Below are 54,181 nucleotides of genomic sequence, written 5' to 3'. Positions count from 1 at the left end.
CTTTGAACGATTTACAGGTATTTCCACGTGTATATAGTAATGAAAAGGAGTTGATCATCTACATATAGTAGGTAATCAACTTCTTTTTTTCTTTCAATGAACTTTTTCAGTGGCTTCGAACCGTCCCAGTTTTCCTCACATAAACTTGTCCAATACATTTGAATATGTATAGATCAAAATAATAGGTGTTTTAAATGGTTGTACAAGAAAGGTTTAAAAGCGTTAAAGGCATTAGGATAGTAGTGAATGAATAATTATGAAACAAAGTGAGTTAGAACTTGTAGAGGAGATGAGAAGATGACAATTAGTGCAGAGAGACAGGCCTCAAGATTGAGGAGGTTGCGTAGAATCTGCGGTTATGGTGCCGCAATAGCAGTAACACCTTACCTGTTGATCAAAATCGTATGGACTTTCGGTCTCTTCCTTCCAACCGAGCAAATGGGTGACGCCAGCTGGCGCATTATAAACGCAGTAACCGCCGTTCTCGCTGCGATTGGTATCCTTCTTGCAATGGCGTTCTGCAGGCCGTGGGGGGAGCGGCTACCTGCGTGGTTGGTTGCTCTACCCATTTGGGTTGGTACCGGTTTGCTCGTTCCCATGCTGTTGATTGCACCGGTTCTGGGCCCGGCAGCTATGATCCGGGATCAAGAGGCAGGTGCCGCCGACTTCTGGGTATACGAGCAGATCTTCGTCATGATCTCACTTTTCGGGATTGGCATCTTCCTGCCGCTTGCATTGGCGGGGTATGCAAAGGCACGTTGGCCAGAGGCGCTGAGTGGCACAACCGACTACAAGGAGTTGCCGGGCAATACTCGACAACTGCAGATCACCTTGGCTAGGATCGTCGCTGCCGGCTGCATTCTACTCGGTGTCATCAAAGTGTTTTGGGCGGTTGGCGGCTCTTTCGGTATCGACCCGGCAATCATGGGTGAACGCGATGTGTGGTGGCACCTGCTGTCATTGAGTACAGGCGTGTGGTCCTTTGCTGGTGCGTGGGGCATACTGGTGGTAGCATCCCGCCGTGGGTCGAGGTGGTTTCTACCCCCTATGGCAGCGGCATGGATTTCATCGGGAGCGTTGTTCTCCAACAACCTCTATTCCGCCTTATCTTCAGTTCGACTCGATGCGCCACCCTCCCCAGAGTACCCATTGGCATGGTTGTTGACCACACAAGCCGGCATCATCTTAGGTGTAATAATGGGGATGATTATCCTGCTGGTGCTGCACGAACGCCGTCGAGCCCTTCGAGATGAGTCTAACTGAAGTTGATTACACAGAACCACGGAGATGAATTCCCCATAAAAATAGTTAGACCATGATTACAATAATGCAAAAGCTTTAAGAATGGTTTTAAAGGAGAGATAATTATGAATAAAAGAGTTCAATTTGACTTTGATGTTGCTTTAGAATAATGTTCGATCAAATTGATGCTAATAACCTTAATAAATGATTAAAAGAAAGAGCGTATTTTGAAAAAAGATTGATCAAAATACGCTTTAATGAGGGAGTTTGATTATTTTTGTGACCATTATTCCAATAAAGCTCAATTGTGGAACAACCCATCAATTTAAACGACTTTATTGTCATTACACAACAAATACAAATAAAAAAGCTACACTATAAAAAACGGGTAGCTTTTATCAACATTATATTTTTAGTCATGTCCGTAATATCGGGACTGGTTAGGATAATGGAAACCGCGTGTGATAAAGTTTTATCGGACATCCTGCCTTTGTAAAATTTTTAGTTGAATAGACTTCGGGGGTTCGGGACATTTCCCCCAGGGGTCTTGTTCGATTATATGATAGAGAAAAGGATTTCAAATTTAGTCAAATGCATATAAATCTCCATTATAGTATGATATGTATCCCCCTTTGCACCTGAAAAGCAAAGGAATTTATTTCACTCTCTCATAAATAGATTACCGTCAATGAAGGATATTTACCAGAAAAAAGAAGCGTCAAAAACTTTGAGTTGTACTTTGACGCTTCCAAACATACTAACTATGTGTTTACTTATATAACAATTATCCTTACCTTCTCCACTCTCAGATAATAACTTGTGTCCTAAGAGCTGAGGTACAATTCTATTACGAATCCTTCCTCACAATCCCCACTATTTTACTAGACGGAATAGTCGGGTCGTGTTGAACAACCAATGCTTTTGAGAAGCGCTTTAGGTAGTGATCTTCGTGTGATTTTGGTGTAAGGATGATTAGTTTTCTTTGTAATTGCTGGACGTATAGGTCAAATACCTTTAATTTACGGTTTTCGTCTAAGGCACTGTCGAATTCATCTAGTACAATGAATCCTGGTTTGAAGGATAGGTTTTGTAGCAGGGCTAACGCAAATAATAGTGAACTAAGTGACTCTTCTCCTCCTGATACACCTTTTCCGACCTTACCGCCACGAGCCTTTGTACTGACGTCCTCCATTGTTCCTCTGTGGCCTTCTTTTCTAGCTTTGATGAAGAGCTTAAAGTGGATGCGTCCTCTTTTATCCACGGAGGATTCCCAATCCACTTCACCTTCAAATTGAAAGTGACTCATATACAACTGAAATCTTCTGCGAATTTCCATGACTCTCATATTAATCGTTGTTTCTAGCTTGTGCTTTAGCTGCTCGGCTCGCTCTCGATCCTGCTCAAGTAAAATATTTGTACGCTTGTATTCATTGTCCAATCGCTCAAACTCTTGCTTAACAGCTTCATAGTTTTCCGGTGCTGCTGGATCAATGCCTGACTCCATTCTGGCATTGTCAAACATTACTTTTCCGTTTTCACGTTGATGTTTTAAGCTTACCGTCGATGGTAGCTGGTCAGAGAGTCCTTCATCGACAATTTCTGAATAAACCTGCGGAACTAGAGCTTTCATGTCCGTTATTTCTTGTATATAGGCCACAAGCTGCTGTGCCGTCGACTCCTTCTCATCGCTTTTATTTTGTCGTTGATTGGTGACTCTCTTCAGCTCGCTTTTGGACGATTCAATGTCCTCATCAAGCTGTTCTTCATTCCGCTTGAGCTTTTTCATTTTACGTTCCAGCTTATCTAGATCATCCTCTAGTCCTTCTAGAATGATACTTTGCTGTGCATGCTGACTGTTTAACGTGGTCAAATGCTGCCCGAGCTTTAGTAAGTGATCATACTTCCCTTTCATTTTCCCGAGCTCTTCGTAAAAATTCGCTTCTTCCTTTAAGACACTCTCTTTATTTTCGAGTTGAATCAAGTGAACCTTGAGGCTCGTCTTGTTTTCATCAAGCTCTCCTAACACTGTCTCCATTTCTACTAAGCTGTTTTTCTCTCCCTCTAATCGTTTGCTGCGACTTTCCCGCTCATATTCCATGGCCATAAATGCTTCCGCTTCTCTTACAAGCTGAATAATCCGGCTGAGCTCTTGAGATTTTTTCGTATGAGTGCTAATCAGCTCGTCTAGTTCTGCTAGTCTGGATTCATTAATCGAGATAAGCTTGTCCACCTCTTGCTTTCTCATCATCAATGCTTTCTGACTTAAAATATAGCGCTCTTTTTCCTGTGGTCCACGAATCCCCATCGCATCATATAGGCTTCCATTTTGGATCTTAACTGGACCATTTTTGAAAAATTGCTCGACCCACCATAGTGCTTTGATCGCATGTGGTATATCCTCATTCTTAATGCCTTCCTTTATTTTTAGATGCAGCTCAGGCAACGCATTTATCGAACGATCGGGTACGATGTCCATTAATGGGACATGGTAAAGATCATTAGGTGGCTGAAGCTGTTTTCCTTGGAAAAAGATCGTATATTTAATCGTATGAAAGAGCTGTTCATCATTTAGCTGTGCCTGCTCATCCAATTCGACCAATTCACGAAGCGGAAAGGCTTTAATATTTCGCGTGCGCAAATAGGTGATTGATTCACTTTGACGTTGAGAGAGATCACGGTTTTCTAGTAAAGAAAGCTTTTCCGTTTTTAGCTCTCCAACCTTATTCGCTAATGTGAAATGTTCATTTTTAAAAGAAAGAATTTCCTCTTCTAGCTTCTTAATCGTTGCTGAAACCTTATGACTACTTTTGTATTCTGCTAATCTTTTACTATGCTCTTCGTATAACCTTTCGCCTTCTTGTACTTGATGGTCTAATTTTGTGATTTCACTCAGTAAATCAAAATGTGACTGTTTCAGCTGTTTATCCTGCTCTTCTACATCGGCTAATTGGTTGCTCGTGTCATCGATTTCCTTGCCCACTTGACTTAGCTGCCCCTGCACTTCTTTTTCCGTACGAGTAATTTGGTTCTTCCGCTTCGTTAAATCCTCAAGCTCGTTTTCTAGCTGATCGATGGACCGCTTTGTATCGTGAATTTCACCATGACATGCTTCCCGTAAGCCTTCAGTCTCTTCCAACTTGCTTTCTAGCTGTCCTTTTTCATGTAGCAGCGTGTTCAGCTGTTCCTTCAAGGTTATTTTCTCTTCTTGCTTGGAAGAAATTGCTTCCTCAACTTCTTCAAGATGTGAGGAAAGTTCCACGATGATTCCTTCTAAACTATTCCTCTCTTTTTTCAAAGCTGCTTCTAATAAAATAAGAGCTTCCGTATATTGCCTTGCTCCACGGGTAAGACGTTCTTGATTACTTTTAAAGCGCTCTAAATCAGCCTTTTTTATTTGTAGCTCTAATCGTTTATTATCAACACTATACTTCGCTGTCTTAAGCGTTTCTGTTGTTTCCTTTAGTTTTTCAATACTTTCTTCCCATTCACGCTGCGTTTGATCAATTCCGTGCATCTCGCTAAAAATCCGAAATCGTTCTTCTGGATCCATGACGGCAAATTGATTCACCTCCTGCTGGTACCAAATCAAATAATAGGCATCAGGGTCAATTTTATATTTGTGGAGTAGGCTTTGCTTATAAGCGGAAAAATTAAATTGACGATCTCCTGATGTATATTTATCAATATGCTCCCACTGATCAATCTCCTCACCTGTTGAGATCGAGTATTCTTTTTTTATCGGTTGTCCTGGCTCTTGAACCATTCTTAAGGTAAATTGAATGAATGTGGCAGCATCAATTTTCATCTGGCCTTCATTTTTAAATACGAAAGAAATTTGGGCTTTCCAGGTTTGATCAGGTAATAGATTTCGAGATTTTAACCCTCCCACATCTACTTTTGAAGAATAGAGCACAGCTCCTAAGCAATATGTAATTGTCGACTTTCCTGAGCCGTTTGGACCGGTAATCATGATATGCTCGTCACTTCCAGATAAATCAATCTGCTCCGGCCGATAATCACGAATACCTGAAAATGACATTCTCCACGGTATCATTGGCTTTCTCCCTTCTGATACAAATTGTATCGCTTGAAAAATTTCAATACTTCCTCTTTGTTCAACTGATTCGACTGACTGAATTCTGCCGTTCTCCGCAAGAATGAATCAGAAAAAAGATGCACGCCGATGGCTGTAAGCTGAAAAGCCCGCTCTGATGAATTCGTTTCATAATCTTCAATCGCACCAATTTTCTTTAAAGGGTCTATATTAAGGAGTACTCTTTGGTTTGCTTTTTTCGTTTCGTGGCCGAGGGCATCTAGTAATTGGTCAAATAGTGTGAACTCATGCTGCAAAACCTCTTGTTGGTAAAACATATAGAGTAAAATCGCTAAGCTTTCTTTTGATAAGGTGTTCCGCGCAGATTGAGCAGATACCCTCATTAACGCTACGACTTGGTCACGCTTTTCATCATAAATTAATTGAAAGTATCGACTGATTGCTTGATTGACCCTTGTGATGAAAGAGATAAGCCGATCGTCATCTCCTGAAATACCAAGTTGTTTTTCCACCTCTTTGCGGGATAAGCCAAAATTTCCGGATCGAATCGAAGCCGATGAGGAGAAAAGAATATTCATAAATGTTAACTCCTCTTCCTGAGTCAAGATCCCTCTAATCGACTGCATGACATTTAACGGATTCACATTGATAGCTTCTGCAGCATCATTCGGATTTTTCATCTCTTTTGCCATCGCTTCTCCGTTTAATAATGTCTGATCCATCTCCATCCTTCATCCACTCCCATTTTTTATCGAAAACCTTATGTTCTCTGTTTTGTTCATCCGTTGTGATCGTTACTTTTTTATTACTCACTAACGCTGAAATGGCTGTTAAAGCATTAATCGCATCACTCCATTGATCCGTCGTTGCTTCGATGATCACTTGCTCTAACGGTGCTTCTTCCTGTTTTTCAAAAAACGCTTCAATCGCTGTCGTATCAATCATGTTCTTCGTTAACAGCCAGTTTGATTCTACCATCAAGCTCTCCAGCTCCTCCTCTGACATTTCCTCGGTTGCGTATTCTGGCTCTGATTCTTCTTCCACAATTGGCTCAACTGCTGGTTCATATGTTTCTAAATACTCAATCGCCTCATCGATGGCAAGCGGAGATAAAGGCGCAGCGAATTTCACAGGTATCCATAGCCCGTCGATTGCCTCGTCCTCATATTGATTTTGCTCCATAAAGCTTAATAGTTGATGGGCATTAGGAATATCAGAATCAAGAGGGGGATCAAACATATTCGAGATGAAAGCGCGGACCTTTTCAGGCTGAATCGTCGAGGTTAACGGTGTTTTTTGCATATTGGTGAACTTTACATATTTGTTGATCATCCCTAAACTGAGGTTCGTTCCTTCTGCAAGAACAGCTGTCCCTCTTTGCATTAAATCCGTTAGCACTAAACTATCCTCTACCGTTTGAAATTGTCTATATCGTTCCTCAAGCTTGACCTCTAAATCTTTCATTAATTTGTGGATGATCTCAAGCTGTGGTAAAGCATTGCGGTCTGCAAGCAGCTCTAACTCGCGCTCTCGTAAAAGAGCAATTGCATCTTGCACATTTCGAATCATGCTCGCAATTTTATTTCCACCTGAGATACCGTTGTCATCATAGGCTTCACTAATATCTGCATCACGTCTAGCCTGAAACAATGCTCGTCCGATATCATCGTTCATATAATAAGCAAGAGAATCATTGGCAAGGCGAATCAGTGCATCCATCATCCGCTTTCCAACATCTCGCATTTTAATCCTTCTCGTTTGTTTCGAAATCCAATTGTTTTTCACTAAGACATTAATGATTTGCTCGACTCTTTTTTTCGAAGGCGGCTCTAGATCATCATACCGATTTCGATAACGATAATAGACGGTTTCTGCATTTTCAATCGGATCATCCAAGCCAAGAGCTTCTTCATTTAAGAGTTGAATAAGTCTTAAAAATCTAAGAATTTCACCTGGCGTTTGAAAAAAGTTTTGCGCTCCTAAATCACTTAAAACGCCTGCTAATGACGAAATATCCTTCATCGACTGCATGATTTCTGGAGCTGATTCCGTTGATTTAAAAATAGAGATTAAGCCAGAATCCAGCTTTTCCACTGCTCCTCACCTCCCAGTATTCGTTCCTGCTCCATTTTGTTATGTTGTAAAAAGCTCGTTACATATTGTTCATACTGATTGCTGTCACCAGTCACCTGCTGATCTGGCAATACCCACTTTAGAGTGAGTTCGTTATATTGGTTTACAACTCGGTGTATTTCTTTTGAAATATGCAATCCGTCTAAATCGTAATCACACCAAATGATCACTTGTTCAACTTTGCTGTTAGATAAAATTTGTGAAATCGCCTTTTTGTGGGCGGAACGTAAATGCCCATCAATACATATCATGAGAGAATTCGTTTCTTTCAAAAAATGCTCCGCTGCCGACATCCGAGTCAGGATCGCACGGTTCTCAACTAACCAAAGTGTCGTCGCCTTTGTTTCATATGCTTCCGTCGCAATCGCTAAATGTGTTAAGGCATGAACGGCTCCCCAATGATAAGCAGCATACTTCCCACTTAGCTGCCCAGCAAAAAAGACCGGTGTAATTTGACCGAGACTCGTTAAGCCTAGCTCATCCACCGGAACATTAGCCCACTCTTCTAAATGGTCAAGAAACTCTTGCTTATAGGAATCAAACTCCTTTGACCCTCCGATTTTTTGAAAATACGCTGCCCCAATTTCCTTCCAGTCGAATTCCTCCTTCTGAAAAGATAATTGACAAAATGCGCGAACGAAGTGTAAATATTTTAGTCTTTTCCGCAAAGGCCACGTTTTTGAAAAATAAAGAGATGTGCTTAGTTCATTCGGATTGAGTTGATTGATTATCTTGATTATGTTTTGGATTCCAAGGTCTCTTTGCTGTTTATCGCTTTTGGACTCGCACATTGCTAGGAGGTCATTCTTAATGTTGAAAAATTCATTATGCGTTTGCTCCAGCTTTTGTTGAAGTTTTACCTGTTCATACTGATACAAACGAAACCCCATCCGATAATGGGATGTGCGCACCGTTTTTTCATCCTTCTCAAACCGTACTTCTTTTATAATCCAGCCCTCCTCTAACCATCTAAAGGTCTGACGATCACGATCATCTAGGTTGACTTTTTTTCTAGTCGTAAATACTAAAGCTTCCAATTTCTGATCGATTAACATTTCGTCTGCTTTAGGCATTTGGATGGATAACGATAATAGACCGAGAACTCGATAGGTTCTCTCCGAACGCTTGATGATTTTTCCTTCTATTAAAATATCTTCATTAGTAGGTTGATTCCACTCCAGCTCCTCGCCACTTTTAAGAATAAATTGTTGAATATATGTATACAGCGACTCTTCTATCATGCCGATCCCTCGTTTATTTAGTAGATAGTCCTATTCTAACAAATTAATTGGAAAAAAGTTTGAGGGATCATTCGGAATTTTTTAGAAATAAAAGTTATGGGCAGGAAAACAGGAAAAATAATTGTGGTTACTATATCACTGTTCACTTTGAAATATTTGATGTGTTAAGTGACAAGAAAGTTGTTTAAAACTTATTATTGGTCTAATGTCTAACGAGGCAGGCTTTGTGAATAACAAATTCATATGTTTACAAATAAAAATCCCATCTAATTCCAATATGTAGTAAGATTAAATGTATGCGATTGTGAAGTAAAAGCAGCCGATTTTACAATTAAATCATTTACTTTATTCAAGGCAAATAAATACATACAGCAGAAAGGATTCATATGAAACATATAAAAAAGCCACTAAAATTGATCGGAGTCGTTATCCTATTCTTAATCATAGCACTTTTTCGTCCCACATGGACTCAGCATATAAAAGGCGATAATAGTATGAATGTATTAGAACAAGTAGAGATAAATGGGACTAGTCAAGAAATTATGATACGCGGCAATGATAAGGATAATCCTGTTATTCTTTTTGTACATGGAGGACCAGGAACTTCAGAAATTCCGTATGCTGAAAAATATCAGGACTTATTGGAAACGAAATTTACTGTTGTTCATTATGATCAAAGAGCGAGTGGAAAATCATTTCATTTTTTTGAGGACTATTCCAACCTTTCACCAGACTTATTAGTTGAGGACTTATTGGCGATAACGGATTATATAAAAGAACGACTTGATAAAGAGAAGGTAATACTAATTGGTCATTCATATGGTACATATATTGGAATGCAAGCCGCCTATAAAACCCCTGAAAAATATGAAGCATATGTTGGTATCGGACAGATGAGTAATATAGTAGAAAGCGAGATTGACAATTTGAATTATACGATTGATCAGGCACAAAATGCTGGCAATACGGATGATGTTTTATATTTACAAGGGATTACTGCAAAAATCAAAAATGGCGAAATGTTTACTCCACGAAATTATGTTATAAAATATGGTGGAGCTACCAGACTTATTGATAACCCAGATGGTAATAACATAGGTATGTTAGTAAGCAGCGAATATAATTTATTAGATATAATCCGTTACAACTATGGGTTACCCTATTCCCAAAATATTTTGTTAAAAAATTTAACGGAGAACTCATTACCTTCCATCGTAACAGAACTTGAATTACCATTCTATTTTATCATGGGAAAATATGATTATATGACTTCATCTAATGCAGCAAAAAAATATTTTGATATGATTGAAGCTGATAACAAGGAATTTATTTCTTTTAATCAATCAGCTCATTATCCACAGTTTGAAGAGAAGGAAAAATTTTATGAATGGATGTGTGATACATTTATAAAATAAATATGGTAGCTTTTTACTTACCTGAAAGTGCGCTTGTGAAGAATTGTACTTAAGTTAACATGGGCTTTAGTGCAATAATATTAAACTACTTTATTATCTTTTTTAAAATAAACTTGTATAGATCAAAGCGTTTTCAAACATCTTTTAAAAGCCTTATTACATTTCATATGTAGTAAGGCCTTTGTTTTCTATACGGGAATTAAACAACTTTATTGTTTCTACACATCATGCTAGTAAGTCTGATGGCAAAAAATTAGCTTTGATTGGATAAACCATTCCTAAATCGCCAAATTCTTAAACAATTCACTGCAATTTTTTACTCATGTTGTACCAAATAACTCCACCATGCTTAGAGTCAGAAACACCTTGATTGACGTATCCATCCTTTTCATAAAAGGAAATTAAGTTCTCCCTACAAGTTAGTGTGATTGTTTCCCGCTTGTTTGCCCTTGCTTCGTTTTCAAGGTGTGCAAGTAACGCTGATGCCACGCCTCGTTTTTGAAATTGTGGGGAAACTGCTATTCCTAGAATACTTTGATGACCGCCAGATGTTGGATTCCTCTTTATATCGCTAAATAAGTCATCTGTAATATATTGTGTTTCAATGACAGGTCCATTGACTAATCCAATGATCACTCCATCCTCTTCAGCTACAAAAAAGCTATCCGGAATAAGTTGAATCCGCTTTTCGAATCCTTCTTTCGTCGCAGCCTCTTCTTTTGTAAAGCAGAGATGTTCAATGACAACAAGTTCAGGTAAATCTTCCATTTTAACATTTCGAAATTTTAACATATCCATCATTTCCTCCAAAATTAAACCATTAATCACACGATTTATTGAATAAAATCAACGTAAACTTCAAACCTAATTCTATTACATACCCCATTTTCCAAAATAGACTTGTTTCTCTTTTGTGTAATCAATCCCTACATAATAATAGATCGGAGACCATGGATAATGAATAGAACTTTGCTTCTCGATTTCAGTAAATTGATGTTTCCCTTGATACCTAAAATAGCGGAACTTAACTCCAACACTATTTTCTTCATTGCTATAGTTCGAAATGAAATGATCCACTCCAAACACTTGATAGTCCTTCTTTTCTGTCTGAACGACTTGTGCAACACATAATCCTTTAATTTCTACGTTCCACAGGATATTTCCGCCGTAAATTGATGCTAATACATATTCCTTATTACTCATTAGTTTTTCGATTAATTGTTTTACTGGTATATCGTCTTTGATCGTGATTGATTTTTTATGAGATGCACCATCATCTCCTGCATGTACGGAGTCTCTATCTAATAAAAGGATAAGTTTCATAATTGCTTGTTTCTCCTCTCTATTATTTTATAAAAAATTACACTTTCTCTCACTAGTATTGCATAATAATCCAAGTTTTTGCGACAAAAAGAGTCTATATCACGAGGGTATAGACTCTTTTGAATGCACTATTTAATTGGCTTTTTCGAAGGAACAAAGGGACAGGTTCTTACAAGAATAAAATCATAACTATAAAAGGCCATTTTTGTATTCTAAATAGTATTTGATCGTTCGTTGATATTCACCACTAGCATTCACATATTTCTGATGAATCTTTTCAATAATCTCCGGAGTAACACTAGTTTCTCCATCATATATTCCATATTTCAACATGTTTTCCAAACGAGTATTATACTGCTTTGCAGATTTTTCTCCCATACCTGGTCCACCATAGATCTTGTGCCTACATTGTAGATGCCTAATAAAATCCATTTTACATCCCCATTTTTGTATTTTATTCATTCCTCGAACGCTGATTATAATCCCTCTCAATGCCTTTTTTCCAGCCTCGATCAATCTTTTTGCCACTTCGAAGGTTCATCACGGCTTCATTTACCGCTTCATAATTTAATTGCGTTCCTATATGGTCGGCATGATATTCAACCGCAAAATCCTCATCGATTCCAAATCGTGCAGCGGTTGAGATGGCATCAATATTGGCTCCAAGGAACATGAATTCCCAGCCATATTTCTCTTTTTGATGCTGAACCATTTTTTTGATTTTGTCCGTTGTGTATTCACGGCTAGCATTTTCCACCCCATCCGTTGTAATCACGAATAGTACCTTTTCTGCACGTTCCTCCTCACTTGTTCTCTTTTGTACATTTATCATTTTTTGAATAGTAAAACCAATTGCATCTAATAACGCAGTTGTTCCCCCTACTTCATAATCTTCTTCAGTAATAGAAGATATGCCTCTTACATTGATTCGGTCATGCAATAATTCGTAAAAGTGATTGAATAATACCGTAGTCACAAAGGCTTCCCCTTCAGCTTTTTGTTGTTTCATCAGCATCGCATTATAACCACCAATTGTATCTGCTTCAAGTCCTGCCATTGAGCCACTTTTATCTAAAATGAAAACTAATTCTGTTAACTTCCTTTTCATCATTATCATCCTCCGTTCTTTTATAAACTTAGGATAACAATGATCCAATAAGAAATGGTCGCTTTGAAAGCGACATTTCATGCACCGAGTAATGGTTGATCAAAAGCAAATAAGGCTTCATTGATTTCATGAATATTGTAGTTGGCTTGCCCGATAAAGAACTCAATTATGACATCAAATTTACTACTATGCGACAAGGTATAACCGGCAGTCGTTAGCAACTCCACCGTTTCATCTACATTTAATTTTAAAGCAATGGCAAAGGCAATAGCAGTTTTCTTCGTTGGCGTATAATCGACTCCATTCCGAATTTTAGAGAATAATCGGCGGTCAATATTCGCTCTTTTATACGTCTCAACATCCGTCATTTCTTTTTCATCAATTAAATGAAGCAGCCGCTCGGAAAAAGATTCATCGAGTTGGTTCAACAGGTATTCTAAAGAATCGTTTGCTTCTTCACCTATATCTTGCTGAAAAATTTCGATTTCTTGGAATTTCTCCATAGCATATCGTTCTTCTCTTCCACGTCGATGAAACGTGCTTTCTACTTCCCTTACATAATGCTCATCAATATATTGACGGATGGATGTAAATAGCTTTTTGCTTAAACCGAACGATTTCTTGTCAAAAACAACTAGATAAACGAGCATGTCATGATTGAATAAAAATGAACTGATGGTGGAAACCGCAATTTGTAATGCTTCCTCTTGTGGATACCCATATATGCCAGTCGAAATCAATGGAAAAGCGATGGACTCACATTGGTGATTTTTTGCTAGTTCCAAAGAGTTATAGTAAGATGCCTTTAACAGAGCTGCTTCTTGATTTGTACCACCTTGCCAAATAGGTCCTGGTGTATGAATGATAAATTTGGCATCCAACTTAAACCCATCGGTCATAACGGCTTCTCCAACCTTGCATCCCCCGATTTGATTGCATGCTTCCTGCAACTCACTAGCACCCGCCGCACGAAAGATAGCACCACATACACCACCACCCATTTTCAGTCCTGTATTCGCAGCATTCACAATCGCATCTACATTCATCTTTGTAATATCATTACGAACGATTTCTAATGGCATACTATCGTACCTTTCCCTATACAATGTCTTTTTTTACTATACTTCCAATCATAGCTAATTAAGGGATTTTAAAAAAGTGGGAGGGCGTATTAGTTTTTTAAACTATCAAGAAAATGGGATCCCAGTACTGCATCTCTTTACTCATCTGTGGCTGTTGAAACTAGCAGCGAAAACGCTCTCTTCAATTCATTGCTAAATCTACATTCTATATGTGCTCAAAATTAAAAACCCGCTCATTTTCAAAAAGAAATAAGCGGGTTTTTAGCGTTCTACAAACTCACTCCGATGTCGTCAGTGATGCCTGAACATCCGGATTAATTTGCGCTTGAGGGTAGTTAATTTGTTCCTCGAATTCTACCCAGTCGAGATTCGACATCAATAGTAGGTAGCGTTTGCCGCTGGACGGGTCGCTGATGATGATGTGGTCACGACCAGCCGTTTCTACGCGCCCGTGGTAAACCATTGCATTCCATTTGTTGTTACCTTGGTAAGTAAAGTAGAATGTACCAATCTTACCTTTGTTGAAGCGTAAAATATTTTCGATAAATGATTCTTCCATCGCGCCTCCCAGAAGTTGCTGCGCAGTCCCCATCGGGACCGTCGGGACGGCAAATGCGGGTCCAGAAGGCATAGCCATCGGGAAGCCAGCAGGTTGTGTGCCAGGTTGTGCGTTACTGGCCCGCATCATGGAAGTTGGATAATAACCATGATAATAATTCGTTGGATAATAAGTAGAGTCTTCGCAAGTCATGAGAAGATCAGCTCCTTTTTAATTCATCTATAAAACTCTGTGCAATAGCTCGGTACATCGACATAGAAGCAATGGTTCTTGTGCGCAAAATCGAACTTCGTCATGGGGGATCTTGGCATCGTGTCGGTACAAGGAGCTCGGTACTTTTTCCCCGGACTGGGGTTAAAAAAACACAAACTTATTCTTGAACGAGGTTCCCTATCACCCTGTAACAAATCCCTAGCCCTCTGGAAGTCAGCTTCTTTGGGATGTTGTGTATACAATGTTCCATTTAAGACGGGCTCAAAGTGAGGAATTCCAGTTCCAGGTATAGTTTGATAAATCTCATGTCTAATATCGCGCAACCCCTTGAAGTCAGGAGCACAGTCAGCCTCGACCTGATTGAACACAACCGTTCCCACCATGTTCATCCCTTCGGCTTATACAGATAACTTATTAACTGAAGTTGGTTGTGGTAACTTGCCTACCAGCCTAAACTTAGGAAAATGTATCCTCAACGAAAAGAGTGTTGTCCTGTTCCCTAGATTTTCGCTACACCATATTAAGATTTATCATTTTCCGACAGAAGACCCCTTCCTCAATAAATGCGTGGGGCCTAGCCCAATGAGTGGGGAAAAGATGAATGTCGGTTGGCGCTAGTCAAAATGATTGAATAACACGAACGCATGTGCTGCCACCTTTCTATACAAGTCGTTCTTTGAAAAGTAGATAGCATATAAGGTTCCAACAACTACCCTATCGTTTGTTGGGTAAAATTCTATGCGTGCTTTTTGCTCTTTTTCTACCGAAAAGTTATTCACGATTACCAGAGCAGATAATCATTCTAGCTTCTCGGGTGCAGTAGGAGAAGAACATTCCTGAACGAATGTGTCAGAGCTTTGGGCTTTCAGAGAAGTTCTACACTTGTAGACTCTTTGTTGGAGGATGAATTCGATCATTTTCTACCTGTGTTGTTCAACAATGGCGCCCCATTGCGGAATATGGAAATGGTGAAAAAGCTACAAAAGTGGCACCTACGTTATTTTACTAAAGTCCCAGATTGCGGAATTTAACTTGATATTCAATATGTTGGGTTATATTTTCAATTGATCCAACAAGAAATTGTATAATAAGTTTAATACTGGTAATCTGACTTTAGATACATAATGAATAAAAGGAGATTTACGATGATTATTATTGAACTACCCCTATCTCAAAAATTCTACCTAATTTTTGAGATAGGGGATTCCTAAAAGGACATACCAAGTGATTTAGTAGACCATTGCCCGTTCAACTAGGCAATGGGTTTTCTACTTTCTTTCTTAGACAAACCCTTTGCCACCAAGTTTGGGAGAGCCCCTGGAGGAAAAAGATTACTCATCAAGTAATGCTTGCTAGGAATCGAAAGTTCTATCTGATACAAATAATGAGTATGTACGTCAGATAGGCAGCTTGAAATCCACTTCCATTGCGTCCAGTGATGTAGACCTACGATCTTCTCTGGTAGTAGGGAATGCAACACTGGTGGAAGCTTTTCTTGGAATCCCATTGCTCTTCTCGCAATGACATAAGAAGCTGCTTGGTGAATACTTATCCCCAATCGCTTCATGTATTTGATTTTACCGATTTGACTTGTGTACGCCGGATTTACTTCGAATACAGTCACACTCATCTTGTGCGCACGGTTTTTAATAGCTGAAATCAGCTTACGATAAGCGAACATCGACATTTTCTTATTCGCCCTTTTATTCCCGTATGGATTTGAACTTTTCGATTTCGTTGTATTCAACTTTTCAATCACGAGCGGTTTCGTCAGTTTACTAGCTAAATCGACTAATCGTATCGCTTCTGCTTCGATTATTTTTGTTGCTTGACCTGAAGATTTCCCCTCTAAATCAAACTCAAATACACCCGATTTTATCAGTTGACCCTTCACATTAATATTGGACCATGCGATGTGGTCTACATTCAAATCCACACCAACTACACCATCGGATTTACTATCGTTTACACTTTCCTCTTCTGGAAGATCTATGATGCTTTTGAAAATGTAATAATCACCGTGATCCTCAACAGACCAAGCCGCTGCATTTCCATGTTTCTTTTTCAAATAAGCTGGCATGTCTACTTGTGTTTGAATCGCTTTTTCAACGTTTTCTTGTCCATAAGGAAAGGCAAGATTCGGTATGTCAACTGTCACACCGTTTAGAGTGGTGAAATGGAGATTTTTTGTCTCTGACACATACGAAAAGACAAAATTTCCATATTTTGCGTCCTTCCGACCACTAATCGTCATTTTATTGTAACGAGAGTGTTTCCAATCCTCTTTCCACAGCCTATGGTTATTCCGATAATGATATAAAGTGTGCTGGCCTTTGAACAGTTTTTCACCACCAAAAACCACACTTTTTGTCTGATTTCGTAACGTTTTAAGTTGTTTTTGAAGTCGGTCTAAGCGAAACTCTAATCGACCTAATCGGTTCTTAAGAGCTTTTAGTTGGATATCTAAGTAGTGGTGTTCAAATTGATAAGAATGATAGTAAATATCCGTTTTCTTTTTAAACTGCACAACAAAAAAGCTTCCTTTTTGTTGTTCGCGGGAGGTTTTATTGAAAGATGGTTTTCCTTTGATGAATGAGCGTTTAATTTTGGTTAGCGTGGTTACTCTACCTTTTGTCGTTTTGATTTTCTTTTTAACGGATTTGATTTGTTCTTCCTTCGTAGAAATATACATTTTTTTCAGTTCACTTTGAGATGTCATCAAAGCATTTGCTTCTTGAACAACTGAATTGGTGTAATAATCGTTCAGAGCAAAACGTTTTTTCACCGTTAAGTGAAGGGACTTATCTCACTTACTTTTCCCTGAACGCTTTTCTACCGCTTGTGTTTGAAAGGCAAAATGTTTCGCACGATTAAACAAAAGAAGGGAGTGAGAAATAGCATCTATATAGACTTTAGGCAACATATTTTTATAGATTCTTTTTGAAAAATAGGCCTTTTTCATTCCTCTCCACTCCCGAACGTATATTCGATATGATTATTATACCAAAAAGTTTATCCTATTTACCATATTCGGACAAAAATTTTCCAACAAAAAAGCCATTCATCCCCCACTTATCCGCTAGCTCGTCTTGAAGATGGGGGTCTTCTGGCTAGAAAAGATAAAGCGACTGAAGCTCTTAAAAAGGCAGGACGATGATAACTTTTGTTAAATCGCCCTGCTTTTTAGTGTCAAAATGTACTGATATCATCGTTTTATATGAGAAATTGGTCTGTTTACTTGTAGTCATTTCCAAACATTACTGTGTTTTCAGATGTATTTTTGTGAAGTGTTTTAATATGAAAGTGATTAATTATTATATATAAGTAAATTCTTCCTTATGTTGCCGAGAATTAAAAGGGTTTCTCGACAATCTGAGAAAAACCGCTAATCCATTTAGCGGTTTTTTTCAGCTCCAACATTAAGTAGTTTTCACTAGTTTCGTAACTTCATATAGGGCATTTCGTACCTTTCCATATTCACTTGCATGCGGCCGATCTCCATCATCTTCATATCCATAATCAAACATACGGTTTCGGTTCAACGTTAATTTTGTCACTGTAGGACGCAATAAATCAAATAACTTAAATCGATCGTGTAATTGTGGATATTGTGATTGGTAACGGATAATTTCATTACGGACACTGCTCCAAAATTGTTGTTCCGTTACCCCTTCATGTTCTTCTACTATTGTCGCTAAATAGCGAAAATGACAAATGAATAGACCGGTTAAAATAAATTGCGTTAATCCTTCTGGTTCTTCACTTCTTAATACATGTTTCAACTCTGCAGATAACGTTCGTAACTCATCAAACGGCTGGTCACTAACATTCACATCATCAACAAAGTCCTTCATAATAATCCGAACTGGTTTAAAATTCTTTAACACAAGTACTGTATTTTGACCATGTGGTGAAAACACAACACCGTATTGATATAAATAATGCAATAATGGCGGCAAAATAGCTTGCATCAAGGCATCTATCCACTCTTTAGCCGATAAACCTGATTTTTCAATGTACTTTGATACAAGTGCTGTGCCCGTCTGATCGATATGCAATAAAGCTGCTAGTGTAATCGCCTTCTCTCCTTTTACTAGCTCTTCATAAACACTTTCTCTCCATACAACACCTAGCATTTCTAAATATTGATATGGGGCATTTTGAATATTTGAAAACGTTGGTTGATTTACATTTGCCGTTGCTACCTCACCTAGCAATCCTATCTTACACGTATCTTTTAAAAAGGCGTCTTGATTTCGAATTCCCTTTATATATTCTGTTACTTGAGGAGCAATAACAGTTCGTTCACTTGGTAGCCCGCGATAAACTAGTGTATTTAATATACTCATCGGCAACTTCACATGAAATTTTTCTCGGTGAGTTGTATTCACAAATGTTCGGATGGACTGTTGCGGTAAATAGCTGTCCTCGCCTTCTCCAAGGGGAAAAATTAATCCATTTGCAAGATATTCTGCATAAAGTGGCACGATGACATTCACCCATTGCCATTCATGAACAGGTATATAGTAATAATCACTTTCTGCTAGTTGCTGTTCCTTCAATCGATTAGCGAATGTGTTCAGCGTATGTTCACTTAGTTCTTGTTTTATCATTTTTTCAAATGACAGCGTAGCAATCGATTGAAATGAACATACTTGTTTGGCAACAGCAATCCATGATAATTGGATCGGATTTTTCTGCTCCGGAGCAAAGCGGATATAGTCATCATAGCCAAATCCAATTCTCCCCTTATTGTACGTAATCCATGGATGCCCCGTCATTTCACCTTCCAACTCAGCATAATCCATTTCAGACAACTCATCTGCTGATGGACGATTCTGTAAATGCAAATCGGCAACTAATGTGTGAAAAAACTCTTTAGCTAAATGTCCTGCTGTAGAACTTGTCATCCCTTCTTCTTCTGACAACCCAATTAATAACTGCAGCGCTTCAGAAAGTCCAACCTCTTGATTCTCAGCCGTTACTTGGATTGTATCAGCAAGAACATAAACACTATCAAATAACTTTTCTTTTGCTTGGTAGGTGTATGTCACTCCTTTTCGATCTTTCCATTGATACACCGTCACATCTGCTTTTCTTTGTATTTCATTAGGCTCGATAATGTTTTCATACATAAATTCTTGAAGCATTTTCGCAAGTAGCTGTTGATTCGCTTTTTCCCATGAGTGTTTTGTAAACATGGAAAGTTTGGTTTCGGTAATCTTCATCCTTCATTCTCCTTCACTTGTTTAAAAAATATGAATGGTTTGTTATGTACCATCATTACGCTTATCGCTATCACTAATAACACGGCACCACATAGTAATGGCGCATAAAAGCTTACTTCACTCACGGTTAATGCCACCAGCGGAGCAAGCAACAGAGCCACATTTTGCACAGCAATTAACCAGCTGTAATAATAAGTAGCCCCTGTTTGACACTGACGAAATAGATAGATATCTAATATAACCATGCTTAGATAAAAACCTACTCCATATAAAATTCGACTAATGATAAAAACACCTAAACTATCGATAGATGCTTGGACAACTAACGCAACCGCACTAAGAATCGTCACGATATAAAACAACAGCATATCTTTACCATCGAACACGCGGAGTGGTACGCAAAATTTCAATAGAATGGCCATCATACTTGGCATCACAAATAATAAAGCATTAATTAGATTATTTACCCCGTATCTTTCATCTACAATTAAGGTAAAATACGGGCGAATGACATTATGACCAAGATGAAAGAAAAAGATAGCAACCATATAAAAGAAAAGATACCCTGTCATCATTTTTAAGCGTATTGACTGATGATTCTTGGATGCACTTGTTAGTAATCCTTTTGTCAGAAATAATCCCAACAATAAACAAAGATCCATAAACGCAAAAATCTGATACACTTTAAGTGGTACGTCCCACGAAATAACGACACTTCCAAATAAACTTGCAACAATAATTGCCGTATGTAAGACCACAAGATAAATGGTTGTTTTTCTCGCTTTCCCTTCTTGCTTGTCTATACTTCCTACTAAATAGGGATACAATAGGTATAAACTACTCTGAAAGACTAGTAATAAAAGAGAGACGATTAAAAAGCTTGAAAACGTGGTACTTCCACTAAGAATGAACTTTAAGATAGCCGTCATAAAAAGTGTACATAACACAACTTTTCTCATCGACCATTTCTTTAATACACTTCCCCATATCGGTGTCATCACAATCACAACAAGGCGGCAGCAAATGATAAAGACAGACGTCATCTCAACTCCATTTACGCCAAATGCCTCTGTGAAATACTGCGGATAAAAGGGAGATAATAACACTTCAGACGTCATCGTGATAAACAAACACGTAAAGACAAATGCCGTTCGATTCATTACTCTTTTAAACCAAATTGCTGAAAGACTGTTCGATTATATAATTTATACACTTCTTTTCCGACAATTTGATTGATAATCACAGCGTTCCGATAAGCTCCAAGTCCTAAATCAGGAGCCCCTACTCCGTGCGTATGCAGCTCACCATTTTGAACAAATAAGGAAGCACCTTCAATCGATGTTTTCACCCTATACTGTTCATCAATTTTTAACTGACACTGTTCATCAAACTGCAACTCATCTTTCATCCCATTCAAAAAGGAAGGAAATGAGCTTTGATATCCTGTTGCCATTATGACAACATCACTGACTGTTTTTTGAAAAACTTCTTGTTCATATTGATACAAGGTTAATTCATGACTGTCTTCTATTCTTTCAATCTCTGTTAATTCAGTTAATGCTCGCATCGTAATCGGACACTTCTCTCCACCAATCGTGCGTTCATAGATTAGTTCATAAATATCACTAATTGTTTTGAAACTAATCCCTTTGTAAAGCAGTGCTTGATTTTTTAACACCCTTTGTTTTTTTTCATGTTCTAATTGATAGAAGTAGCGCGTATAGTCCGGTGAAAAATGCTCTAAACCAAGTTTTGAGTATTCCATCGGATAAAACCCTTTGGAACGTGTATACCAGCTTAGCTCATAGTTCTTCTCATTTTGCTGTTGCAATAAATCAAATACAATTTCAGCCGCACTTTGCCCTGAACCGATAACCGTAATACTTTTGGCTTGCAATGTTTTCTCTCGCTTCATTTTATATTGAGATGAATGATACAGTTGTTCATTTTGTAGCGATTGAAAGTCTTTTGGAATCACAGGTTTCGTCCCAACACCAAGGACAACATGGTGGCAATAGTATGACTTAATGATATCCCCTTGTTGAACGGATACTTCAAAGTACGTCTTACCTTCTGTATGAGCCTTAATTTGTTTCACTTCACTGTTAAACTGCAAACTGTTTAACCTATCAGCTACCCATTGACAATAGTGATTATATTCATTCCGAGGAATCTGAAATTTCTCGAAAAAGTAAAATTGATACAAACGCTCATGTTCATGCAAATAATTTAAAAAGCTATATGGACTCGTTGGATCTACCATAGTGACAAGATCAGCCATAAACGGCACTTGTAAGGTTGTTCCTTCAAGGAGCATTCCCGGATGCCAATCAAACTTGGACTTTTGTTCAAAACACATAAAAGTACAATCTGTCTTTTCAAGCAGGGCCGCTAATCCTAAATTAAATGGTCCAATCCCTACTCCAATAACGTCTAAAATCTTCCGCTGTTCCATTCACTCCACCTTCTTTCAAATACATTCCGTTCACAACTAAGAAGTAATCCTGTTTTATCCGGTAAATTTACTTCTTTCATAGGCTGAAAACCACACTTCATAAAGACCTTAATCATTTTTCCATTTCTGATATCAGGTTCTGCCACGATTCTTTTCGTTTCGTTGATTTCAAATTTATGCTTTAAAATAGTCAAAAGTAATGGGTAGATATATCCCTTACCTAAATAATCTGTTTCACCAATTAATAAGTGAATCCCTTGATCACCTTGATCGTAATCATAGTACTTACTAATCACATCACCCTCAACCGTATAAGATTCCCAGTAGCTCATCGGCACTCCGTTTATTTCACCAATCAATAACTGTTGATGTGAATCATTGATAAAAAGTTGTAGATGTTGCTTATATGCTTCTCTTTCAATATTCAACTTCCAAAAAGGAATAACGTGCGGTTCATGCATCCATGAATACAATCGTTCAAAATCTTCTTGTAAAGAAACATGACGGAACGTAATACTCTGCTTTATCCGGAAATCTTCTATTATATATGGATAACGAGTTTGCATCAAAATAGTCATAAACGTACACCAACTGCTTTATACAATGGATTCTCTACATTGACATAAACGGATTGCCCCTCTAAAGTCCCCACTAATTCATCCATGTCCTGGACACGTGTTAAAAAGTTTGCTTTGCATGGAAGCTCTTGTTGATTAAGGAGCGTTGTAACGAGATTCGTATGATCTTGAGAAAGATATTGTTCCAGTTCTTCTCTAATTATTGTTAATAGCTTCAGTTCATCTATTAGCCCACTCACACCAAAAGCATTCACAAGACCCAATAAATGATTAAAAAATACATAATAACGGAATCGCTCTTCAGCAATCTCATCTGCACACACGGTATCACTTTCTGCATTTAAAGATGGCAGCAACTCAAGCAGCTCCGTCTCTTTGGATTTCATAAAATAATAGCCTTGATTATCTCGGTAATAGAATATTGCTGGATACCCACCCTGATCCAATTTAATGACTGAATTTTGTTGATGAGCCTCTAACGCAATTCCTTTTTGTGTATATAGCCACATCATTGGTTTTAAGGTAATCTCGATGTAACGCTTAAACCAATTTTGACTCACTTGTTCTGTTGTAAGGTTTTCGCTACTAGCAATCTTATGGATAATGTTTGCTAGCTGTGATGCTTCACCGAATACATGATCTTGACATAAACTTGCTAAAAGCGTTGTGTTTTTTCCATCTGCTTCTTTAAACGGATTTTCACGAATCATCACTTCAAACCCAAGTTCCTGATCACCTAACGTCACATATGCTGGATCTTTTATAATGTGAAAAGCGGGATGTTTCTCAAATAACTCATCTTCTAAACCTGCCTGTAGCAATCTCGTTACTTCCACACCGCGATTCAATTCTTTCAATTTATTCACTCGCAGGGAGTTTGTAATTTTGACCGGAATCGAGAACTTATACATGACATCTGCACGAGGACTATAAACCGTACGAACAGACGATGTTGGATAAAATGGTTCTCCTTGTGGGCCTAAATAAGTAAGCTGTCCCGTTTGAATCCAATTGCCCACCTCTTCTTTTCCTAGTAAAAAACGCGCTTGCAGTGGATGCATCGGAATAAGCGTATAATCATCATTTTGACAATATTGCAAGATAAATTCTTTTGATACCTTGTTATCTTGCTTTAACTGCAACTTAATGGTATCGGAAGCAGAAAGTTTGTAAGCGGATTGTTCCTTAACCAGCGAGCGATGCGCTCTAAAATAATGAAGCTGAAATTCCCCTTTTAATTCAGGTGCAAAGACAGATTCTTCCTCAGGCAAAATTCCTTGACGACTTTTTGGCGTTGGATGAAGCTGATGACCAATTAATAAAGATTGCTCTGCTTGTAAAAATGTTTTATCCCATTTGTAACACTCTTCTAACTCTTGCTGCCTTGTTTCAATAAATACGTTCATATTTTCATAACTTAAAAGAACACGTATCATTAATTCATTTACTTGTAATAAATCATCTGTAACCTCTTTTAGTAATAGTGATAGCAGTGTAACTAGATCCAGATTTTGCTTTTCATGATAATCAATTTGATAACTTAAATCTTGCTTAAATAAGTGGCGCCCAGTAACAGAGCGATATTTTACAGGGAAAAACAATGTGACTGGTTGACTTTTTAATTTAAGCACCAACATTTCATCCGCCGGACTTCCTTTTAATGATTGCCATTCACCTAGCCCTGTTTCTCGAATATAACAATTGATGATATTTTGCATTGTAATAAAATTAGCTGAAACTTGAGCATTCATGTAATTGCTCCTCCTCTTGTTCGAGTTTCTGTCCAACGATTATGACTTCATTTAACCGTTTTACCATTTCATCAAATGTAATAAGTGGATTTAACATCGTTAATTTCAAATAGACTTTTTCTTGATACTTTGTTTTCGCCATAATCAAATTTCCTTGTTCATAAAGCAACTGTTGAATAGACTGATTAATCGTATTTTCATATAGTAGTTGTTGTTTTTGATTATCCTTATAAATAACCTTTGGTTGATAGCGAAAGACAATCGCGTTCATAACAGGGTTATTCAGTACCTCAATGTTTATTTGATTCTGCAAAAATGCTGCCGTCTGTTTCGCAGTTTTTATTGTATAATCAATCATGTTCCCAAACTCTTGTTTCCCAACTACTTGAAATGTCAACCAAACTTTTAATGCATCAAATCTCTTTGTTGTTTGAATGCTACGGTCAACAAGATGAAGTTGTTGATCTTCTTCTGGATTTAAGTAATCAGCATACAGTTGAATGTGTTCAAACATAGAAGAATTTTTCACAAAAAATGCTCCGCAGCTAACTGGCTGATAAAACCATTTATGAAAATCCATCGTAATCGAATCCGCTTTTTTCAGATCAGATAATAGGTGACGATACGTATTTGAAAAAAGTAAGGCTCCACCATACGCAGCATCTGCATGTAGCCACATCCCTTCCCTTTCGGCTAGTTTAGAGATTTCATCCAGAGGATCTATACTTCCAAAATCAGTCGTTCCAATCGTTGCCACTACTGCAAAAGGGAGATATCCTTGCTGCTTTGCTTTTTCAATTTCTTCATATAAATCATCTGTGCACATTTCATAGTTTTCGTTTGTTTTGATGCTGACTACTGAGTCCATACCTAATCCTAATTGTGCGGCTGATTGCTGTACCGTAAAATGGGCTTTTTCCGAACAAAAGATTCGTAGCTTTTTTGCTTCGATTGGCAATCCCTGTTTGCTTACATTTATCAGAAAATTCTTGGCACAATATTCATTACGCGCTAGCAATAGTGCCATATAATTTGATTGGGTTCCACCACTTGTGAAAACACCTGAAGCGGTATTAGGATAATCGATTTCTTTGATTACCTCCTGGGTGACACCGTCTTCTATATATGTCGCTATTGGACTTTGATCCCACGAATCCATGGATTGGTTTAACGCAGTAATAATCACTTCAGCAGCAAGTGCTGGTATCAACGGTGGGCAGTGCAAGTGAGCCATGGCACCCGGATGGGAAATATGTAGCGAATGCTTCATCACCAGATCCTGCAATGATGCTAAAACAGCATCTGGTGATTTCCCCTTCTCTTCAAATGTGACATAAGCTTCAATTTTGTTTTGGATTTCCTCTATCTCAATATGTTGATATGGTTTTTCAAGATCTCGATAGTGTGTAGAAACGACTTTTACTGCTTCTGTCATAAACTTGTGATAATTTTCTACACCATTGGAAGCTGTTGATAAAAACCACTTATTAAACGAGTTCATGCTTTATTTCACCCATTTCTTTTCCGCCGCAATGATTGCATCTTCAAAACGAGCAAGTACTTCGTCTATTTGTTGCTTTGTCATAATTAATGGTGGCAATAAACGAATAACAGCCCCATGCCTTCCACCGACTTCTAAGATGACCCCTTGATTCAAGCATTCTCTTTGAATAGCTCTGGCAAGTTCTCCGGCAGCTGGGTAGCTTCCAATTAAATTAGGAGTCTTTGTCTTATCAACAATTTCAACACCAAGCATGAGTCCAAGGCCGCGCACCTGACCAATAGAATTGACTCGTTTTTGAATGTTTTTTAACTCCGTTTGGAAATATTGTCCATGCCTAGAAGCTTGTTCAGGCAAATCATGTTCTTTAATAAATTGTAATGTAGCCCTTCCTGCTGCCATTGCAAGTTGATTCCCTCGGAATGTTCCAATATGAGCTCCAACCTCCCATACATCCAAACGTTTATCGTAAAGAACAACGGATAGAGGTAAACTTCCACCAATTGCTTTTGATACTACTAGGACATCTGGTTCAATATCCGCATGTTCAAAGGCAAACATCTTTCCAGTACGACCGATACCTGTTTGTACTTCATCGATAATAAGAGGAATATTTCTTTCTTTTGTTATACGTCGCAATTGTTTTAACCATTCAACCGGTGCTGGTATCGATCCCCCTTCACCTTGAACAATTTCAACGACGATTCCCGCTGGGGTAACGATTCCACTTTCAGGATCATCTAAAGTGTTTTCAATATACGTACTAATAAACTCATGTCCTTTTTCACCAATCCCAAACGGGCAGCGATATTCATATGGATACGGTAAAAAATGAGTATCTGGGACAAGCGCATGAATATGCTTTTTCGGACTAGTTGTTCCGGTAATGCTTAACGCGCCATGCGTAGAGCCGTGATAACCACCTTGAAAAGATAAGATTGTCCGATTACCTGTTGCTGTTTTGACAAGCTTAAGTGCAGCTTCAATGGCATCTCCACCTGTTGGTCCGCAAAATTGAATCTTAGCTTTTCGTGCAAATGACTCTGGTAAACTTGCAAATACTTCATCAACAAAAGCTTCTTTTACAGGCGTCGTAAAATCTAATGTGTGTAGGGGAACGGAATTCGCTATTACCTCTTGGATCGCTTCATGAACAACAGCATGGTTATGGCCAAGAGCTAAAGTACCGGCTCCTGCTAAACAATCAATATATTCTTTTCCATCCATATCCGTTACGATAACACCTTCTGCTTTCTGAATAGCGATTGGTAGACGCCTTGGATAAGACCTTGCATTTGACTCACGAACATCTTGCATAGAAAGCAATGTTTCATTTGAAACCTGTTGTTGAATTGAAATAGACATATCATATCCTCCTATTAATCACTTTAATCTACAACGATAATGATTATCATTATTAGTTAAGATGATAAATGATAATGTTTCTCAACGTCAATGATTATCTGAAAAACACGAACATTTCCCTATGCCATCATACATTTCCTAGTTACAAACTGCTTATCTCTTTCCGAAAAGTCAGACAAATATATCACTAAACAACTCTACTTATGCATAGGTATATTAGATCAAATAAAACCAGCTCATCTACACCAAATGAATTTTCTTCAATAAAAAAAGCGACCTTCTTATTGAAGAATCGCACATTCAGAGAACAGTTATTACTATATGTGAAATGTAATGGGATAGGGTCAATAAATTAAGTCAACAACAAGGGATTAGTTACAAGAAGGGGAGCGGTTAGTTATTGTAAATGTGCTGATACAACGAGAGTTAAAGAAATATAGATGTGGTATAAAGAGTATTGAGCAGCCTTCGTATTAAGTATCCATAGGAAAGACCCAAACGATTTTTGGGTGAGCGAACATCTCCAGTTAACCCACCCTGCCTATTTCCAATTCTTCTTCATTTCATTCGTAAGGAATTTTTAAATCTAGTACTTGTTCAACATCCTATAAGTTTTTTTATTTTATCAATCTCTATCTTTACTTTTTTATATTTACCTTCACTTGTGATACGGTTCACCGTAACACATCTAAATAAGATTTAATTATGATCTTTATTTCCAACATACTTCTTATCTTTCTTCTTTACGATGCATGACTCACAATAGTTCACGAAGCCTTCCTCTCTTTTATCGATTTCTTGACACCTTCTTTTGGAATCGCAGTTACTACAGCTAGTAAAGCTAGTAAAGCAAAAATAGCATTTACCAGCAACCCTATACTTGCAGCCGCTTCCATATTTCCAGCCTTTTCAACTACACCATAAACAGTAACAGATATCGCTAAACCGAATGAGCCGCCAAGTGTACTAGACATTTTATAAATACCTGCTGCCTCTCCTGCCTTTGCTGACGGAACATTGTCTACTGCTGTATCTGTAGATGGTGTCGCATAAAGGCCCAGTCCAATTCCATACACTGTAAAACCAATAAAAACAACAACGGAATAAATCGAATTTGGTAACATTGTTAAGGTCATTAACATAATTCCAGCTATCACTAAAAGACAAGCCAAGACCATCGGTTTTCTTGGACCACTTCGTTGTAATATTTTTTCACCAACACGAATCATCGCTAATACAGCAACTAAATAGCCAATAGATAATAACCCAGATTGAAAAGAACTGTATCCTCTTGCCATTTGGACATATGTATTCGCAACAATAAGTGCTCCCGCTACAGCATTCAGTAAAAAGTTTGACACAGTAGCTCCAGTAAAATATTTATTTTCAAATAAAGAAAGATCGATAAATCCGTTAGATTTTCCTTTTACAACTTTAAAAAATACCCAGCCTCCTATGACAGTGACAGCCATTAACGTTAACGAAATCGGGCTTGTCCAACCGAAGTCACCTCCACGTGTAATGACAACATTTAAAGCAACCATCACTAGGATAAAGATAACAAAGCCAGAAAAATCAAATTTTGATGAATTGCTTTGTTCTGCTTTACTCTCTGGTACATCTTTAATCAAAAACATAGATAGCACAGTGAGTATGATGGAAAAAATAAAGATCCAACGCCATCCCAAATATGTAGCAATTAAACCTCCAGCAAACGAACAAATGCCCCCGCCGCCCCAAGATCCAAAAGACCAGTAGCTTAAGGCTCTTTGTCGATCAGCACCGTCAAAATAGGTTTTCACCAAAGCAATCGTCGCAGGCATAATACACGCTGCCGAGAAGCCTTGAATCACACGCCCAATAATTAAGAGAACCGTCTCCTGTGCAAAGACGAGACAAAGTGAACCAATTATATTTAATAGTAAGCCAATAGTCGTCATTTTCTTGCGTCCAATTCGATCAGATATTCCTCCAGCTGCTACAATAAACATACCTGAAAATAAACCGGTTAAACTAATTGCTGTATTCAAAACTCCTAATGAAATTCCCAGATCTAACTGAACTTCCGGCATCACATTTATTAGTGACTGTGAGAAAAGCCAATAAGTAAGAACCCCAAATACAATCCCTGTCATCATTCTGTTATTACCTTTATAGCTTGTTTCCATGGCGAACCTCTCCTTTTTGGTTAAATATCCATTAAACTAACTATGTCTCTTCAGTGATGATGATCGCGTAAATTATAGGCACAACAAAAAGGGCAGAGAAAAACAGTATGTTTTTCTCTGCCCTTCTCTGTCCTTTTACCTGAGAGTTTAGCTCAATAGAGCCCTTCCCCTTTGGTGACGTATCTATTCATACGCTCTCTCCAGAGGTGTGTCCAGTTGCAGTTCCTTCTACCTGAGAGATTCGCTTCAAAGGTCTTATTGAAGTTTGCTCCTTCGGCGGTTTATAATAAACGCTCTCCTGCAACTATCATCCATCTATATATTTTATATTCTATATATTTAGAATAATTTTAAAAATCGATCATGTCAACTAAAATCGAAAACGCTTTCATAATTAAATAATTATTCATACTCACTAGTGTTACAATTAGAACATCATGTAAATACATTGTCTTTCCTTTTTAAGATAAAAGAACGGAGATTATCGGTAATCCATCGTACATTTCAATATTCATTAAAGTCGTCTCCTTATTCTAGAATATTATTAATTTAAGAGAGACTTTAATATTAACGCTTGTTAAGTTAACGGGTAGCAATTGTTTTGTAACCAATAATCCCAAAAAGCCAAAAATATACAAGTTTTTACACATAACGTGGAATTTTTGGCTTGTTATTTTTTTCAGAATTTAAAAGACCTCATTTACTTATCATACGGTTCCCCGTGACTTATCTAAATGAGGTATCGAGTTATCCTAGTGGTCTAATCTTTTAAAATAATTATAAATCTTTTCAAGTTTTTTCATTTGTTTTCCCTTTGGACCTTCCATATTCCCAAATTCAAAAAACTTCACTTTCTTGATTCCCACAAAATTAAATAATGCTCTTTTCATTAGAATTTTATGTGCATTGTTCAACCAAAGAAATGGATAGTGCGTTGGACCCTTCATGGTAGATATACATATAACGGACTTTCCTTTCAGCAGCCCTTCCGGGAAAAGTCCCTTCTTATCTTTATAAGCAAAATTTGAAGCAAATAATTGGTCTATATATCCCAAAAGCATCGCGGGAGGTCTTCCCCACCAAATAGGATAGATAAAAACAATCTTGTCAGCCCATGTAATTTGTTGTCTATATTTTTCAATATTAGGGTCAGTATGCATATCACGTCTTCGTTTTTGCTCGTTAAACACTAAAAGTGGATTAAATCCCTCATCATATAAATCTAAGACCTGTAACTCTTTAATATTAGGATTCTTTTTACTGCCTTTGATGACGTTTTGTAAAAATGCATAATTTAAACTACTATGATTGGGATATGTATAAATGATTAGCATTTTCATATGGCACCTCTTAATTATCATTTGATAACTAAATTGTAGCATCCTTAATTTTAATTATCAATTGATAATTGTATTTTGATAACCATTTTGTTATCTTGTCTTAAGAGGTGAGAGAATGGATAAAAAAGAGCTTTTTTACAAACTGGTATCATTTACAACTTCTGTTCATCGTGTAACAAATGAATTAACGAAAAATGCAAAACCAAATTCAATTTCGCAAGTTCAATATAACATTCTTGAATTTATTGCAGTTAGTCAACCTGTGACTCCTAGTGAAATTAATGATTGTCTGAATATGTCTATTTCAAATACTAGTCGTGAGCTTAGCAAGTTAAATGAGAAAAAATTAATTGAAAAGATAAATGATAATAAAGACAAACGAAAACAATATATTCATCTATCGCAAGACGGGGAAGTTTTAATGAAAGAAGTATTTGGTACAATTGAAGCACGTTTTCTAAATCGTATACAAAATACTTCTGAAGAAGATTTAAAAGAGATTGAACGTGCAATCGATACTCTTCAGAAAAAATTATTTCATCCTTAATCATACGATAACTATCAACAGCTTCATCAATTGAAATTAAATAAACCTCATTTACTTATGGTACGGTTCACCGTAATGGATGTAAGTGAGGTTTAGTTATTATCATTGTGACGCCCCGTAAAATCTCGTTTCACAAGACGTTCCACGGAAGGTATTAATATGAATGAAAAGGAGAGCTTTACAGTGATCTGCTTCTCCTCTTGTATATAAAAAAGCTCTCAATAAAGAGGACATGGGAACATTGCTGTGAAAAAAGATTTTTCAGATGGTGACAAACTACCTAAACTATGAATTATTCACATGATTTAGCTGAAGAAAGCTGGCGAACCGTTCCCATGCTTCTCCACTTTTCACTAAGCTTAGTTTTTAGCAACTTTCGGTTTACTTTCTAATAACCCCTTAAAACTTTCGTGATAGAACCATACTAATATTCCTTCCAATACCGTGACTACTAGGGCTAATGCAAGCAAATCAGAATCTACAAATAGATGAAAGGCTAATATATTGACAATGATACTTGCTAAAACAATTAATGTAAGTGGAACAAACCGACGAATTAATAATAAGATTCCGGCTATGATTTCTACTCCCTTTTCTAATGCCAAGAAATAACCTTCTCCTAAAAACTCCATTGCTGCTGGACTGGTCGGAGCAAATGCTTCAAAGCCAAATAACACAACGTAACCATTTAAGCCTGCTCCTAAAAAAATGATTCCTAACAACAATTCAGCGATTCGAATCCATACATTCATTTATATTCCCCCAATATATAAGGTAATACTTGCAAGCAATCATAAGGTTAATCCCACGATTCTAACTTATTGGACTCTTCAAGCAAACTAATAGACTGGTTATCACAGCCAATTACTGGATATTCATCTGTTTCTTTGTAAGACCGCCATCCCTAACTAATGGAACTTTACCACCTTTGAACAGCAGCCAAATACCAAATCCCAGTTCACCTAGAACCATGGGGATTGTCAGGACCGCTTCCAGTACAGAAGTGAAAGCATTCAATTGTGGAAGAAAAGTATAACAAACATGAATGATCATATACGCAAAGGAGGCAATCAACAATAAGATGCTAATAAGTTTAGGGATGTTTTCTGATCGAAAAGTCAAATATCCGACCATCATTAAATGTCCACCGAAAATAATCAAACGAATCGACCAGATCATCCATCAACCAAAATTCATCCCCTCCCTACCCTTTGGTTTCGCCCTTCACAGGCTTGAGGAAGAGGAATTCTTTTGGAATTCGTTAAACCGTCAGTAAATTTATATGATTCGAGCAACATACAAATTCACAACCATTGCAGTCTCACATCCTAATTTTACTATAAAATTTATATAAAACATCGTCACATATATCCACCCTTCGTCGTCTTGAGTATGAAATAACAATAGGAGGTTATCTTATGACTCAAAAGTGGGATATTGTCATTGTTGGTGGTGGGTTAGCAGGTTATGTTGCAGCAAATTTTTTAGCAAAAAACGATTTATCTATATTAATATTAGAAAAAGGAAAAAATGTTGGCGGGAGGGCTAGAACAAATAAGATTAATCATCAGTATTTGAATCTAGGCCCCCATGCCTTTTATAAAAAAGGAAAAGCCAAATCCATTCTCGAAGAACTTGGTATTAAACTTAATGGTAAATCACCTAAATTAGGTGGCGTTTTAGTTGAAAACAATATGGAATATGCTGCACCTTTCACTCCTTTAGGACTTTTTTCAACAAGTCTTTTAAATTGGAAAGAACGCATAGAATGGATCACTTTTATTTTGAAAGTTAATAGTATTGATACCGAAAAATTAGCAGGACAAACATTCGAACAATGGGTTAAGCAAGCAGCACTATCTAAAAAAGTTCAGTCATTACTATATGTACTAGGTAGACTTACGTCGTATTGTCATGCTCCTGAAAAGGTGAGCGCAAAATTAATTGTATCGCATTTGAAGACTGTAATGGGCGGTGTACTTTATCTAGATGGCGGCTGGCAGACGATTATCGACCAACTCCACAATAAAGCAGTCATGGGAGGTGTTCAGGTTCAAACACATACAGCAGTAAAACAAATTGCCCCAGTTGAACATGATCATATTAAATTAGTTCTATCTAATGGCGAGGAAATTCACGGTAAGTATGTGATTTGTACAACTGGTCCTCACGAACTTAATAAAATGTTAGGTGAAAAGGTTAATCTCCCCCAAAGCAGCTTTTTTGCCCAAACAACAACTGTAAAAGGAGCTACGCTTGATGTTGCTTTATCTCAGCTTCCTAATCCAAAGCGATTATTTGCCATGAGCATATCTGACCCCCTCTATTTTTCCGTACATTCAAATTATGCCCGACTCTCTGAAGATGGAAAAAGTGCAGTTCTGCATGTGTTTAAATATCACCACCCAGATGATCACATAGATAGTAAAAAGGTTCAAAATGAGCTTGAACAATTCTTAGAAAAGATGCAGCCAGGATGGCAAAAATACATGATTACAAGTCGCTATATCCCGCAAATCATCGTTAATCAGCGCTTACCTCAAATTGGAGATGAGCACAAACTGCTCCGTTCTAAAACAGATATCCCGGGATTATATATAGCAGGAGACTGGGCTTCTCCTCATTCCATTCTGGCAGAAGGAGCCGTTAGCAGCGGGAGACTGGCAGCTGAAGAAATTACTCAAAAAGAAAAGAGGTGAATATTGTGCAAATTAGTAATGAGGATTATAAACAATTTAAACCCTTGTTGTTTTCAATAGGTTATCGGATGTTAGGTTCAGTTGCGGAAGCAGAAGATATTGTACAAGAAACTTTTTTAAAATCGTACCAAATTGATGACCAAAAGATAGATAATAAGAAAGCGTATCTCTGCAAAATCATGACTAACCGCTGTCTTGATGTATTAAAGTCAGCACGGTACAGACGAGAACATTACGTGGGACCATGGAATCCTGAGCCCTTATTACTAGAGAGTTCACCTGAATTTGATGATCCATCTGAAGTTGTTCTTCAAAAAGAAGGATTGAGTATTGCCTATTTACGGATGATGGAACATTTGGCACCAGATGAACGAGCAGTCCTCCTTTTAAGAGAAATATTTAATTTCTCCTATTTGGAGATTAGTAACATCATTGAAAAGACAGAAGAAAACTGCAGGAAAATTTTTAGCCGGGCTAAGCAAAAAATCTCAAGCATAGAGGGTGAAAGTTTAAACTATGAGAAGAATAAATCCATTATTGATCGCTTTATCCAAGCGTTTCAAATGCAAAATATGGATGCCTTATTAGAACTTATATCTGAAAAAGTCACTCTTTATTCTGATGGCGGAGGAAAAGTCAAGGCCGCTGTTCGTCCAATCGAATCCCGATCCAACGTTTTGGCCTTTTTATACGGGATTATCAAAAAGGCTGCTGAAGACTTTTATTTTGAAGTAAAAAAGGTCAATGGTCAGCCAGCAATTGTGATTTATATGAATGGCAAGATTCAAAGTATCATTAGTTTTTATATAAGTAATGATACAATTAACGAAATGTATATAACCATGAATCCTGATAAGTTGCCCACTCATTAAGATAAATTGGATATATAAGTTAAGCATTTCTCAAATATTATAAAGCCCGATCTCTCAATATTCAAAACAAGACTGTCCCTAAACGTTAGTTAATTATAGCCTTTAGGGACAGCCTATTTATCTCTATCAAATACAAAAAACCTCATTTACTTATGATACGGTTCAGCTTGATTAATTCTAAATACCTTCCTATTTCCCTCTTTAACCTCCATGTTGCTCTTTCAACATGGTCAACATTAATATTGGGGACACAAATAAACAAACTGTCCCCAATCACCTCCTGTGCAATCCGATATACCCCAAAAACAAGCCTGTTATATCAATATTTTCAAACTTTATCTGTTATAATCCGAAACAATGTGTGCTGGTGTAAGAGTTCGTAAAAGATGGTGGCGGTAAGAGAAACAGCATCCATAGTTGGTTTTATATGTCATATGGGTCAACAGGCTCTAACATATGTGGGTGATCATTCTTTTACAACGCTTGGAAATTACTAACCATGTTCTTCCAGAAGTTATCGCCATTGTTTAGTTCAAAGGTGATACGGATAAGAAGAAATTCTACACCATCATGCAACATAAAGGGCTCAAACCCCGGACTTCTCTGCTGCCAGAGATGGACATTGATTAGGATTAACCAATAAGGTGTTGAATTAATAGAAATTATCAATATGCAATAACAGCGGCTAATCGTGTGATTGCCGCTAGAACCGTCCCAGTGTTCCTTTTAAGTTCTAATTTAAAGATCAAGGAATAGGATAAAAAGGGTCCAGCCATTACAAAAAAGGAGTGAATTATTTATGTCTAAATACTTTGAGGGTGAAGTGTATCAGTTAGACCCAGAATAATTTTAACGAAAGGGTATTACACAAAAAGAACATCCTGAGAGAAATGGATGATCTCCAAGTATCAATGAAACCAACTCAAAAAAAGTAGTGCTTACTGAATGCAGAAAACGTGATGATAACCAAATAATAACAAGAGATTTGGACACTTTTTGTTGGATATATATGTAAAGGGAACCAGTTAAAATGGTTCCCTTTCAGAATGGAGTGATTAAAAGATGGCCAACCAACTTCAGCCAGGACAGGAACTCCTGGCAAACCAGCAGATTACCGCGAACAATGGGCGAGCATTTCTGATCATGCAGGGCGATGGAAACTTCGTACTTTACGAAGTACATAAGGGCAAAAACATCCCTGTTTGGGCGTCTAACACCGACGGTAGCGGTGCCGTGAAAGCAGTCATGCAGGATGATGGCAACCTTGTCGTCTACAAGGCTAATAGCCAAGCAGTCTGGGACTCTGGCACCGCTGGGAACGCCGGAGCATACCTCACCCTTCAGGACGATGGGAACGCGGTGATCTACACCAACCAAGGAAACGCTCTTTGGGACTCGGGAACATGGCGCCATAGTCGAAAGCTTGGTTTTGACCCAGCGGTTCACGGGTTTTTATTTAGAAACAAGTTCGTCAATTCTCTTGCTAACATTCCGGGATATGGGGAGGTGAAAACACTGGGACGGTGCGGTGGAATGGCTTTTGCCGCGCTCGACTACTTCCTCAAGGGCATTCCGGTTCCTAAATACACTGGGAACCTGTTCAACGCAGAGGTTCCCCCGGATGGACACTGGCTTGCGGATTACATATACAGTCGACTTATGGATAGCTTCCTTGTGTCTTCCTCCATCAAGTATGTTCATTGGACATTAGCGTCCGATCATGGAACGATCTTTGGAGGAAAGGGAGTCAGCCGCTGGACGAAGGAGGAAGAATTTCCGAAGCTGCGGGGCCTCATCGACTCCGGTAAGCCGGTTGTCCTCGGGATGATAGATGCAACCAACCTCGGGGAGATCGGATCGGAGAATCATCAGGTTCTAGCCTATGGGTATGAGTGGCACCCGAAGGCTGACATTATGAAAGTGTTCGTATACGATAACAACACGGTAGGAACGGAAATAATTTTGTCCTCCGAACCAGACAACCGCCACTTTGACGCAACGAACAAGTACAACGATCCTTGGCGGGGATTTTTCGTTGTCGACTATCAGCAGAAGACCCCACCCGTGTTCACGACCAAGCCGCCGGCAGCCAATGCTACGGTCCGATACGGTCAGACCATTAAGGTAAGTCATCTCATGACGGGGCTGACTCTCCATTCGCACGCACTGAACTACGGCCACAGCGGCAGTTCAGGTCAGCAGCAAGTAACCAGCTTCAAAGGATCTGATGACAATGACCTCTGGAGGATCAAGGGGCCCCATGGTACGCAAGCGAACCACAGGAACGGTGAAGTTGTCCAACATGGCGATGTGATCCGGCTCGAGCACGTGCTCACGCAACGCAACCTGCACAGCCACTCGGGACACCCTTCCCCTGTCACTCGTCAGCAGGAGGTGACCTGCTTTGGATCCGAAGGTCAGGGAGACGGCAACGATAACTGGCGGGTCGAGGTCGATAGTGGCGGTCAGTGGACCGCTCAACGACGAGTTCGACTTGTCCACCAGAGTACCAATCATACGCTCCACTCCCACCGCGGGCACAGCCATTCCCAATGGACGGCCGGCCAACAGGAGGTAACCGGCTTCGGTGGCCGTGATGACAATGATTGGTGGTGGCTCCTCGAAATCCGCTGAGAGTGGCCTGGATGGGAAAACTTGTGATGATTAAATAGATAGCCGCCTATAAATAAAATAGGCGGTTTTTCTAATATAACAATCAACAATTCATCAATTATTCAAACTAATACTATTCATATGATGCAACACTTTATGGCTTGGGCGGCGGAATCTGTACAACGGATGTCCGTAAAGCCCATAAAGTAGCCCATACCATGAGAGCTGGTAATGTATGGATTAACACATACAGTCTTTTAGATCCAGCATCTCCTTTTGGCGGATACAAACAAAGCGGGATTGGCAGAGAAAATGGTTCCGTATCGATCGATATGTACACTGAAATCAAAAGTGTATGGATAAATTTAGATTAAGAGAAATGAAGATAACAAGGACTGCTCCATCATTTATGCATGGAGCAATCCTTGTTATGGTATGGATTACTACTAGTTATTGATTATTAGGTTTTCCACGTTTGCCCCCCACTCTACTCCATTAAACACTGAAGGATAGGCATCTATCTTCAAAAAACCACCCCCTTATAACCAAAGGAATTAAGACTTTTTGATATCGCTGATTTGTCAGGGAATTGAACCCATTATTTTCATTATTAGTCTACTTTTAAGAAACCATTTTAGAAATCAAACGTATTTAAATAAGGTATTATATAAAGGGGGTGAAAAAATGGGAGCGTTATTTGAACTATTAAGCTCAATTGGAACACTTCTGCTTCCGTTTATAAAAGAAGTAACGGAGGAAGAAATAGATAAGAATGTAAAATTTTCAAAACAGTATCAATGGTTTCTAAAACATTGGGATGATGATAAATTTAAGAGATTAATAAACGAAGACGTAGATGTTCGTTATGTAATTGGAAAATTTAATAGAAAGGAAATGGAAAGGATTTCCTATCATCAAAAATACCAAATGAAAATTAATAAAATTTTACTAACAAAAACAAATTATCCTACTTAATTGTATATGTAGTGAAAGGCTATGCTTTAGTTGAATACAGTAGCAGTTCTTATCATCTCAACAAAAGCAAAAACTCGCCGTAGTACTGGCGAGTTTTCTTCATTATCGTTTTGTAGTTCGTTCTTCAACACTTGCCGCTGGTTACTTGATGTGAAAATCAAATAAAATCATACTTCAGTTGTCTTAAAATACATTTTCGTAAGTATATCACTTCTCGTTGTTCAATTTTCAAATGATAACTCTTCTTCCTTCAAAACAGCCTTAAGCTTGGGTAAAGAAGATGATCCTATCCCATGAAATTGCAAAATCTCTTTTTCACTAAATTTGGATAGCTGTTGTAAAGTAGTTATCTCATTGCTTTCTAATGCTCGTCTTGCTGGTGCTGAGAGTTGTGAAAGAAATCCTTTTTCGAATGATAACCCCTTTTCCTTCAAGACAGCCCTAAGTGTTGGTAAAGAGGCTGGTCCTATTCCATGGATTTTTAGAATTTCTTTTTCGCTAAATTTGGATAGCTGTTGCAACGTCGTTATTCCATTGTGTTCCAACGCTCCTCTTGCTGGTCCCGAGAGTTGTGAAAGAAATTCATTATCAGGTTTACGTTCTTGCCCACAAGTCGGACAGGTCGGACAGGTCGGACAGTAGCTACTTTTATAATATTTGTGTCCTTTGCTGCAAATCCTTAAATTCTTTTCTGAAGTTGCCATTTCTACAAAGCTCCTTTTCTTGAGGTTTCCCCCATATTTCGCCATTTTCAACTTTTGAATTTTAAAAAGCCACCTAGGTAGATGTACTCATGTTAATACCACCTATGACTGTTTGTTATTGTCTGATTGTCGATCATTTTTAATATACAATTTACTTTCATGTAAAGACATGTTTTTATTTTATTATAGAATAGTTGATAGATAATAACCCTACAAAAGTAACAGCCTTGCTTTTTATTTGTAATTTTGTTTAGTATTCAATTCCATTTACTCTCCCCCTGCACATTAAAAAATCTCCCATTTATTAAACATAGAAAATGGCGCAATCCATTTGCAGAATTGTGCCCTTTCCCTTTTTATCGATTCTTTTATTCTCTAAACAAACTATAATTACTGATATCAGCTTAGGTAGATTCATTTCTTAACAATCTACTACCTATTTTCTCAATTCATCCTTATACATTCTAAAATTATCTTTCCACACATTTAACTCTGTGATGAAATCTTCTAATCGCTCTTCTGATAACATCCGCTGTTTTTCTGTTTCTTTTGGATTAGGTCCTCCAACTACGGAACGAACAAAAATAAAATGATACGGGTCAATTGCCTTTTTGTAATGTTCCTCCGTTAAAGGTAATTCAATATTAAATCTTTTTTTCGAAATTTCCTTTATTAACTCCGCATTTCCATCATTCAAGTTTCTCCCGGCATCATCTAACATTTTCACAAAGGTTTGAACAATCTGGTGTGATTGACGAAATGAAAGCTTATATTCTCTGACAAGAATGTCTGCTAATTCAGTGACAGTAGAGAAGCCCTCTTGACAACGTTTTAATAATTTATCTTTATTGATCGTCGTTTTACTGAGAATTTCCATTAATAACTCGACAATTCGAACAGAATGGGAAAAACCTTGTTCGATTATTGGTTGAATATCATCACCAATATCCACAATGTCACCAAAAGGCACATGATGAGTCATCATAAATGCAGATTGCAACTCGCCTAGTGTTCTACTAATCATTGAGCGGGTATGTTCTAGTGATGAAGGATTTCGTTTTTGTGGCATAATACTTGAGGTTTGAACCAAGCTTTCATCCAATCTTATCGCGTCAACCTCATTTGTTGCGAAAAACATTAGGTCATAGACGATACGAGACAACGTACTTAAGCTGATGGATAATGTGCTGACAAGTTCAAGCATATAATCTGCAGCACTAATCGAATCGTAGGAATTAGCTAGAGGCTTATCAAAGGCTAGTTTTTCAGAGATATAATGGCGGTCAATCGCAAAGCCTGTCGTCCCTAAAGCAGCAGCTCCCATTGGAGATTGGTTGATTCGATTAAGTAAACTAAATCCCCGGTCGAGATCTCTTTCTAAATGCTGGTCAAATGCTAGAATGTAATGAGCAAAAGTTGTCGGTTGGGCTTGCTGGTTATGTGTATATGCCGGCATCACTGTCAGCTCATGCTCCTTCGCAAGCTGCAGCAGTTGTTTTTTCAAGTCTGTCATCAGACTCATCCAATGTACAAGCTTTTCGCGCCATAACATTCGGTACATCGTTGCATCCATATCGTTCCGACTAAATGCTATATGCATATTACCAACTAATTCATCACCAATTTCCTTTTTCAATTCCTCTTCTATCATAAAAAATAAATCTTCATATGCCGGGTTATACTTTTTTAAGAACCCTTTCACTAATAGCTGTTGATTGGCTTGGATGATTTTTTTCGCATCTTGATCCTGTAAAATGTTTGTATGTGCCAGCATAGCGGCATGAGCAATATTTATTTCTAACATAAATGTTTGGAAATGCTTTTTAGTAAAATTGTAGCCAGGCTCAAGAACATGATCAATATAAATACGAGATCGATTGGATGACATATTTCTTGTTCACTCCAGTCTCAATGTTTCTGATGTATTTATATTCTTTTACTCCTTTACTTGAGCCTGTAAACCGGTTGCTCCTGAAAAAGAAGTATTCCAAGTTGAAGGTTCAGCACGAATTTCTCTTGACCTTTATTATGAAGTTTTAGAAAAGATCATTGTTAAAAGAGTACACTGATTCCAGTGTGCTCTAGTGTCATATGTAATTCTTAGATTGTCGGGGCTTCCATTCCCATTTGGCTCCATTCTTCCCTTGATGGTCCATACACACCTGGCACCTGCAATCCAGCTTGGCGCATGAGAACCGTCAATTGACCGCGATGATGAATGATATGCTTGATGAGCAGTGAAAGTGTTGCAGCTTTTGGCATTTCCATTCCAAACACATTTTTCATTTCACTTAAGGATTGATCTGTCCACTGCTGTTTTACAGCGTCACTCGTGTCAGCACTTACGCTTCGAAAGCTCTCAGCGATTTCCCTAGCTGAAGACGGAATAGTGGTTGCGTCTTTCGTCTCTTTAACCGTAATGCCAAACTCCATAAGCATTCCAGGTGTACTCGAAACAATATGCCATGCAATTGCTCCTAAAGTGCGATCCTCAGATGAAACCTTTTGCCCAAGAGAAGCATCTGTCAAAGCATCTAAAATCTTTTGCGTTGACGAAGCCTCTTGATTCCATTCTTCAATGAATTCAGTTATAGAAGTGTACATTTTTTCCCCTCCGATTTTGAATGGTTTTTGAATATCTATTCTCGCTGCATAGTATAGCATTTTCAACCCAAATGACAAAGTTCCTTCTAAGAATCAGTTAATTTATAGCGACAGTCATATTGAAAACTAAGCGTATCCTAACATAAAATGAGGAATTTCACCTTCTAACAAATCCTAACACTGAAAAAAGACACTAATTCGTGTCTTTTTCAGGTGGTATGTGGTTAACATTTATTACCGTAGATCGTTGCGCCTACAATAATTAATAAGATAAACAGCACGACGATGAGCACGAAAGTATTACACTCATTAGATGGAGCGCAATATCCATAAGCAGGCTCAGCATAAGCAGGAGCAGCATAACTGTAAGGCATGACAGGCTGGTGAGGAACATTTACGCCAGCTACATGTGGAACATTTGGAACATTTGCTCCAGCTACATGCGGAGCGTTTTCGAAACCATACATCTAAACATCTTCCTTTCGATTATAAAAATCTAACACGCTACAGTATATACGTTTATTGAAATTTGGAGCCCGTCTAGTGTTAAATAATACTCGGACAAAAAAATTCGTGTATTTCAGGATGTGTTATTTTCTTTGAATGAATCAGGAATAAGATGTAGAGAAAGTTAGTCTAATAATTTTTACTAGAACAGTTTAATGTTTTAAATATTTAGTAGTTGCACCAGTGGTTGATTAAATATACTATTATTTTACAATGGGAGGGAAAACAAATAGCTAGAAATAAAAAAAGGAAGAAACGTAGACGACCATCTTTATCAGAAAAACAAAAGAGAAAAATTCAAAAAAATAAGAAAGTTGAAAAAAGGAAAGAATTTATTTATTCATCAATAGTTGCTAGTTTAATGATTCTAATGTTTGCATTAGATACGTTCGCCTACGATTTATTTACTTATTATGGTTGGAATATTAGGATCTTAGATGTAATTTACATCATTATCGATCTATTATTAATTTTGTTATTTTTCTTAATTGGAAGTTTTATGATATGGGTATTGTATTTTATAATTAAATCATTTAAAGAAAGTAAGCATTATCAAAACACACCAGTCAAGAGTTTTTTCTCTATAACTTTCTTGTTTTTAATTATATTAGGAGTTGGATGCCTCTTTTTCTTTTGGAGTTTTGTTTCATTCATATCTTATATTGACTATTTTTTCTAAAGACTTACTAGTTTTAGTAAGTTTATTTTATTACTCCAATGTATATGCGACAATTTTCCCTTCTAGATAATCACCATCCCACCCGCAAGGAAAAGCACCGAATTGATATATCTCAAACAATTTTTCAAAAAAAGAATTACTCTTTCCTTTCTTTCGATTTTGTACTGTTCCAATCCAATTTCTTTAATCCTCTTAAGTTCATTTTCGTGTGTTCATATAAATCGAGAAGTAAGAGTCGACATTTGGTATTTTAGTCATTGTAATAATCTTGTATTCCTGCTTACCATCATAAACTTTTGATTCAACTATGAGGTTTATTAACCATAAATCGGAAATCATTAAAAACCTTGAAAGGTAAATATAAATAATCAGAGTTATGGATAAGGCATGATGTTTTATTCCTGTTAAATGAATGGTATGGTGTATAATCGTTTATTTTTATGCATGGTTGAACAAGTTATAAATTGAATAGTTTAAAGTTATAGAGCATTCCCCTGTAATGAGGAATGCTTTTTATCTTATCTAAAACTAAAAGAATAATTCTATAACAATAATATTTTAATAAAAATCAATATTTATTTATTGTAAAACGATAAATTTTGTGTTAAATTCAAATTAACAATAAATAAGTGAGGTGCTTTTTATGAAACAAGGTTCAACACTCTTTTTAAAGATAGCTGTTTTTCTTATTGGAACTCCGGTTCTTGCTTTGTGTATATTTGGCTTGCCTTGGTTAGCTAATAATCCAGTAAATCCAGATTATGCCCATATACTATATCCTATTTTAATAGGTATGTATGTATCAGTGATACCGTTTTTCATTGCATTGTATCAGGCTTTTAAACTTTTAAGCTATATTGACAAGAACCAAGCTTTCTCTGAATTGTCTGTTAAAGCTCTAAAGAATATCAAATTCTGTGCAATGACAATCAGTGGTTTGTATGTGGTAATTATACCCTTTGTTTATCTCGTAGCAGAGCTAGACGATGCACCAGGTCTCATAATAATCGGAATGGTCCCTATCTTTGCTTCAATGGTAATCGCAGTATTCGCTGCTGTTCTTCAAAGACTTTTACAAGAAGCTATTGATATAAAATCGGAAAATGACTTAATAGTCTGAGGTGATAACAATGGCAATTATAATCAATATTGATGTGATGTTGGCTAAAAGGAAAATGAGCGTAACGGAACTTTCGGAGAAGGTTGGAATCACGATGGCGAATCTTTCTATATTGAAAAATGGAAAGGCAAAAGCGATTCGATTATCCACTTTAGAGGCAATTTGTAAGGCTTTAGAATGTCAGCCTGGAGATATTTTAGAATACAAACGTGACGAAGACATTCAAGTATAAAAAAGTAGAGATAGATTCCCCCACTGGTAAGGGGAAAAATACAGGAGAAGCAATGATAGATAAGAAAAGAAAAACGGTTTATGTTTTATTGACCGATACAGGTACATTATTCACGAAAATAATCAAATGGTTTACAAATGCTCCTTACAATCATGTTTCCATCGTTTTTGATGAAAAACTTGATGAAATCTATAGCTTTGGGCGAAAATATCCGAGAAATCCGCTGATTGCTGGTTTTATAAGAGAAGATGTCTATTTCGGGACCTACCGATATTTTTATAACACAAGATGTCTATTATCAAAGATTGATGTTTCATCAAAGGAGTATATTCGCATCAGAAATGTTATCCAAAGCTTTAATAATAATAAAGATATATATTCATATAATTTGCTAGGACTCGTTGGTGTGGCTGTCCGCCGTCCGATTAATCAAAGGAATAAATACTTTTGCTCCCAATTTGTTGCGGAGGTTTTTGAAAAAAGTGGCCTGAATTTAGGGGATCTTCCTTCTGCTCTTGTCACACCAAATGACTTTTTAATGCATCCCCGTTTCGAATTAGTTTATGAAGGAAGATTATATGATTATCCATTATTGGATCATGTTATGCTGTCCATGCCAATGGCTGGTTTTGAATATGCTTTTATGCCCCCCTTTGAGCTTATAAAAAAGAAACTACAACTATAATTAAATTTTATACAAAACTTTGCTGCTTTGAGTTTTTAAAGCTGATCTCTAATTTAGGGGTCTGCTTTTTTGATTATTCAAAGCAAATAATCATAACTTAAGAGTTGCGAAACAGATTCTTCTTCAACTAACGGGTTGCGTTGATTCAAGAAGGGATAACGCTCTTTTCTGTAGAAATTATTGTACTATCGTAAGCAGGTGTTAGTGGAACAAGCAGGTATTCTTGGATGGACATCGAAGTAAGTTAATATAATTATGAGATATTCATGTATCAGACAGGTAATGAGAAGATTTATTGATGATTTGGCTAGAAGGGCTTGTTTGATATTAATTGCTATTTCTTCAACCCCATACCTTATCACAGTATGGGGTTGTTGTTCTTAAATTTTTACTGCAGAAGCATAAAAGACTTCTAGCAAATTATTAATATAGTATATAATCAAATTAGATTACATAGGAGGGATAATATGGGAATGTTAGATGGTTTACTAGGAAATGCTTCTGAGGCGGATCTTGGCACAGTTTCAAAAGATCTAGAATTAATATTAGCGGATAACGAGAGAGTAGAGAAGGCATTTAAGCTTATCCGTGACCTTATCGTGTTTACTGATAAGAGATTACTTCTTATTGATAAACAAGGCATGACAGGTAAAAAAGTTGAATATCATTCTATCCCTTATCGTAGTGTGACTCACTTTAGTGTAGAGACAGCTGGTACGTTCGATTTAGATGCAGAGCTTAAGATTTGGATTTCTAGCACAGCTGCCCCAGTAGCGAAAACATTTAAGAAGGATAAGAATATTTACGACGTTCAAAAAGCGTTAGCTTCATACGTATTAAAATAAGACAAATCGCTCTCCTTCTAGGGAGGGCGATTTTCTTAGTGATACGACACTATTTTCTTGTGTTACAGGTCTAGTTTATACAATGCTAGCCCCTTTGTTTTACTTTTAGTTTTCGTTGGTAGTAATCACTGAACACTGGGTTCCTTTGCAGTTTACTTTCTTTCGCTACTTGCACTTGTTTCACAGCTAGATTGTAAAATAAAGCATGTAGAGCATGATTTCCTTTTTTGCTTTATTGTTCCTTGCCTTTCCTACCAAAATTATTCTCTATAATATGATGTACATCATAAGGTTGCCCGATGTCTCTTACGACTCTACCATTCTTATCATAAACTTCCTCAGTATATCGTGACCAATTTTGTCCTGTTTTTACTTTCCATTCACTTATCAGTTTGTCTTTTACATTGTTAAACTTATTAACACTTAAAAAGAATCGGTTTTAGCACCGATCCTTTTACATTATTATTTATTTCTCAAATCAAAACGAGCTATTTCTTTATCTTCTAACAATACAATCAAGGTGGCATCTAAAGCATCATCATTAAGTTTCTCTAATTGTTCTTTTGAAGGTACAAGAAACGGGACTTGGGGATTTTCTTCGCTCACACCTAAATTGAAGTGTAAAGTATACTTCCCCTCCTGGTCAGGTTCAAGAATTGATGCAAAAGTATATCCGTAACCTAATCCACTTTCACCATATTCGGATAGATTAAAAATATTAAAACCGATTATTTCTTTGGATGACACAACTAAATTATCATTAGGTTCAATTTTTATTTCCAAACCCTTATCACCTGTGTCTCCGATTTTTTTATTCCCAGTATTCTTAATTGTAAACTCATAATATAGTGCGGTTGGTACAAGCTCCTGCCCCTTTTTATCTCCTTCGGTTATACCTATTGCACCAAGTTTATCTTTATCGTTAATGATATCAACACTTGTATTCACCAGTTCCACAGATGGTTTAGACGAACAAGCAGTTAAAAGCGTTAGTATTGAAATGAAACCAATAAGAACAACCAATCGTTTCAATTGCATCTCCCCCTTTTAATAGACTTTGTTTTTTATTTTGTCATAAAGTCCTCTTTCATCTTGAAAACCTTATCTATATAAACAAGCACTAAAAAAGACACTCTAAAAGTGAGTGTCCCACTGATTATCTCTTATTTTAACACTCTCTTTGATTGTTCGTTTAATACTTCAATTGAAGAAATATGAGAAGGATTAATAATAATTTTTTCATCCCTATCTAAGTAGATAAAGATATTTTTTAATACTCTCCCACCTGTAGGAAGTTCATTATAAAGTGACTCTAGAAAATCATTTACTGTATAGTCATCTTCTTTTATCACGTATTCTTTTCCACTATTCATGACTACTTTCATTTTCATTCTTGTCACTCCTCATTGAATATTTTTATATTATCAATATTCAACAAGTTATCGGAAAAGTCCTTTATTCCCCATAATAAAACAGCCTAAAGCTATCAAGACTTAAATGGTAACATATGAGCATTGTTTATCTTATTCTAATTTTATCTTTAACATAGATGAATCTTTTTAGATAATTGAACGTAGAAAATACTATCTAATCATTTTGTAGAAGTGAGGTGCCTCAAATGTCACAATCATTAACTGGTTTATTTCATCGTGGGATCGCGACATGCGTTTCTTACACAGGTAGATCAATTAGCTTATTTATTTGATTAAAGAAGAAGTACATATTCTTCAATTTTGGTAATCCAATCCTTTGACTATTAATCGCTGCAAACATTCTCCCTTTTATTTACGAATCATTCCAACTATTATTACTCAAATTAAGTTTCATTACATGAGAACATCCGCATAAATATAGAAATGTCATCATCCATTGGAAAATAACTTTGGGCTTAAAGCTGATATGAAAGTGAGGAAGAAAATGACCGTTTTAGAAGTTAAGAATTTACAAAAGTCTTTTGGGACCATTCGTGCCGTACAGGACATTAGCTTTTCAGTAAAAGCTGGTGAGGTCTTTACCATCATCGGACCAAACGGAGCAGGAAAGACGACAACACTTGAAATGATCGAAGGTTTGGTCACACCAGATCAAGGTGATATCCATTTTGGAGAGTTGAACTGGAATCAAGATGCAATCGCCATTAAAAAGATGATTGGCGTACAGCCACAATCAAGTGCAATGTTTGATCTCTTAACCCCTGAAGAAAATTTGAATCTTTTTGCGTCGTTTTACGAACAATCACGACCTACCGATGAAATTCTCAATTTAATCAACCTTACGGATCATCGAAGCAATCGAGTAAAGAAACTATCTGGTGGTCAACGTCAACGGCTTGCCATTGGCCTTGCCATGATTAGTGATCCCGACATCATTTTCCTCGATGAACCAACAACAGGACTTGATCCTCAAGCACGACGTAATATATGGGATATTATATTAGAGCTTAAGAATTTAGGGAAAACAACCATCTTGACTACTCATTATATGGAAGAAGCGGAAAAATTAAGTGATCGTGTTTGTATCGTAGATCAAGGACTAATTGTAACAGTTGATACACCGGCTGCACTGATTGAAAAGTTAACGAAAGAAAGAGAAATAAGATTAACCTTCCTTGATGGAATAGAAGCGGCCTTGGAGACAGAATTATTTTCAAAAAATCTCGCTTCCGTTGCCCGGGCGGAACGTGAAGGAACCTCACTAAAACTATGGACTCTTCATCCAGAGAATACACTCTATGACTTGTTCAAATTTACAAAAGAGAAGGAATTTCAAGTAGAACAAGTTTCGATCCGCGAAATGAGTCTAGAAGATGTCTTTATCTCCTTTACAGGAAAGGAGTGGAGAGATTAAGATGAACCAGTTTAAACAAATGTTTCTTGCACAATTAAAATTAACTCTTCGTGAAAAACAAGCATGGTTTTGGGGCATATTCTTCCCTGTTATTTTAATGGTCATCTTTATGGTGATTTTTAGTGGGGATTCAAGCGATGATTTCCAGACAAAAGTTGCTATTGTAGATGAAAATCCGAATAAAACATCTGAAATGATGTTAACACAACTTCAACAAATACCTGTGATTGAAATAGAATCAGATCAACCAGTCAGTGAAGAGAAAGCAAAAGAATGGATAAAAGAACAAGAAATTGATGCGGCCATCGTTTTGCCAGATTCAGAAGATGCTACATTAATTGGACTGATCGTCAATAAAGAAAACGAACAAAATGTGACAACACAAGTCGTCTCAGGAATTTTGGTTAATTTTGTTCAACAGGCTAATTTAGCTGCAGCCCAGGCTACCTCTACCTATGAATTACAATTTGAATCAATTTCAGCTGGAGATGCTGAATTAGACTATACCGATTTTCTTTTAACGGGAATGATTGCTTTATCGATTGCGCAAGGTGGATTGTTTGGTATGGTTGATCTCGTTGAAATGCGCAGAAAAGGTTTGATTAAAAGATTACGTATGACGCCAGCAAATATGGGGATATTTGGACTAAGTGATATGATCATGCGCTTGTTATTTAGCATCGTCCAAATTATTCTATTGTCATTAATCGGCGTGTTTATATTTGGTGCCAATCTCTACATCAATTTTCCTAGTCTAATTCTTGTCTTTTTAATCGGGTCTCTCTCCTTCACAGCTTTAGGTTATTTCATTTCTTCATTCAGCAATACGACAGAGGCCTATATGGGAGTAGCCAACATCGTTAGCTTTCTCATGATGTTTTTGAGCGGTGTATTTTTCCCGATCGAAACAATGCCCGAATGGCTACAACCCGTATCAAGTATTCTCCCTCTCACCTATTTTGCCGATGGTTTAAGGGAAAGTATGGTTTATGAAACAAGTATTCTTTCAAATTCAATTTTGTTTGGGTTCGGGAACATGGTCATTTGGGGTGTAATCTCCTTTATTATTGGAGCATGGTTGTATAAAAGGAAATCGATTGTTTCGACGAGATAATTTATATCTACTAAATTGCGTTAATTAAATAAATGACTACTTTCTAAAGTATAAAGCCTATATCTTAGATTACTTGTAATCTAAGATATAGGCTATTTTTAATAACTATTATAATTATTTTGCGTCTGTTCCCCAATGATGAAATTTTGGGAAGGAAAAAAAGTGACGGTTCTTTCGCTTCATTTTTAGATGTCAGAAAACCATCACTTTGTTCTCCGTAAAACTTTAGAAGGACTTGGTATAGATCCAATTACTATAGATAAGGGCTACTCTGTTTCCTTACTGAAATTCCAAGCCATTAGGATTTTTTATCAATTTTAGCCAAGATAACATTTGCTGATTCTACAGCGCCGCCAGCATTTCGGAAGTTTTCAGAAATTTTCTGTACATTTTTCTGGAATATTCGATCCGCAAGCACATCAGATACTGCTTTTGCCAGATATTTTTGCCTGTTTCCTTTTAGTTTTATACCTGCACCAAGTTCAGCAACCCGGTCAGCCACTACCCTTTCTTCGCTATGTAACGGAAATAAAACCATCGGAACTCCATAATACAGACTTTCATTCACACTATTCATACCGCAATGTGTAATAAATACATCTGCCTTCTGTAATATTGCAATCTGGTCTACGTAGTTTTTAACTGTAAAATTGTCTGGTATGCGGCCAAGAGAGGCAATCTCTGTTTTTTCACCAACCGACATCATAATATCATAACTACTGTCAGCAAATGCTTTGATGCAATTTTGGTAAAAATCCTTATATTGATTGAGTACAGTTCCTAATGAAATGTAGATGAATTTTCTACTTTTTCTTTCATCAAGTACCTGAGGAGACTGCCGAATCGAAGGGCCAACAAAGGCATATCTGTTGGAAAAAGTTTCGGCCATGGGCTGGAATTCTTTCGACGTATAAACAATGGTGTCCGTTTCATTATCATTTTGAATAATCGATATAAAACTATCCACTTCATAGCCATGGAATCGTAGCAACTGCATTTTTTTGTTAATTCGTCGCATTCCAGTTATCATTCCGAACATTTCTTTTATACTGCGTTTCATGAGTTTTGCCGTATACTGATTAAATGCGAAGGTTGTTGTAGAACAGATATACGGGATTCCTAATTTCTTTGCAAATAATTCCCCCCAAAAGCATAAAGAATCGGATACAATGCAATCCGGATGAAATTCTCTTAATTCAGTACACACCTTTTTATCTAATGCAATTGTCGTATCTACAATCATTTCAATCAATGCCGCAAAATCTTTTCCCACTTTGCTATTCAATTCTTGTTGTGATATTTGGGGTAAGAACTCATCACATGGAATAAATTTGGCTCCAACGCCTTCAATTTTTTCTTTAAAATCTATAAAGGAGTAGTACCATACTTCATGCCCTCTACTTACTAACTCGGATACTACCGGAAGTGTCGGATTTGTATGACCATGTGCGGGGATTGAAAAAAATACAATTTTACTCATTCTGACTCCTCTTCTGCCGATTCGGCCCTACGTATCATATCTGCAAACTCTAGGAAACTATCACTTTTTAAGACTGCAATTCCTTTTGTAACATCTTCCCCCAAAACAACAAGCTTATCACCGGCAGAAATCTGATACATTTCTCGTGCCTGTTTTGGAATTACAATCTGCCCCCGCTCGCCTACCTTCACAACACCAAAGAATTGTTTCCCCTTTGGACCAAGACTCTCTACCTCTTCTTCACTCATATTACCGGATAATTGATCCAATGTTACCTGAAAGATATCGGCTAATATTTTACATTTATGAATATCAGGAAACGCTTCCTCGTTTTCCCATTTTGCTACGGTCTGACGTGATACGTTTACCCTCTCAGCTAATATTTCCTGACTCATTTTATACTTTTTACGCAAAACACGAATATTCATACTAATCATATCTTCAGCTCCTTATATAATTAAATATATATAAGACTTCAGATAAAATCTATCAACAGTCCGCAACATTTTATGTTAAAAATTGTGGCAGAGTATCATACCATCTTCCATTAAATACGTATTTTCTTTTCCATTTCTTTGTGTAAAAAATGTGTAAAATGAAATGAAATCTTGCCTTTTTAGCCTTTTTCCTAAAAAAGAAATGACACCCACAAACATTGATCTTTCAACATTTGTGAGTGCCTTACCGCTTTTAAAATAATCTCGAATTGTTCTAAAGATACCGGTGGTCGGGGGCTAACCGATACTCCAGAGAAAAACATTTTTTAGACGTTCTCTTCAGCAAAACCCTTACTCAGATTCATATAAATTATTAAAGAACTCAGAAAAACTATCTGCAAGGATAAACATATTTCCCATTTCATCCCCTGGTTCTATATCATGAATCCAAAAATAAACCTTTCCTTGAAACTCTCCACTAACCCCCCATAAAACTTATTAACTATACTTTCTCCTTCATCATCAGAAATTTAGAGGCGAACGAAAGGATCAATTAGCAGGCCTTCTTTCTGGAGGAGAGCAGCAAATGCTTGCCATTGCTCGTGCAATGATGACAAGTCCAAAACTATTATTACTTGATGAGCCGTCGATAGGCTTATCACCAAAATTAGTTTATGAGGTCTATGAAAAAATCACCGAATTACATCACCAAGGTACAACGATTCTTTTAGTTGACCAAAATGCAGAAATGGCGATTGATTTTTGCGAACGCGGATATGTCCTCATGGCGGGACGTTTAGTTGGTGAAGGCACAAAAACAGAGTTGAAAGAAAGCGAGATTGTTCAAAAGTCATATCTTGGTTAAGGCAAAGAAGAACAACTAAAAAAGGAAGCTGTCCCAGTCTTATTAACTGATGGGATAGCTTCCTTTTCAATTCGAATTTCATTTTGGATGTCCCCTTTAACGATCGATTGTTGCTTCGAAATAAAGTTTGATCAAAAACACCTTACAAACCTGTTTTTTATGGTAAATAAGAAGAATCCATTTCAAAAAAAGATTGATCAAAATGGATTCTTCTTCAGCAGATTTAAGTTTGATTTTATAAAAAAGTTTGATCATTTTCTACCTATGTTGTTCAACAATCGCTCGCTTTAGTTGAATAAGAAATCGCATTTCTTTCATTTAATTTTTGTCAATTGGTTTATTACTTTTATTAACATAAATCTGACACCTTTTCTTTCATAAGAAAAGTCATTAAAAGTACCAATTAAATAAGTATCCATCTTAGGGTGATAAAACAAATAGGCTCCTGTGGCACCTGCATGTCCCCAGACATTAAATATTTTTGGCATGAGTAGTGGAACTGTTTTAAACTGCATAATGCCATAACCATACTCAATTCCTACACCATACTTCGCTTTATCGTTCATCATTTTCTCAAGCGTTTCCTTTTTTACTAATTGATAGGATACTAACGCTTTCATAAATTTCAACATATCTTCTCCAGTAGATACTACCCCACCGCCTGCATAGTCGAGACCTGCATATCCTTTGTGATTAGTTATGTTGTTTCCATTAACATAAAAGTCTGCTAAATGTTGAGTATCTTTGTCTAATGGATTAGAGTAGTGTAGCACAGATGAATTTATCATACCGAGGGGCTGATAAATATATTGTTTCATAGCTACATGAAAAGGTATTCCTGTTATTTTTTCTATGATTAATCCTAATAGATGATAGTTTGTATCGGTATATTTAAAGTCGTTGCCTGGAGGAAAATGAGGTTTTTGATGTATTTTTGCCCAAGTAATTGCTTCTTGTGGGCTTATGGTAAAGTTTGGATCATCCAGAAGTTTTTCTAGTAATGGACGGAAATTATCATACAAACCAGACGTTTGATTTAATAGATGTTTAATTTTAATGTCATTCGTATAATCTTTACCTTTATAAACATGAAGGTTTTTGACTAATTCTCGATCTAAATATTTGGTAATACCGTCTTCGAATGATAATTGATCGTTTTCATATAAAATACTAATCAAAACTGATGTGAATATTTTTCCTACGCTTGCCATATATGCTGGCTGTTTTGGATTCATTGACCCTTCTGCGATATTTAAATGGATACCTTTCCTTTCTGAATGAACAAGTAAAAATGCACTCTTTAACTTTTTGTCTTTTTGTACTTGTTTTATGAATGATTTTTCAATTGAACTGATTACTTTTTCACTTTGTTTTGTTTGCACAGACATCCCCCCATTATTTGATACTAATTTTATTTCATTAAACTGCCTGTTAGCACAAGAAGTGACTGTTCTTATTGAACAATCGCGCCCATTCGTATTATAAGGTCAGCCAGAAAATATTTCTGGTTGACCATTTTTTATATCGATATATGATAACGGTAGCCGGGGTAGAACGTTCGCGCCCTTGGGACTCGATCCCGTCCATTAAACAGTTCGCC

The 54,181-nt window shown here is 37.1% G+C and carries 47 protein-coding genes, 3 pseudogenes and 1 riboswitch; of the genes and pseudogenes, 16 read left to right on the top strand and 34 right to left on the bottom strand.

What is annotated here, in order from left to right:
- Positions 1–297 precede the first annotated feature (297 nt).
- Positions 298–1,263, top strand: coding sequence for a hypothetical protein (locus tag K9V48_RS15980; protein WP_224140026.1), 966 nt, complete (start codon positions 298–300; stop codon positions 1,261–1,263).
- Between the two features lie 826 nt (positions 1,264–2,089).
- Here K9V48_RS15980 and K9V48_RS15975 read toward each other — a convergent pair.
- From K9V48_RS15975 to K9V48_RS15960, 4 genes are read right to left on the bottom strand one after another with little or no spacing between them, the layout of a single operon-like run.
- Positions 2,090–5,296 carry an AAA family ATPase gene (locus K9V48_RS15975; RefSeq protein ID WP_224140025.1) on the bottom strand — a complete coding sequence of 1,069 codons (3,207 nt, stop codon included), beginning with the start codon at positions 5,294–5,296 and terminating at the stop codon, positions 2,090–2,092.
- Positions 5,293–5,988, bottom strand: coding sequence for a hypothetical protein (locus tag K9V48_RS15970; protein WP_224140030.1), 696 nt, complete (start codon positions 5,986–5,988; stop codon positions 5,293–5,295). The genes K9V48_RS15975 and K9V48_RS15970 overlap by 4 nt, the downstream gene beginning before the upstream one ends.
- Positions 5,960–7,390: a hypothetical protein gene (locus K9V48_RS15965; protein ID WP_224140024.1), complete on the bottom strand. Its 1,431-nt coding sequence runs from the start codon at positions 7,388–7,390 to the stop codon at positions 5,960–5,962. Before K9V48_RS15965 ends, K9V48_RS15970 begins: the two co-directional genes overlap by 29 nt.
- Entirely contained in the window at positions 7,366–8,670 is a 1,305-nt protein-coding gene (locus K9V48_RS15960) for a toprim domain-containing protein (RefSeq protein ID WP_224140023.1), read from the bottom strand. The genes K9V48_RS15965 and K9V48_RS15960 overlap by 25 nt, the downstream gene beginning before the upstream one ends.
- A gap of 47 nt (positions 8,671–8,717) precedes the next feature.
- On the opposite strand from K9V48_RS15960, the gene K9V48_RS29705 reads away from it, so the two are divergent.
- Positions 8,718–8,858, top strand: a complete 141-nt coding sequence (locus K9V48_RS29705; protein ID WP_368858296.1) for a ScaI family restriction endonuclease — start codon at positions 8,718–8,720, stop codon at positions 8,856–8,858.
- A gap of 198 nt (positions 8,859–9,056) precedes the next feature.
- Positions 9,057–10,085, top strand: coding sequence for an alpha/beta hydrolase (locus K9V48_RS15950; protein ID WP_224140021.1), 1,029 nt, complete (start codon positions 9,057–9,059; stop codon positions 10,083–10,085).
- Between the two features lie 303 nt (positions 10,086–10,388).
- Here the strand turns inward: K9V48_RS15950 and K9V48_RS15945 are convergent, their stop codons facing one another.
- From K9V48_RS15945 to K9V48_RS15860, 18 genes are all read right to left on the bottom strand, one after another.
- On the bottom strand, positions 10,389–10,877 hold the full coding sequence (locus K9V48_RS15945; protein ID WP_224140029.1) for a GNAT family N-acetyltransferase: 489 nt from the start codon (positions 10,875–10,877) through the stop codon (positions 10,389–10,391).
- Between the two features lie 81 nt (positions 10,878–10,958).
- Positions 10,959–11,408, bottom strand: a complete 450-nt coding sequence (locus tag K9V48_RS15940) for a hypothetical protein (RefSeq protein WP_224140020.1) — start codon at positions 11,406–11,408, stop codon at positions 10,959–10,961.
- Positions 11,409–11,597: 189 nt separating this feature from the next.
- The gene (locus tag K9V48_RS15935) at positions 11,598–11,786 is read right to left on the bottom strand and encodes a hypothetical protein (protein ID WP_224140019.1); all 189 of its coding nucleotides are present in this window, start codon (positions 11,784–11,786) and stop codon (positions 11,598–11,600) included.
- 76 nt (positions 11,787–11,862) lie between these two features.
- On the bottom strand, positions 11,863–12,516 hold the full coding sequence (locus tag K9V48_RS15930; RefSeq protein ID WP_224140028.1) for a vWA domain-containing protein: 654 nt from the start codon (positions 12,514–12,516) through the stop codon (positions 11,863–11,865).
- Positions 12,517–12,593: 77 nt separating this feature from the next.
- Positions 12,594–13,598, bottom strand: coding sequence for a macro domain-containing protein (locus K9V48_RS15925; RefSeq protein WP_224140018.1), 1,005 nt, complete (start codon positions 13,596–13,598; stop codon positions 12,594–12,596).
- A 277-nt stretch (positions 13,599–13,875) separates the two neighbouring features.
- Positions 13,876–14,349, bottom strand: coding sequence for a spore coat protein GerQ (gerQ, locus tag K9V48_RS15920; protein WP_224140017.1), 474 nt, complete (start codon positions 14,347–14,349; stop codon positions 13,876–13,878).
- Positions 14,350–14,372: 23 nt separating this feature from the next.
- Entirely contained in the window at positions 14,373–14,753 is a 381-nt protein-coding gene (locus K9V48_RS15915) for a cell wall hydrolase (protein ID WP_224140016.1), read from the bottom strand.
- 869 nt (positions 14,754–15,622) lie between these two features.
- Entirely contained in the window at positions 15,623–17,089 is a 1,467-nt protein-coding gene (locus tag K9V48_RS15910) for an IS200/IS605 family accessory protein TnpB-related protein (protein WP_224140015.1), read from the bottom strand.
- An 87-nt stretch (positions 17,090–17,176) separates the two neighbouring features.
- Entirely contained in the window at positions 17,177–17,332 is a 156-nt protein-coding gene (locus K9V48_RS15905; protein WP_224140014.1) for a hypothetical protein, read from the bottom strand.
- Positions 17,333–17,789: 457 nt separating this feature from the next.
- Positions 17,790–19,598 carry an IucA/IucC family protein gene (locus K9V48_RS15900; RefSeq protein ID WP_224140013.1) on the bottom strand — a complete coding sequence of 603 codons (1,809 nt, stop codon included), beginning with the start codon at positions 19,596–19,598 and terminating at the stop codon, positions 17,790–17,792.
- Positions 19,595–20,758: an MFS transporter gene (locus K9V48_RS15895; protein ID WP_224140012.1), complete on the bottom strand. Its 1,164-nt coding sequence runs from the start codon at positions 20,756–20,758 to the stop codon at positions 19,595–19,597. Before K9V48_RS15895 ends, K9V48_RS15900 begins: the two co-directional genes overlap by 4 nt.
- Entirely contained in the window at positions 20,758–22,053 is a 1,296-nt protein-coding gene (locus tag K9V48_RS15890) for a lysine N(6)-hydroxylase/L-ornithine N(5)-oxygenase family protein (protein WP_224140011.1), read from the bottom strand. Before K9V48_RS15890 ends, K9V48_RS15895 begins: the two co-directional genes overlap by 1 nt.
- Positions 22,032–22,631 (bottom strand): GNAT family N-acetyltransferase, encoded by a 600-nt coding sequence (locus tag K9V48_RS15885; RefSeq protein ID WP_224140010.1) that lies wholly within the window; start codon positions 22,629–22,631, stop codon positions 22,032–22,034. The genes K9V48_RS15890 and K9V48_RS15885 overlap by 22 nt, the downstream gene beginning before the upstream one ends.
- Positions 22,628–24,382: an IucA/IucC family protein gene (locus tag K9V48_RS15880; RefSeq protein WP_224140009.1), complete on the bottom strand. Its 1,755-nt coding sequence runs from the start codon at positions 24,380–24,382 to the stop codon at positions 22,628–22,630. Before K9V48_RS15880 ends, K9V48_RS15885 begins: the two co-directional genes overlap by 4 nt.
- On the bottom strand, positions 24,360–25,883 hold the full coding sequence (locus K9V48_RS15875; RefSeq protein WP_224140008.1) for a pyridoxal phosphate-dependent decarboxylase family protein: 1,524 nt from the start codon (positions 25,881–25,883) through the stop codon (positions 24,360–24,362). Before K9V48_RS15875 ends, K9V48_RS15880 begins: the two co-directional genes overlap by 23 nt.
- 3 nt (positions 25,884–25,886) lie before the next feature.
- A complete protein-coding gene (locus K9V48_RS15870) occupies positions 25,887–27,248 on the bottom strand; it encodes an aspartate aminotransferase family protein (protein WP_224140007.1) in 1,362 nt (453 codons plus the stop codon).
- A 767-nt stretch (positions 27,249–28,015) separates the two neighbouring features.
- Positions 28,016–29,416, bottom strand: a complete 1,401-nt coding sequence (locus K9V48_RS15865; protein ID WP_224140006.1) for an MFS transporter — start codon at positions 29,414–29,416, stop codon at positions 28,016–28,018.
- Positions 29,417–29,625: 209 nt separating this feature from the next.
- A riboswitch (glycine riboswitch) is annotated at positions 29,626–29,727 on the bottom strand.
- Positions 29,728–30,168: 441 nt separating this feature from the next.
- Positions 30,169–30,756, bottom strand: coding sequence for an NAD(P)H-dependent oxidoreductase (locus tag K9V48_RS15860; RefSeq protein WP_224140005.1), 588 nt, complete (start codon positions 30,754–30,756; stop codon positions 30,169–30,171).
- Positions 30,757–30,871: 115 nt separating this feature from the next.
- Between K9V48_RS15860 and K9V48_RS15855 the strand changes: the two genes are divergently transcribed.
- On the top strand, positions 30,872–31,303 hold the full coding sequence (locus K9V48_RS15855) for a MarR family winged helix-turn-helix transcriptional regulator (RefSeq protein ID WP_224140004.1): 432 nt from the start codon (positions 30,872–30,874) through the stop codon (positions 31,301–31,303).
- A gap of 359 nt (positions 31,304–31,662) precedes the next feature.
- Here K9V48_RS15855 and K9V48_RS15850 read toward each other — a convergent pair whose 3' ends face one another.
- Together K9V48_RS15850 and K9V48_RS15845 are read right to left on the bottom strand one after the other, a co-directional pair.
- Positions 31,663–32,055, bottom strand: coding sequence for a hypothetical protein (locus K9V48_RS15850; protein ID WP_224140003.1), 393 nt, complete (start codon positions 32,053–32,055; stop codon positions 31,663–31,665).
- 112 nt (positions 32,056–32,167) lie between these two features.
- Complete coding sequence (locus K9V48_RS15845; RefSeq protein ID WP_438803897.1) at positions 32,168–32,440, bottom strand: DUF4386 domain-containing protein; 273 nt, start codon at positions 32,438–32,440, stop codon at positions 32,168–32,170.
- A 281-nt stretch (positions 32,441–32,721) separates the two neighbouring features.
- Between K9V48_RS15845 and K9V48_RS15840 the strand changes: the two genes are divergently transcribed.
- The 5 genes and pseudogenes from K9V48_RS15840 to K9V48_RS15820 all read left to right on the top strand — a co-directional run bounded on the left by K9V48_RS15840 (position 32,722) and on the right by K9V48_RS15820 (position 38,462).
- Positions 32,722–34,002 carry a phytoene desaturase family protein gene (locus K9V48_RS15840; RefSeq protein WP_224140001.1) on the top strand — a complete coding sequence of 427 codons (1,281 nt, stop codon included), beginning with the start codon at positions 32,722–32,724 and terminating at the stop codon, positions 34,000–34,002.
- A gap of 5 nt (positions 34,003–34,007) precedes the next feature.
- Positions 34,008–34,874 (top strand): RNA polymerase sigma-70 factor, encoded by an 867-nt coding sequence (locus K9V48_RS15835; protein WP_224140000.1) that lies wholly within the window; start codon positions 34,008–34,010, stop codon positions 34,872–34,874.
- A gap of 1,062 nt (positions 34,875–35,936) precedes the next feature.
- Positions 35,937–37,508, top strand: coding sequence for an MIR domain-containing protein (locus K9V48_RS15830; RefSeq protein WP_224139999.1), 1,572 nt, complete (start codon positions 35,937–35,939; stop codon positions 37,506–37,508).
- A gap of 128 nt (positions 37,509–37,636) precedes the next feature.
- Positions 37,637–37,861 (top strand): annotated as a pseudogene (locus tag K9V48_RS15825) (aldehyde dehydrogenase family protein); the annotation flags it as partial.
- Between the two features lie 310 nt (positions 37,862–38,171).
- Positions 38,172–38,462: a hypothetical protein gene (locus K9V48_RS15820; RefSeq protein ID WP_224139997.1), complete on the top strand. Its 291-nt coding sequence runs from the start codon at positions 38,172–38,174 to the stop codon at positions 38,460–38,462.
- Between the two features lie 221 nt (positions 38,463–38,683).
- Here the strand turns inward: K9V48_RS15820 and K9V48_RS15815 are convergent, their stop codons facing one another.
- From K9V48_RS15815 to K9V48_RS15800, 4 genes are all read right to left on the bottom strand, one after another.
- Positions 38,684–39,166: a DNA-directed RNA polymerase subunit alpha C-terminal domain-containing protein gene (locus K9V48_RS15815; RefSeq protein ID WP_224139996.1), complete on the bottom strand. Its 483-nt coding sequence runs from the start codon at positions 39,164–39,166 to the stop codon at positions 38,684–38,686.
- A 436-nt stretch (positions 39,167–39,602) separates the two neighbouring features.
- The gene (gene argH, locus K9V48_RS15810; protein WP_224139995.1) at positions 39,603–41,054 is read right to left on the bottom strand and encodes an argininosuccinate lyase; all 1,452 of its coding nucleotides are present in this window, start codon (positions 41,052–41,054) and stop codon (positions 39,603–39,605) included.
- A 212-nt stretch (positions 41,055–41,266) separates the two neighbouring features.
- Complete coding sequence (locus K9V48_RS15805; RefSeq protein WP_224139994.1) at positions 41,267–41,770, bottom strand: DinB family protein; 504 nt, start codon at positions 41,768–41,770, stop codon at positions 41,267–41,269.
- Between the two features lie 224 nt (positions 41,771–41,994).
- Complete coding sequence (locus tag K9V48_RS15800) at positions 41,995–42,144, bottom strand: YjcZ family sporulation protein (RefSeq protein WP_224140027.1); 150 nt, start codon at positions 42,142–42,144, stop codon at positions 41,995–41,997.
- Positions 42,145–43,599: 1,455 nt separating this feature from the next.
- Here K9V48_RS15800 and K9V48_RS15795 point away from each other — a divergent pair.
- The 4 genes from K9V48_RS15795 to K9V48_RS15780 all read left to right on the top strand — a co-directional run bounded on the left by K9V48_RS15795 (position 43,600) and on the right by K9V48_RS15780 (position 45,838).
- A complete protein-coding gene (locus tag K9V48_RS15795) occupies positions 43,600–44,076 on the top strand; it encodes a DUF2975 domain-containing protein (protein WP_224139993.1) in 477 nt (158 codons plus the stop codon).
- A 10-nt stretch (positions 44,077–44,086) separates the two neighbouring features.
- Positions 44,087–44,308 (top strand): helix-turn-helix domain-containing protein, encoded by a 222-nt coding sequence (locus K9V48_RS15790; protein ID WP_224139992.1) that lies wholly within the window; start codon positions 44,087–44,089, stop codon positions 44,306–44,308.
- 52 nt (positions 44,309–44,360) lie between these two features.
- Positions 44,361–44,993, top strand: a complete 633-nt coding sequence (locus K9V48_RS15785; RefSeq protein WP_224139991.1) for a C40 family peptidase — start codon at positions 44,361–44,363, stop codon at positions 44,991–44,993.
- A 467-nt stretch (positions 44,994–45,460) separates the two neighbouring features.
- On the top strand, positions 45,461–45,838 hold the full coding sequence (locus K9V48_RS15780) for a PH domain-containing protein (protein ID WP_224139990.1): 378 nt from the start codon (positions 45,461–45,463) through the stop codon (positions 45,836–45,838).
- 103 nt (positions 45,839–45,941) lie between these two features.
- On the opposite strand, the pseudogene K9V48_RS15775 reads toward K9V48_RS15780, so the two are convergent.
- The 3 genes and pseudogenes from K9V48_RS15775 to K9V48_RS15765 form a co-directional block, all read right to left on the bottom strand.
- Positions 45,942–46,070: pseudogene (locus K9V48_RS15775) on the bottom strand (IS110 family RNA-guided transposase); the annotation flags it as partial.
- Positions 46,071–46,300: 230 nt separating this feature from the next.
- Positions 46,301–46,876 (bottom strand): hypothetical protein, encoded by a 576-nt coding sequence (locus K9V48_RS15770; protein ID WP_224139989.1) that lies wholly within the window; start codon positions 46,874–46,876, stop codon positions 46,301–46,303.
- Positions 46,877–47,001: 125 nt separating this feature from the next.
- The gene (locus K9V48_RS15765; RefSeq protein WP_224139988.1) at positions 47,002–47,229 is read right to left on the bottom strand and encodes a hypothetical protein; all 228 of its coding nucleotides are present in this window, start codon (positions 47,227–47,229) and stop codon (positions 47,002–47,004) included.
- Positions 47,230–47,755: 526 nt separating this feature from the next.
- Between K9V48_RS15765 and K9V48_RS15760 the strand changes: the two genes are divergently transcribed.
- Both K9V48_RS15760 and K9V48_RS15755 read left to right on the top strand, forming a co-directional pair.
- Entirely contained in the window at positions 47,756–48,685 is a 930-nt protein-coding gene (locus K9V48_RS15760; protein WP_224139987.1) for an ABC transporter ATP-binding protein, read from the top strand.
- A 1-nt stretch (position 48,686) separates the two neighbouring features.
- Complete coding sequence (locus K9V48_RS15755) at positions 48,687–49,799, top strand: ABC transporter permease (RefSeq protein WP_224139986.1); 1,113 nt, start codon at positions 48,687–48,689, stop codon at positions 49,797–49,799.
- A 298-nt stretch (positions 49,800–50,097) separates the two neighbouring features.
- On the opposite strand, the gene K9V48_RS15750 is transcribed toward K9V48_RS15755, so the two are convergent.
- On the bottom strand, positions 50,098–51,279 hold the full coding sequence (locus K9V48_RS15750; RefSeq protein WP_224139985.1) for a macrolide family glycosyltransferase: 1,182 nt from the start codon (positions 51,277–51,279) through the stop codon (positions 50,098–50,100).
- The gene (locus K9V48_RS15745) at positions 51,276–51,716 is read right to left on the bottom strand and encodes a helix-turn-helix transcriptional regulator (RefSeq protein ID WP_224139984.1); all 441 of its coding nucleotides are present in this window, start codon (positions 51,714–51,716) and stop codon (positions 51,276–51,278) included. The genes K9V48_RS15750 and K9V48_RS15745 overlap by 4 nt, the downstream gene beginning before the upstream one ends.
- Before the next feature lie 547 nt (positions 51,717–52,263).
- On the opposite strand from K9V48_RS15745, the pseudogene K9V48_RS15740 reads away from it, so the two are divergent.
- Positions 52,264–52,581: pseudogene (locus K9V48_RS15740) on the top strand (ATP-binding cassette domain-containing protein); the annotation flags it as partial.
- 314 nt (positions 52,582–52,895) lie between these two features.
- Here the strand turns inward: K9V48_RS15740 and K9V48_RS15735 are convergent.
- Positions 52,896–53,969, bottom strand: a complete 1,074-nt coding sequence (locus K9V48_RS15735; protein ID WP_224139983.1) for a serine hydrolase domain-containing protein — start codon at positions 53,967–53,969, stop codon at positions 52,896–52,898.
- Between the last annotated feature and the right edge of the window lie 212 nt (positions 53,970–54,181).

This window comes from Metabacillus rhizolycopersici, from assembly GCF_020075705.1.
The sequence above is the reverse complement of the archived record's forward strand: the minus strand, read 5'-3'. Positions and strand labels throughout refer to the sequence as shown.

Coding starts and splice junctions, on each gene's coding strand:
- K9V48_RS15980 (WP_224140026.1), top strand. CDS start 298: ATGACAATTAGTGCAGAGAGACAGGCCTCAAGATTGAGGAGGTTGCGT.
- K9V48_RS15975 (WP_224140025.1), bottom strand. CDS start 5,296: ATGATACCGTGGAGAATGTCATTTTCAGGTATTCGTGATTATCGGCCG.
- K9V48_RS15970 (WP_224140030.1), bottom strand. CDS start 5,988: ATGGCAAAAGAGATGAAAAATCCGAATGATGCTGCAGAAGCTATCAAT.
- K9V48_RS15960 (WP_224140023.1), bottom strand. CDS start 8,670: ATGATAGAAGAGTCGCTGTATACATATATTCAACAATTTATTCTTAAA.
- K9V48_RS15950 (WP_224140021.1), top strand. CDS start 9,057: ATGAAACATATAAAAAAGCCACTAAAATTGATCGGAGTCGTTATCCTA.
- K9V48_RS15945 (WP_224140029.1), bottom strand. CDS start 10,877: ATGTTAAAATTTCGAAATGTTAAAATGGAAGATTTACCTGAACTTGTT.
- K9V48_RS15940 (WP_224140020.1), bottom strand. CDS start 11,408: ATGAAACTTATCCTTTTATTAGATAGAGACTCCGTACATGCAGGAGAT.
- K9V48_RS15935 (WP_224140019.1), bottom strand. CDS start 11,786: ATGGGAGAAAAATCTGCAAAGCAGTATAATACTCGTTTGGAAAACATG.
- K9V48_RS15930 (WP_224140028.1), bottom strand. CDS start 12,516: ATGAAAAGGAAGTTAACAGAATTAGTTTTCATTTTAGATAAAAGTGGC.
- K9V48_RS15925 (WP_224140018.1), bottom strand. CDS start 13,598: ATGCCATTAGAAATCGTTCGTAATGATATTACAAAGATGAATGTAGAT.
- gerQ (WP_224140017.1), bottom strand. CDS start 14,349: ATGACTTGCGAAGACTCTACTTATTATCCAACGAATTATTATCATGGT.
- K9V48_RS15915 (WP_224140016.1), bottom strand. CDS start 14,753: ATGGTGGGAACGGTTGTGTTCAATCAGGTCGAGGCTGACTGTGCTCCT.
- K9V48_RS15910 (WP_224140015.1), bottom strand. CDS start 17,089: ATGACATCTCAAAGTGAACTGAAAAAAATGTATATTTCTACGAAGGAA.
- K9V48_RS15905 (WP_224140014.1), bottom strand. CDS start 17,332: ATGAAAAAGGCCTATTTTTCAAAAAGAATCTATAAAAATATGTTGCCT.
- K9V48_RS15900 (WP_224140013.1), bottom strand. CDS start 19,598: ATGAAGATTACCGAAACCAAACTTTCCATGTTTACAAAACACTCATGG.
- K9V48_RS15895 (WP_224140012.1), bottom strand. CDS start 20,758: ATGAATCGAACGGCATTTGTCTTTACGTGTTTGTTTATCACGATGACG.
- K9V48_RS15890 (WP_224140011.1), bottom strand. CDS start 22,053: ATGGAACAGCGGAAGATTTTAGACGTTATTGGAGTAGGGATTGGACCA.
- K9V48_RS15885 (WP_224140010.1), bottom strand. CDS start 22,631: ATGACTATTTTGATGCAAACTCGTTATCCATATATAATAGAAGATTTC.
- K9V48_RS15880 (WP_224140009.1), bottom strand. CDS start 24,382: ATGAATGCTCAAGTTTCAGCTAATTTTATTACAATGCAAAATATCATC.
- K9V48_RS15875 (WP_224140008.1), bottom strand. CDS start 25,883: ATGAACTCGTTTAATAAGTGGTTTTTATCAACAGCTTCCAATGGTGTA.
- K9V48_RS15870 (WP_224140007.1), bottom strand. CDS start 27,248: ATGTCTATTTCAATTCAACAACAGGTTTCAAATGAAACATTGCTTTCT.
- K9V48_RS15865 (WP_224140006.1), bottom strand. CDS start 29,416: ATGGAAACAAGCTATAAAGGTAATAACAGAATGATGACAGGGATTGTA.
- K9V48_RS15860 (WP_224140005.1), bottom strand. CDS start 30,756: ATGAAAATGCTAATCATTTATACATATCCCAATCATAGTAGTTTAAAT.
- K9V48_RS15855 (WP_224140004.1), top strand. CDS start 30,872: ATGGATAAAAAAGAGCTTTTTTACAAACTGGTATCATTTACAACTTCT.
- K9V48_RS15850 (WP_224140003.1), bottom strand. CDS start 32,055: ATGAATGTATGGATTCGAATCGCTGAATTGTTGTTAGGAATCATTTTT.
- K9V48_RS15845 (WP_438803897.1), bottom strand. CDS start 32,440: ATGATGGTCGGATATTTGACTTTTCGATCAGAAAACATCCCTAAACTT.
- K9V48_RS15840 (WP_224140001.1), top strand. CDS start 32,722: ATGACTCAAAAGTGGGATATTGTCATTGTTGGTGGTGGGTTAGCAGGT.
- K9V48_RS15830 (WP_224139999.1), top strand. CDS start 35,937: ATGGCCAACCAACTTCAGCCAGGACAGGAACTCCTGGCAAACCAGCAG.
- K9V48_RS15820 (WP_224139997.1), top strand. CDS start 38,172: ATGGGAGCGTTATTTGAACTATTAAGCTCAATTGGAACACTTCTGCTT.
- K9V48_RS15815 (WP_224139996.1), bottom strand. CDS start 39,166: ATGGCAACTTCAGAAAAGAATTTAAGGATTTGCAGCAAAGGACACAAA.
- argH (WP_224139995.1), bottom strand. CDS start 41,054: ATGTCATCCAATCGATCTCGTATTTATATTGATCATGTTCTTGAGCCT.
- K9V48_RS15805 (WP_224139994.1), bottom strand. CDS start 41,770: ATGTACACTTCTATAACTGAATTCATTGAAGAATGGAATCAAGAGGCT.
- K9V48_RS15800 (WP_224140027.1), bottom strand. CDS start 42,144: ATGCCTTACAGTTATGCTGCTCCTGCTTATGCTGAGCCTGCTTATGGA.
- K9V48_RS15795 (WP_224139993.1), top strand. CDS start 43,600: ATGAAACAAGGTTCAACACTCTTTTTAAAGATAGCTGTTTTTCTTATT.
- K9V48_RS15790 (WP_224139992.1), top strand. CDS start 44,087: ATGGCAATTATAATCAATATTGATGTGATGTTGGCTAAAAGGAAAATG.
- K9V48_RS15785 (WP_224139991.1), top strand. CDS start 44,361: ATGATAGATAAGAAAAGAAAAACGGTTTATGTTTTATTGACCGATACA.
- K9V48_RS15780 (WP_224139990.1), top strand. CDS start 45,461: ATGGGAATGTTAGATGGTTTACTAGGAAATGCTTCTGAGGCGGATCTT.
- K9V48_RS15770 (WP_224139989.1), bottom strand. CDS start 46,876: ATGCAATTGAAACGATTGGTTGTTCTTATTGGTTTCATTTCAATACTA.
- K9V48_RS15765 (WP_224139988.1), bottom strand. CDS start 47,229: ATGAAAATGAAAGTAGTCATGAATAGTGGAAAAGAATACGTGATAAAA.
- K9V48_RS15760 (WP_224139987.1), top strand. CDS start 47,756: ATGACCGTTTTAGAAGTTAAGAATTTACAAAAGTCTTTTGGGACCATT.
- K9V48_RS15755 (WP_224139986.1), top strand. CDS start 48,687: ATGAACCAGTTTAAACAAATGTTTCTTGCACAATTAAAATTAACTCTT.
- K9V48_RS15750 (WP_224139985.1), bottom strand. CDS start 51,279: ATGAGTAAAATTGTATTTTTTTCAATCCCCGCACATGGTCATACAAAT.
- K9V48_RS15745 (WP_224139984.1), bottom strand. CDS start 51,716: ATGATTAGTATGAATATTCGTGTTTTGCGTAAAAAGTATAAAATGAGT.
- K9V48_RS15735 (WP_224139983.1), bottom strand. CDS start 53,969: ATGTCTGTGCAAACAAAACAAAGTGAAAAAGTAATCAGTTCAATTGAA.